This window comes from Fimbriimonadaceae bacterium (assembly GCA_023957775.1).
Taxonomy (GTDB): domain Bacteria; phylum Armatimonadota; class Fimbriimonadia; order Fimbriimonadales; family Fimbriimonadaceae; genus JAMLGR01.
Genome location: JAMLGR010000004.1, coordinates 1 through 57103, shown reverse-complemented (window position 1 = coordinate 57103; position 57103 = coordinate 1). Strand labels below are relative to the sequence as shown.

Sequence of the window (57103 nt, the reverse complement as noted above, 5' to 3'; positions counted from 1 at the left end):
CGTCGGGTTCCTCGTGGTGCGCGCCGACGAGCTGGAGTTCGTCGGGGAGACGCACCGGGTTCGAGTGCCGCGCGGTGCGGTCGTGCGCGTCCGCTTCCGCATGAACATCCACAGTTGGGTGGGACTCGGGCGTTGGGTGAGCATCGAGGGCACCCTCGAGGACACGCCGATCCGACTTCTTGTCGAACCGCGCGAAAGGCCCACATTGTTAGGTAACCGAATCTTTTCGACGGAGCTGTGCAGGCGACTCCGGGAGTGGCTTGAAAAAAAGGACCCCGGAGCGTAAGCGCCCCGGGGCCGACTTGGAGTTGCTGTCTTTTCGGTTGATGGTCGTGCTGCGTTACCGCAGCAGGGCGAGCACGGCCTGGGGCGCCGAGTTGGCTTGGGCGAGGACCGAGATACCGGCCTGCTGCAGAATCTGCAGCTTCGTGTACTGGGTCATTTCGGCCGCGATGTCCGCGTCGCGAATGATCGAGTCGGACGCTGCGAGGCTCTCCTTGGTGAGGCCCAGCGAGCGAATGTTCGTTTCAAGCGTGTTGCGCTGGAACGAACCGACCGCGCCACGAGAGACCGTGACGTCGTTGATCGCCTTGTCGATGACGGAGAGCGCATCGGTCGCGCCCTGAGCCGTAGTGAGGTCGAGGTTGCTCAGGTTCTTGCCCGAAACGGCGTTCTGGCCGAGTTCCGTGGCGGCGAAGTTCCCAAGCGACAAGTTGCTGGTCTGGCCCGCGTTCGCTCCGATCTGGAACTGGGCGGAACCGACGTTCAACTGACCGATCGCAGTTGCGGCGCTCGTGGCGTTGCCCGCGACGGTCAACGTGAGGCTGTTGCCGGTCGAGTCCCGAAGGTTCAGGCCCTTGCCCGCGTCGAACGTGACCGTGGCGAGACCGCCAGCGGTCGTGCCGTTCTGGTCGATGACCACGCTGGCCACCGCGTCCGTTCCCACCGAAGCGAGGGTTCCCGCTGCGGAGAGCAACACGGCGTTGGCGTCCGAAAGATCGACCCGCTTGTTCGAGCCGAAATCCTTGGCCTGCAGCCCAACACCGGCGCCTGCTGTCCAGGTGGCCGTCACACCCGTCGTGCTCGACGAGTTGTTGATGCGCGCCACGACGTCCGCAATGGTGTCGGTCGCCGAGGTCGTGAAGGTCTGGCCGTTGATCGTGAACGAGCCCGCGCCCACCGTGGTGGTCGCCGCGGCGAACGTTCGCGTACCGGTCACGATCGCCTGCGTCGCCGCAGTGGTGACCTGCATGGTCACGATCGAGTTGGTCGTAATCGCCGCGCTGTTGAAGCTTCCCGTGAAGCTCAGACCCGAGACGTTCGTGCCGCTCGTCACCGAGGCCACCACGCCCGCGCTGCCATCAAGCAGATGCTTGGTCCCAAACTGCGTCGACGTCGCAATGCGCGAAATCGACTCGACGATCGAGTTGAGCTGGCTCTGGTTCGCCTGAACCTGAGCGTCCGACAAGGTGCCGGTGTTGGCGGCGCCCACCGCCAGAGCGCGTGCATCCCGCAGAAGCCGGTTGACTTCGTCGAGGGCGCCCTCCGCCGTCTTGGCATAGTTGATCGCGTCCTGGCTGTTTCGGACCGCCTGATCGATACCCACGATCTGCGACCGGAAACTTTCAGAGGCGATGAGGCCTGCGGGATCGTCCGCGGCGGAGTTGATCCGCAAACCCGTTGAGAGCCGGTTGATCGACCGCTCCAGGTCCGCGGAGTTCACGCCAAGGTTCCTCAAGGCATTCATCGCGCTGACGTTCGTATTTACGCGAAATGACATTCCATCCTCCGTGACAGTGTCGTTGACGCCGTCTCCCACAATTCCGGGTTTGGCGAGAGTCCTCTTGACTCTGTCTAGGGTTCATCTTTGGGATGCCTCGAGGGGGTCTTCCCGCCAGGAATACCAGGGTTCCGCCAAACCCGGTAGGAGTGCGGGACAGCAAAAGTGCGGGGCCTAAAGCGTCACTCGCGGCGCTTCGCGGCGCGGGGCAAGAACCAGTTGGCGTTCGCCTCCGGATCGAGTTCGGCTTGGAACTCCTCGACCAGACGGCGCGCATCCCTTTCGAACTGGAAGCTGCCGTCGATCTCTCCCTGCCAGATCGTCTCCACGACCCACGACGGGACGGGCAGGAAGACGATGCGCTGCGGACTTTCGAGTCGGACGGAGAGCACGGTCGCGGAGGAGTCTGGATCCGGGTAGATGAACTCGATCACGATCGCATCGGGTTCGTACCGCGTCGCGCCCAACTGGGGAGCGGACTTCGTCCGTGCCTCCCGCAGGAGCTCGGGGTCGAACACGCCCTCGCCCGGATCTCGACCCGCCCTCAGATCCTCGAAGAGGGCCAGGCGCTTCTTGGACGCGAACTCGTTGAGCGTCATGGGTCCAGTCTATCCAGCGTCAGCCGTTGACCATGCGCTGGTCCCCCACGCGCGTCGTGAATCGAATGCGGTCGAGATACTCGAGCAGCGGAATCGCATACTTGCGCGTCGTGCCGACGGCGTCGCGAAACTGGGCCGCGGCGAACGGCTTGCCCTGGGCGACCTCGATCGTCCGCTGTTTGACTCCGGCGATTTGCGCTTGGGTGTAAAACAGCCCCTCGTCGACCCGCACGATCTCACCCGCCTCGACGCCCAGTCGGAGGATCTCGTCCACGGCCTGGGGAGGAACGGCGAGAGTGCGGGCCAGGTCGTTCGGGCCGGGAACGTTGATCGCCTCCGCCTCCAGCGCGCCCTTCACCCGGTCCAACAGCTGCCGCTGCCGTTCGGTCAGCTTGAGCTGGAACTCGGGGTGCCGCACCCCCGTGCCGCTCACGGCGATGCGCTCTTCGGCGGCCAGCGCCGCAAGGATGCGATCCAAGGGCTTGCCGGACCACCGCAGCCCCGACGCTTCGCTGATTCGTTCGCGCGGAAGATACGCCGTTCCGGGCTGCTTCTCGTGGGCATCGGCCAGCGCCGCCAAGAAGGTCGCCACGGCGGCTTCGAAGGCCTCCGTTCGGAACCACAAGCCGGCGAACCCGCGCACGCGCCGGTCCGCCGAAAGCGTCTCGAACGCCTTCCCCAGCGCCTGCGGCGTCTTCCCCAAGAGGCGGCACACCTCGTCCGTGCTCACCCCGGGCCGATCGCCCAACGCCTCCAGGATCGCGTCCTCGTTCGAGCCGGTGTCCGCGACGGGGGCAAACGCTTCGGATTTGCGTCGCTGTCGCGCGTGGGGCACGATCACCCGGCCGCCGCCCAGCAGTTCGGGCGGACTGTACCGTCGGATGATGACCGGCTGGCGATGGGCCACGGCGAGCGGCGACTCCAGGCGCAGTTGCACGATCTCGGGTTCGCCATCGTTGTGAAAAGCCTTGGCGATCACCTCTTCGGCCCCGGCCGAGACGCGCACCCGGGCTCCATGCTTGGGCCGTTGGAGCCAGCGGACGCGCGCGTCCATCAACGTCGTTTCGAACACGCCCCCGGGCTCGCCGACGACCATGCCTCGGTGAACGTCCTCCAGTTTCACGCCGCCCAGGTTCAACGCCGTCCGCCGACCGTGCTCCGCCTTCTGCAGGGATTCGTCGTGGCTGTGGATGGCGCGTACTCGAACCTCGAGCCCGCCGGGCTGGAGGACCGCGCGGTCGCCCGCCGCGACGGCTCCTTGCGCCAGCGTTCCGGTCACGACGCATCCGTGGCCTTTGACGCCGAACACCCGATCGATGGGCAGGTACCAGGGGCCGGGTTCGGGGGCCTCGTCTCCGGAAAGCCCTTCCGCCAGGGCCTGGCGCAGCGCGTCGATGCCCTGGCCCGTCACCGCGGACACCTCGAGAATCGGCACGGATTGGAACCGCGACGCGGCAACGAGCTCCTCGATCTCCTCGCGCGCGATCATCCTGGTCTCCTCGTCGGCGAGGTCGGATCGCGTCATCGCCACGATCAACCGCTCGACGGGGAGCAGCTCGAGAATCTGCAGGTGCTCCCGCGTCTGCGGCATGACCGACTCGTCGGACGCCACGCAAAGCAAGGCCACGTCGATCCCGAGCGCGCCCACCAACATGTTCGTCAGGAACCGCTCGTGCCCCGGAACGTCGACGATCGAGGCGCGCCCGATCCCGGGGAGATCGATGTAGGCGAAACCGATGTCGATCGTCATGCCCCGCTTCTTCTCCTCGGGCAGGCGGTCCGCGTCGATCCCGGTCAAGGCCCGGATGAGGGTGGTCTTTCCGTGGTCGACGTGTCCGGCGGTTCCGATGAGGCGGGCCATGGCTAGTTGGGACCGTGGAAGACCTTGAGCTGCATCTCGCCGTCCTGGCACACCCAAAGCGGAAACTCGCCCTCGGTCGTGGCGGCGCCCCAATCGCCGTCGTTGCGCAGGGCGAGCACGACGCAAGGCATCTTGCGCGCGGCCTCCTGCCGCCGCATCATCTGGGCGATCGTCTCCTCGCACGCCTCTTGGGCGGAAAGGCCACGCCGCATCGCCTCGCACGTGCGGAAGGAGGCGACGGCCTTCCAAAGCTCCTCGCCCAAGCCCGTCGCCCCGGCGGCCCCCACCTCGTCGTCCGCGTAGATGCCGGCGCCGACGATCGGGGAATCGCCCACTCGGCCCGGCAGTTTGAAGCCCATCCCGCTCGTGGACGAGGCGGCGACGAGATGCGAGGGAGATTCCAGCCCGAGCATCGTGATCGTGTCGCCGTTGTGCTCCCCCGTCGTGTGCAGGTACTTCGACTCCATCTTCTCGGGATTGCGGCGCCACTCTTCGTACCGCTCGATGCACTGCGCGGTCATCAGGTTCTGGGGTGCCATGCCCTTCGAGATCGCGAAGCGCCGGGCCTGGTCGCCGGCGAGCATGACGTGGGGCGTCTCCTCCAGGACCTTCCGGGCGACCGAGATCACGGGGACGATGCCTCGGACCGCGCAGACCGCCCCGGCCGACAGGTCGGCTCCGTCCATCATCGACGCGTCGAGCTCGAGCTCCCCGTCGCGGTTTGGAAGGCTTCCCAGGCCGATGGCGACGAGGGAGGGGTCCGCCTCCGCAACCGCAAGCCCGGTCTCCAGCGTCGTGCGCAGGTCGGCGCCCTTGGCGCGGGCGTTCCATGCGGCGTTGATCGCAACTTGCCCTGGCTCGCGCCAGGTAGCGAGAAGTGTTGTCATTGAACCGCTAGGCTACCCTCAGCCTACAGGCGCCGAAGGGCCTCGTCCGCCGTCGCCTCGCGCACCATCACCACGCGCGCGTTCCCATACCCTTCGAGCAGCAGCCTGGCGGCCAGCTCCTGGCCCTCGCCGACCTGCACCACCAGCCCCTGTTCGGTCGCACGGACCGTCGCCTCGAACGGCTCGACCAGGGCGCGCACTTCGGCGTCGTGCTGCGTCTCGATGACGATCTCGGTCGGCCCCGCAAGCCGAACCAGCGCCTCGAGGGTTCCGAAGAACCGGACCTGTTGCGCCCGGAGGACGACCACGCTCGAAAAGAGGTGGAGGCGATCGGCCCGGTGCGTCGCGACGAGAAGGGCGCCGCCCTGTTCCAGCCGGCGCCGGATCGCCTTCCAAACGCTTTCGAACGTCCACGGATCCAAGCGGTCCAACGCCCCGTCTACGACCAGGAGCGACGGAGGGGCCAGGAGGGCCGGCAGAAGCTCGGTGGCGGCGAGCTGTCCGGGCGAGAGTTCGGACAAGGCTTTGGATCGCGCGTCCCACAGACCGCAATCCGCCAGGGCCTCGGTCGCCCGTCCGGTGCCTTTGGGCCCGGCACACCGCTTGGCGAGGGCGAGCGGGGTCGTTCGCCTCGACGCTCCCTCGACCCCGGCCCACACGGACTGTTCGAGAAGTTCGACCTTGCCCACGGCAGGTCGTTCATCCCCGGCCAGAACGCGCAGGAGGCGGGACTTTCCGGATGCCGCAGGCCCAAGCACCGCGAGCGACTGCCCCGATCCGAGCCGCGTCGTCAGCGTCGGCCCTTCGGCGCGAAGGCCGATTCCCCGGACCGTCAGGACCGGTCGCACTCTTGAATCGGCAACAACAGCAGCTCCTTGGGGGCGTGGGTGAGCACCTCGACCCCGTTCTCCGTCACCACCACGTCGTCCTCGATCCGCACCCCTCCAAAGCCCTCGATGTAGACGCCCGGCTCCACGGTCCACACCTGGCCGACTTCGAGGATCGTCTCGGAGGTCGCGTTCATGCGTCCGGCGTCGTGCACCAGGCGCCCGAGGCCATGGCCGAGACCGTGGCCGAAGTAGCGCGCCAGGTCCTTCTCGTCGAGCACGCGACGAGCGAGGGCGTCGATGTCGCTGGCACGGGCGCCGGGACGCATGGCCTCGATGGCCGCGGTCTCGGCTTTCAGGACCTGGCTGTAAATCTCGCGATGGCGATCGGAGGCTTCCACGACGACCACGGTGCGCGTGATGTCGCTGCAGTACCCGTCCACCTTCGCACCGAAGTCCAACGTGACGAAGTCGCCCCGTTCGAGCACCTTCTCCCCCGGCTTGCCGTGCGGCCGCGCGCTCTTCGCTCCGCTCACGGCGATCACGGGAAACGCGACCTCCATCCCCTGGCGCCTGAAGAAGAACTCGATGTCGAGCGCGATGTCGTACTCCCGGACACCGGGCTGGATCATCCGCTTCACGTGCTCGAAACAGGCGTCGGCCGCGGCGCACGCCTGCCGGATCTTGTCGATCTCCGCGGGGGTCTTGACCATCCGCAGCGGTGCGACGAACTCCGGCGAGGGGACCAGTTCGACGGAGCCGAACTTGGCCTTCCACTTCGTCCACGTCTCCACCGTGACCGAGTCCGACTCGAAACCAAGGCTTTGGATGCCGAGGCGGGCTACCTGTTCGCCCAGGGCGGTGGCCCCGTCGGTAGGGCTCCCAAACGTGACGACGGGGAGGTCCGCCACCTCTTCCCGCGCCTGCAGGGTGTACCGGCTGTCGGTGACGAACACCCCGTCGTCCGGGGTAAGCAACACCCACCCGGCCGTGCCGGTGAAGCCGCTCGCCCACTGCACGCTCCCGATCTCGCTGAGCAGCATCGCCGAAAGCCCCTTGGCCCGCATCGCCGCGCGCACCCGCTCGAGGTTGCCCATCTACACCACCTCCCGTTCGAGGTTCGCGAGCGCTTGGAGCGCCAGCGAATAGCCGTAGCCGCCCAGTCCGACGATCTGGCCCACCGTGATCGGCGCGATCACCGAGTGGCGGCGGAACTCCTCCCGCGCGTGCACGTTGGACAGATGCACCTCGATCACCGGCAATCGGACGCTCGTCAGGGCGTCTCGCAAGGCGATCGAGTAGTGCGTCAGGCCCGCGGGGTTGATCACGATGCCGTGCGCCCACTTGCGGTGCTCTTGAATCGTGTCGATCAAGACCCCTTCGGAGTTGGACTGCAGGATGCGGACCTCGATGCCGAGCCTCACGGCCGTCGCATTGATCTCGGCGTCGATCTCTTCGAGGGGCTTCTTGCCGTACACGTCGGGCTCGCGAAATCCCGAGAGGTTGAGGCTGGGACCGTGCAGCACCAGCGCTTTGAGCTCTCTATCCGCCACGCTTCAACTCCTCGTAAGCCTCGGAGGGGATCGCGTCCTCGGGCAACAGGTGGGGAATGCCCTCCTTGACGGGAAAGGCGTGGCCCCGGCGCGTGCAAACAAGGTAGTCGCCCTCCTCTCGAAGGGGTGGCCGGTCGTCGCACACCGGACAGGCGAGCACGGACAAAAGCTGGGGATCGATCATAGCAACACCTCGCGATACACCTCGGCGGTCAAGCGGGCGGTTTCGTCCCATGAAAACGCCGCCGCGCGGGCCGGACCTCGTTGCCGCAACTCGGCCAGATTACTCGAATCGCCCAGCAGTTCCCTCAACGCGGCGCTCCACGATTCCGCGTCCCACTCCGGGACGAGTCGCGCGGCGTCGCCCGCCACTTCCGGGTGCGACCCCCCGACGCTGGCGACCACCGGGCACCCGCATCGGAACGCCTCGAGCAGCGTCAGGCCGAACCCCTCGTAGCGGCTCGGGGCGAGGAACACGTCCGCGCACGAGTAGAGCGCGGACAGTTGGCGCTCCTCCACGTACCCGAGGGGCACCGTGCGCGCTCCGAGCTCCCCTTCGCCCCAGCCCGCCTTTCCCGTCAGGGCCAGCCGGTGCGGGAACGCTTCGCCCAAACCCTCGACGGCGTCCACCGCCAGCTGCATGTTCTTTCGCGGCCATCGCGTGCCCACGGTCAGGCAGAACGGGCCCTCGAGTCCAAACGCCCGGGCAACCAGCGCCCGGGCGTCGCCGATCTCCATCCGTTCGATCGCCTCGCTTGCCGCCAGGGGCGTTGCGACCACCTTGGCTTCGGGCAGGCCCAGCAGACGAACGATGTCTCGGCGCGAGGTTTGCGAAACGGTGACGACTCTGGCCGCGCGGCGCGCGGAGGGGCCGACCAACTGCGTGAGGAGCAGCCGGTCCTTCGGCTGGAACCACTCCGGTCCGATGAGGAACGACACGTCGTGGATCGTGGTCACCGCATGCTTTCCGGCCAACGGCGAAAGGGTGTACTGCGTGTGCAGGACGTCCGCCCCGGCCCGGCGCGCCGCCATCGGAAACGAGACCAGGCTCCACCATCGCGACGACCGCCCAGGTACGACGACCCACTGGGAATGTGACGTTTCGGGAATCTCCGGAGGCTTTGCGACGTTGGAGAGTAACAGATAGCGAAATTCCGGCGCCCGCCGCAGCAGGGCGCGAACCAGGCCCGTCCAGTACGTGCTGTCCCCCGTGCTCGAACCCGACACAAGTCGGGCGTCGATCGCCACGAGGGGCAAAGGCGAGTCGGACGGCTTCATGGCTCGATTCCTGCTAACATGGGGAGCGTTGGGTCAACTCCTCCGAGTTTAGCGGAGGAAGGGAACGGTATGAGAAAGCGCAAGCCACCTTACATCCTGGTCTCGGTGCTCATCGTCCTCGGGGCGATGCTGTTCTTCGTGAACGGCGGCATGCGAAACTTCGCGTCCAACGACCAGCCCGTCGAACTCGCGCCGCCCACGTCGGGCGAGAGCCGCGAGACGGATTCCACGAAGACGCTCGCCGAGCGGACCAAGAACGCCGCGCGCGGGGCGCAGGACACGATGTCGAAAGAGGGGCCCGCGATGGTGAAGGGCGATGTGCCCACGATCCAGCTCCCGTCTTCCCAGATCCAGAAGCCGCAACCCAACGACTCGAACATCTCGAGCCAGTGGTACACGCCCGAAGCGAGAAAGCCCGGCAGCAAATAGTCGTCGATCGCTTATCGTCGATCGTTGGTCATGCCCATTTGCGGGACCATTCTTGGGCCCTCTTCCGTTTCGTAGCGGTGGAAGGCCACGCGGTAGACGGCGTCCACTTTCTGGTCGGCCAACACGTCCCGGCACGGACCGTTGAGCCCGATTCTCCCGCCCTCGAGCAAGAGGGCCCGATCGGCGACCGACGCGGCGAGGTTGAGGTCGTGGACCGCGGCAAGGATGCCGTACCCTTCGCCCGCCAGCCGCCTCAGGAGGCGCACGATCTCCACCTGGTGCCGCACGTCGAGGTGCGAGGTCGGTTCGTCGAGAAGCAGCACGGGCGCTTGTTGCGCCAGGGCGCGCGCCAGCAGCACGCGCTGGCGTTCGCCGCCGCTCAGCTCGGTCACCGGACGATCGGCTAGCTCCAGGCAGTCCGCCAACTCCATGGCCTGGCGCGCCGCGAGGCGGTCGTCGGCCGTCTCGAAGAGGCCTTCCGAGTAGGGGAGACGACCCATCAGCACGATCTCCTCGACCGTGAACGGAAAGGCGGCGAGCTCCTCCTGCGGCACGTAGGCGACGCGGCGCGCCAATTGGCGGAAGCTGAGCGAGCGAAGGGGATCGCCAAGCACGTGAACCTCGCCGTCCTGCGCGGGCAACGTCTTGGCCAGCGTCTTGAGGAGCGTAGACTTGCCGCTTCCGTTAGGCCCCAGCAGGGCCGTCACCGTGCCCTGTCGAACGTCGAACGTCACGTCCTCGAGCACGGTCCGCGCAGGATATCCGCAGCGGAGCTCCAGTGCCGCCAGGAGGACCTCAGGCGAGGGACTCATCGATCACCCCGTTGCTGAACGCCCGGTACATGGCGGCGTACGGTCCGTCGTGCGCGAGCAGTTCGCGATGCGTCCCGTGCTCGATCACCTCCCCGTGAAGAAGCATCACGATGCGGTCCGCCCGCGCCGCGCTCGTCAGGCGATGGGCGATAAAGAGCGTCGTGCGCTGCCGCATGACCTCGTCCAGCGCCTCCTGCACCGCGCGCTCGCTGTGCGCGTCGAGGTTGGACGTCGCTTCGTCGAGAAGCAACATGGTGGGTTTGCGGACGAGCGCGCGGGCGATCGCGATCCGCTGCATCTCGCCGCCGCTCGTGCGGATGCCCCGCTCTCCCAACTCGGTCTCGAACTGCTGGGGCATGCGGCGCACGAACGTTTCGGCGTGGGCGGCGCGCGCGGCCTCCACCACCTCTTCGTCGGTCGCGTCCGGCGCCCCCAGGCGAATGTTGTCCGCGATGGTGCCTGCGAACAGGAAGGTCTGCTGCGGAACGACACCGATCTGGGCGCGCAGCCAGCTCAGGCGAAGCTCGCGGAGGTCGACGCCGTCGAACAGGATGCACCCGTCCGTAGGGTCGTAAAAGCGAAGCAAGAGGTCGGCGATCGTGCTCTTGCCCGACCCGCTCGGCCCCACCAACGCAAGGCTCGTTCCCGGTTCGATCGAGAAGCTCACGTTCTTGAGCGCCTGGGTCCCGTCCGCGTAGGTGAAGGAAACGTTGCGGAACTCGATGTGGCCGGTCGCGATCGCCGGCGCCAGGGCGTTGGGATCTTCGAGGTGCTGCTCGGGAACGCCGAGCACTTCGCGTTCGATCCGGTCCGAAGCCGCTTGCACTTGGCCCGACGTCTGGTTGAGCGAGCCCAGGTTCTTCGTGCCCTGGTTGATCAGGTCCAGGAAGTAGAGAAACGACGCCAGATCGGAGACGACGAGAAAACCGCGCGCGACGAGCTGTCCGCACACGAAGACGACGATGGCCAGGGCGACGGCTCCCAGCAGCTCCACGGTCGGCTTGAGCGTGGCGATCCGGCGCACGGCGCGCAGTTGGCTCGCAAGGCTGCGCTGCACCAGTTCCGAGAACTTGGTTGCCACCCGTTCCTCGGCCGAAAAGCTCTTGACGATGCGCGTACCCTGGAGCGACTCCTGCATCATCGCGGTCAGCGAACTCAGGTCGTCCTGCACCTCACCCTGGGCGAGCTTCATCTTGCGCCCGTTGCGCTGGATGACCCACGCCATCGGGGGAATGACCACCATGGCCGCCAGGGCGAGCTGCCACTGCAGATAGAAGATCATCACGAACCCGGAGATGATCTTCACCGGCCCGTCGATCGCGTCCCGCACGACGCCCACCGCGCTTTGATACACCTGGACGTCGTTTGTGAGAACGCTCTGGATCGAACCCGCGCGCTTTTCGTTGAAGTAGCTGATCGGCAGCGCCTGCAGCTTGCGGAACAGCCGCTGGCGAAGTTCGGCCGTCAGCATGGCTGCGGCCTTGCTCAGGTAGTAAGTCTGCCCTCGGGTGAACCAGTACTTGACGCTGAAGATGGCGATGACGCCAAGGCTCAGCCAGTTCAGCATCGCCACATCGCGGTTCGCGACCGCATCGAGGATGAATTTGACGAACAGGCCGACGATCGCGAGCAGGCCCGAGGCAACCGCCGAACACGCCAGGCCGAGCAGGATGTTGCGTTTGTGCCGTTTCAGCTCGGCGAGCATCCGGGAATCGAAGCCGCGGATCCGCACGCCCTTAGAACTCCGCCTGGCCCGGGGCCCGGTGGTAGGGAATCACGTCCCGAATGTTCTTCATACCGGTCACATACATCAGGAAGCGCTCAAAGCCCAGCCCAAACCCCGCGTGCGGCGCCGTACCGAACCGGCGCAGATCCAGATACCACCAGTACGCCTCCTTCGGCAGCCCCATCTCCTCGATCCGCCTTTCAAGCACGTCGAGGCGCTCCTCGCGTTGGGAGCCCCCGATGATCTCGCCGATGCGCGGCGCGAGCACGTCCATCGCCCGCACGGTTTTCCCGTCGTCGTTCATGCGCATGTAGAACGCCTTGATCTCCTTCGGGTAATCGGTGAGGATGACCGGCTTGCCGACCTTCGTGTCGGTCAGCCAGCGCTCGTGCTCGCTCTGCAGGTCGCACCCCCAGTACACCGGAAACTCGAACGACTGGCCGCTCGCCTCGAGCAAAGCCACAGCCTCGGTGTAGGTCATCCTCTCAAACTCGCTCTCGACGACGTGCCCCAGGGTGGAAAGCAGTTCGGGTTCGATGCGCTTGTTGAAGAACTCGAGGTCCTCCGCGCAATGGTCGAGCAGGTGCCGGATCACCTCTTTGAGGAACTCCTCGGCCAGGGCCATGTTCCCCTCGAGCCCGCAGAACGCCATCTCCGGCTCGATCATCCAGAACTCGGCCAGGTGGCGGCTCGAGTGGCTGTTCTCGGCGCGGAACGTCGGACCGAACGTGTACACGTTGGTCATGCCGAGCGCCAACGTCTCCGCCTCGAGTTGGCCGCTGACGGTGAGGTACGCGGGACGGCCGAAAAAGTCGTCGGCTTGCTTGGGCTTGGCCAGGGCGTAACTGGCGTCGTCGCCGTGGCCGGGCTCCAAGGCCGTCGTGACGGCGAACATCGCGCCCGCGCCCTCGGCATCGCTCGCGGTGATCAGGGGCGTATGGATCGCGTGGAAACCGCGCTCGTGGAAGAAGCGGTGGATGGCGAACGACGCTTCGGCGCGCACCCGAAAGACCGCTCCAAACGTGTTTCCCCGAGTGCGTAGGTGCCCGATTTCACGCAGGAACTCGAAGGACGCGCCCTTCTTCTGGAGGGGGTACACGGCAGGGTCGGCGGGGCCGTACACCTCCAGCGTTTCCGCCTTCAATTCGACCGCCTGGCCCGCCGCGGGGGAGGCGACGATCGTTCCGTCGAACCGCACGCAGGCGCCTGTGGTGACGAGCTTCAGGGTCTCCTCGGGAATCGTCCCCTCGTCCACCACGATCTGAAGGTCGCGAAAGCACGACCCGTCGCTGAGCTGCACGAACGTGATGCCCTTGCTGTCCCGACGCGTCTTGACCCAGCCGTACGCGTGGGCGCTCGAACCGGGCTCGAGCGCAAACAGATCGCGCAGGTAGGAACGACGGTAGTCCATGGCGGGCGTGAGTTTACCGGGGGCAGGCGTTCCCGGGTTCAATAGCCGAAGATGCGCGACTACACGGCCAGCGTGGGCATGGAGGTCCATGCCGAGCTAGCGACCGAAAGCAAGATGTTCTGCCGCTGCCCGGTCGCATTCGGCGGAGCGCCGAACACGCGCACGTGCCCGGTCTGCCTGGGGTTGCCCGGGGCGCTTCCCGTCCCCAACCACCGAGCCGTGGAGATGGTCCTGCGCACGGCCCTTGCCCTCAACTGCACGATCGCGATGCGTTCAGTATTTCATCGGAAAAACTACTTCTATCCCGATCTTCCCAAGGGCTATCAGGTGAGCCAGTATGGGGAGACCAACCCTTTGGGCTACGCGGGCTTTCTCGAGATTCCGGCGGCCGATGGCGCCTCCAAGCGGATTCGCATCCGCCGCGTCCACCTCGAGGAGGACACGGGCAAGCTCGTCCACCTCGCCGAAGGGGGTTCGGGCGTCGATTTCAACCGCGCGGGCACGCCCCTGATGGAGATCGTCACCGAGTTCCCGCCCGACATCGGCACGCCGGAGGAGGCCAAGGAGTACCTCGCCCAGCTTCGTTCGATCCTGCTCTATCTCGGGGTTTGCGACGGCAAGATGGAGGAGGGCTCGCTCCGGTGCGAGCCGAACGTCTCGGTGCGCCTCGCCGGCAGCGCCGGGTACGGCACCAAGAGCGAGCTGAAGAACCTGAACAGCTTCCGCAGCGTGCAGCAGGGCGTGGAGTTCGAGACCCGCCGCCAGATCGCGCTCCTCGAGCGCGGCGAACCCGTTCTCCAGGAGACCCGGGGCTGGAACGAGCAGAAGGGCGAGAGCTTCCCGATGCGCGTCAAGGAGGAGGAGAACGACTACCGCTACTTCCCCGACCCCGACCTGGTCCCGATGGAGTTCGATCCGGTGCAGATCGAAGCGTTACGCGCGTCGCTTCCCGAGTTGCCTTTGGCGAAGGCTCGCCGCTACGAGCGTACGTTGGGGTTGGGCGCCGCGGACGCGGCCCGGCTCGTGGGCGATCGCGAGTGGGCGGAGTTCTTCGAGGAGGCCGTCGCCCTCGGCGGCGAGCCGAAGCCGGTCTGCAACTGGATGAACTCCGATTTTGCCAAACTGCTGAACGACGCGGGAGTCTCGGCCCGTCAATCGCGTGTATCTCCTTCACACTTGGTCGACCTGACCCACCTGATCGCATCGGGCGAGGTCAGCGGCAAAATGGGCAAGGAGTTGTTTGACGACAGCTTCGCGAGCGGCCGGATGCCGAGCGAGATCGCGGCCCAAAAGGGCACCTCGCAACTCTCCGACCGCTCGGCCCTTCTCCTCATCGTTCGCGAAGTTCTGGAGGAGAATTCGGAGATAGTAGCCAAGTATTTACACGGGCAATCCGGCGTGAAGGGTTTTCTCGTCGGGCAGGTCATGAAGCGGTCGCAAGGGCGGGCCAATCCGACGATCGTGCAGGAGTTGCTCGCTGGAGAACTAGACCGATGAAACCGCTCCGCCGCCTGACCATCCGCGCGCTCGTCGGGACGCTCGCCGCCTTGACCCTGATCCAGCCGGCGGGCGCCCAACTCGACCCGACCCGCATGCGCGTCATCGACGGCGCCATCCACGATCGCCTGAGCACCCAGGGCGACGTTTGGTTCGAGGCCGGGGACTACCTCAAGTCGATCCAGTCCCTGCGCGCGGCGCAAAGCCTCGATCCCGCCGACTACGAGATCGCGACCGATCTGGGTTGGATGCTCGAAAACGTCCTGGCTTGGGATGAGGCGCTGGCGACCTACGTGCGCTACCGGAAATCCAATCCGAACGACCCCGATGCGGCCTACCCCGAGGCGAACTTCTACTTCATGAAGAAGTCCTACCTCGAGATCCCCGCGCTGCTCGAGCCGATGCTCAAGATGGCTCGCCCCCCGCACGCGAACACGTTCCGCATCCTCGCGCACGCCTACGATCGCCTCGGCCTGTTCGCCGACTCCAAGCGCGTTTGGGACCAGTTGCTCGCCGTCGATCCCAACGACGAAGCGGCCAAGGTGAACCTCAAGAAGGTCGAAGCCAAACTCAAGGGCGGAACCTCGAAGTAACCTCGGACCGCCTTCGGACGTAAGGGAACATGGCGGCCAACGGATGGGCCGCAAGGAGAACGACAGCGATGGAACGCATCCTCCCCATCGATTTGGAGCGGCTGGAGATTCGCCGCGCCCTGCGCGGTTACGATCGCCCGACCGTGGACGAGTGGCTTCAAAAGGCCGCTTTGGAGATCGAAACCCTCATCAAGGAGATTCAGGCTTCGCGCGAGCTGTGCGAGCGGCAGCGCTCCGAGCTCGAAGTGCACCGCGCGCAAGAGGACACCCTCCGAGAAGCGCTTCTGCTCGCACAGAAGACGGCCGACGAAACCCGAGCCGCCGCGCACCGCGAGGCCGAGCAGATTCTCGACCGAGCGCGGTTGGACGCCGGCGAGGCGCATCGGGCGGCCATGGGCCGTTTGGAACGCGTGCGGGATGAAATCGCCCGGACCCGCTCCGAAGGGGCGCGCCTCGCCGGCGCCCTGAGAGCCCTCGCCGAGAGCACGGCGCGCTCGTTGGACGAGTCGTCTCCCCTGGCCGTCGTCGAAGGGCACGCCGTCCCGCAATGAACGCTCGTTGCTCGGTGCGCGTGCAGCCGCGCAGCACCCGCAACGCCATCGAGCGGCAGGAGGACGGTCGGCTCAAGGTGTGGGTGACCGCGCCGCCGGCGGACAACGAGGCCAACGAGGCCGTGTGCGCCCTGATCGCCAAAACCCTCAAGGTGGCCAAGCGCTCGGTCAAGATCGTGCGCGGCCACTCGAGCCGGAACAAGGAGATCGAAATCGAGGGAATCGACCAGGATGAGGCGAATCGGAGGATTGGATGAGCAATCGGACGCGCCCGATCCGTCGTGTAAAGTGGTGACGGCCCCTACGGTATGAACGACGAATCCGGCAAGACGCAGTCCCTCGCTTCGGATCCCAACCGCACGCAGTTGGGGGCGCCCCCGAGCGCCGACCCGAACCGAACCATGATGGGAACGGCCCCGACGCTCAACGCGACGCAGACGATCAAGCCCATCCAGTGCCCCGTCTGCAAGACGTTCAACCCGGCGGGCGTGATGTTCTGCGTCGAGTGCGGCTTGATCTTCGACAAGGCCCTCCCCGACGACGCGTTCGGCGCGCCGGCCGTCCAACTCCCCGTGCTGGTCGACAGCTCGGGACGCGAGCACCCCCTCCGACCGGGCACGAACGTGCTCGGCCGGGAAGGCGATGTGCTGGTCGCGGACGCGCGCGCCAGCCGCAGGCACGCCCAGGTGTCGTCCGAAGAGGGCGTGCTGACCATCGAGGATCTGGGCAGCACCAACGGCACCCTGGTCAACGGCGAGAAGCTCGAACCAGGGTCCAGCCGCAAACTGGAGAACGGGGACAAGCTGAGCCTGGGTGGGGTCGAGTTGGTGCTCTCCCAACCGGGACAGGCCACCGCGACCGCAGCGATCCCCTCGAACAAGACCGCCGCCATTCCGTCCGCCCCAACGGTGGCGACGTCCGTGGCGAAGCTGGTCGGCGACGGCGTCGAGTATCCGCTGCACGAGGGTGTGAACACGTTCGGCCGCAAGTCCGAGAACGACGTCGCCATCACCGATCCGTACGTGTCGGGCCGGCACGGCACGATCGAGATCGCCGAGGACGGCCTGTTCGTGACGGACACCGGAAGCACCAACGGAACGATGCTCAACGACGCGAAGCTCACGGCGAACATGCGCACGGCCATCACCGAGGACGACGTGATCCGATTGGGAAGCCTCGAGTTCAAAGTGCGGAGGCAACCATAGACGAGATCACCGCCGAGTACGAACAAGGCGAACTCGTCGCCACCGAGACGTTGCGGGTGATTCCCCGGGTGACCGTCGCCTGCAAGACCGATCTCGGGCGCGTGCGGGAGAACAACGAGGACAAGTTCGAGTATTTCCTGCCGGAGGACGAGGCGGCGCTGGCCACCCGCGGGCTCGTGTTCCTCGTGTGCGACGGCATGGGCGGCCATGCCGCGGGGCAGATCGCCAGCGAACTTGCCGCCAAGACCTTCATCGACGTGTATCTCCACCACCCCTCCTCCGACCCTTCGGTCGCGATGGCTGCCGGGGTGAACGCCGCCAACCGGTTTGTTGGGGATGTCGGGCGCACCGTGCCCTCCCGAAAGGGCATGGGCACCACGCTGAGCGGGCTGGTGCTCCTGCAAGACGCGGCCTACACCGTCCAGGTCGGCGACTCGCGCATCTACCGCGTGCGGGGCGGCGAGGGGGCGATGCTCACACACGACCACACGTGGGTGGACGAGGCGATCCGGACCGGCATGATCACCGAGGCCGAAGCCGAGACGCACCCCTACCGACACGTGCTCACGCGCGCGATCGGCACCGAAGGCGAGACGGTCCCCGACATCGAGCGCTGGGAGTTGCGGGAGGGCGACCGGTTCCTGCTCTGCTCGGACGGCCTGACCAACCACGTGAACGATGCGCAGATCGCCCAGACGCTCGCCGCCTATTCGCCGTCCGAGGCCGTCTGGCGCCTGGTCGCCGCCGCCCTCGCCGGCGGAGGAAGCGACAACTGCACGGCCCTGGCCGTGCGCGTGGACCATCTGGAAGCGCGCGAGTAGGGTGCCTCCCGATTCCCGATTCCCGATTCCCGTTTCCCGATTCCCGATTCCCGACTCCCGTTTCCCGATTCCCGATTCCCGTTTCCCGATTCCCGGCACGGGTAACCTAGGCGGAAGGCGCCGCAAGCTAGGTCGCGCTTCCGTACGCGCCATGCAAACCCGCTCCAAGCTCCCCGTCGTCGTGATCGTCGGCCGACCCAACGTCGGCAAAAGCACGCTGTTCAACCGGACGATCAAGAAGCGCGTCGCCGTCGTCGAGGACACACCCGGCATCACGCGCGACCGGCTGTACGCCGAGGCGATGTGGAACGGCAAGCACTTCACGCTCGTCGACACCGGAGGCATCGTCTTCCAGGACGAGGATCCCCTGATCGAGCAGATCAAGGTCCAGGTGGAGGTCGCGCTCGCCGAGGCCGACGTCGTGTTGTTCGTCGCCGACGCGACGACCGGGCCGGTCGCCGGCGATTACGAACTCGCCGACCGGCTGCGAGGGTTCCCAAAACCCGTCCTCCTCGTGATCAACAAGGCCGACCACCCCGGCCGCGACGATGCGGCGAACGAGTTCTACAGTCTCGGCCTCGCGGACGTCTGGCCCGTCTCGGGCCTGCACGGGCGCGGCGTCGCCGACGTCCTGGACGAGGTGGCGCGCCTCCTGCCGGACGTGGACCCCACCGAAGTCGCGGAGGAGATCGCCCTCGCGATCGTGGGCCGGCCCAACGTGGGCAAATCCTCGCTGCTGAACGCGTTCACGGGCGAACAGCGTGCGATCGTCTCCAACATTCCCGGCACGACCCGCGACGCCATCGACACCCAGATCGAGTACCGCGACGAGCGGTTTCGGCTCATCGACACCGCCGGCCTCCGGCGTCGCGGGAAGATCCAGGGCAGCGTCGAGTACTACATGGCGAACCGCGCCACGCGGGCGATCGAGCGGTCGGATTGCGCCCTGGTCGTCGTGGACGGCAGCGAAGGCCTGACCGACGGCGACAAGCGCGTGGCCAAGCTCGCGCACGATGGGGGCAAGGCGTGCATCTTCGTCATCAACAAGTGGGATGTGAAGGAGCCGCCGGACGGCCAACCCAAGAAGGCGTCCCTCCACAAAAAGGACTTCCTGCGCATCCTGCGAGACGAGGTGCCCGAGCTCTCCTACGCTCCCGCCTGCTTCACCAGCGCCAAAGAGGGCGCGGGCTTGGAGCCGGTGCTCGACACGGTGCTCAAGGCCATGGAGGGTTACAACCTCCGGATCTCCACCGGACAGCTCAACCGCATCATCCAGGACGCGGTGTTCGAGCGGCCGTACAGCAGCAAGGGGCGCCCGTTGAAGATCTACTACGCGACCCAGGTGAGCAGCCGCCCCCCCTCGTTCGCGATCTTCTGCAACAACCCCGACCTCATGCACTTCAGCTACCAGCGCTACCTGGAGAACAAGATCCGCAAGGCGTACCCGATGGAGGGGACGCCTATCCGCGTGAGCGTCCGCACCAGCCATAAGAAGTAGGTTTGGGGTTTGTGGTTTGTGGTTTGTGGTTTGCGGTGAGCGGTTTGCGGTGTGGGGTTTGGGGTTTGGGGTTTGTTGGGCTAGCGGAACAGGATGGCGGCTAGGAAGTAGTTTGCGACGTACACCATCACCATCGAGATCACGACGGTGTTGGTCGTCGAGTTCCCCACTCCCACGGCGCCGTTGCGCGTGCGCAGGCCCTGTTGGCACGCGACCAGGGCGATGATCAGCCCGAAAACCGGAGTCTTCACCATGCCACCCACGAAATCCCAGGGCTTCACGTACTGCTGCAACGATTGCAGGAACACCGGGCTCGGGACACCGGAGGCCATCGCCACAAGCCATCCGCCGGCCACGCCCGTGTAGATGCCCACCAGCGCGAGCACCGGCAACATCGCGATCGCGGCGACCATGCGCGGGATCACGAGGTAGTTCGTGGGGTGGACCGACAGCATCTTCAGCGCGTCGATCTGCTCCGTCACGGCCATCGTCCCGATCTGGGCGGCCATCGCGGATCCGCAGCGCGCCGCCACCATGATGCCGGCGAGCACCGGACCGATCTCCCGCGAAACGGCGAGCCCAACGGTGCCCCCGACGAACGATCCGCCCCCGTAGCGCAGCAGGAACTCGGTGGAGTAGAGCGCGAGCACCGCACCCGAGAAGAAGTTGGTCAGGGCCACGATCGGTACGGAGGCCGCCCCAATGAACGCCATCTGCTGGACGGTCTCCCGCAGCTCCCAGGGTCGCCGCGGCAAGCGGCGCGCCGCGTCGAGCAACAGCAGGACGATCTCCCCCACAAACGTGAAGAAGCTTTCGGCCAGCGGCCAAGGAGACCAGCCCCCACGTACGGTCTTGGCCATCGCGCCAACGATACCCTCTGTCCCTTGGAGACCGGCCCCACAAGGTATCGTTCAGCCCGATGCCAGCGACTGTCCGACCCAGAACCGAACGACCCGCAAAACCTCGGATTCCGTGGTTCCTCATCCTCGCGCTCGCAGGCTCGGCCTACGTGTTCTGGGTGCTGCCGACCCAACTGGAACACAGGCCCGTGCACGTGGATTTCGTCAAGGAGCCCGTCCAGCCATGAAGGTCGGACTCATCGGATTTGCCAGCTCGGGACGCAGCACGCTTTACCGCGCGGCGTCGCGCGGTTTGGCCAAGGGGGATGTCACCGCCATTCCCGTGCCCGATCCGCGTTTCGACGCGATTGTGGCCCAGGTTCGACCCAAGAAGATCACACCCGCCACGGTGATGCTCCACGACGATCTCGATGCGGCCCAAGGCGGGCCGAAGATGTTCTCCCAGCGGTTCCTCGACGCGGCGCGAAAGATGGACCTGCTGCTCCACGTCGTGCGCGCCTTCGAATCGCCGATGGCGCCCTTCCACGCGGAAGTGGACCCGTTGCGCGATCAAGACTCCATCGACGTCGAGCTCGTGCTCGCCGACCTGCAGATCGTCGAAAACCGACTCGAACGGCTTGAAAAGTCGCTCACCGCGCGGTCGCCCGGCCAACCCGACTACCTCGAAAAGACGATCTTCCAGAACTTGAAAACCCCGCTCGAGGAGGGCACTCCGATCCGTGCGTTGGATCTGGACGAAGACGCCCAGACGATCGTGCGCAACTACCAGTTCCTCAGCGCCAAGCCGATGGTTGTCGCCTTCAACGTGAACGAGGCCGAGGCCGGCAAGCCCTCCGAGAAGCTCGCGGCCCGTATCGAAGCCCTGGCGATGAAGGAAACCCCCGCCTTCACGGTGGCCGCACCGATCGAGGAGGAGATCGCCCAACTCGACCCGGCCGACCAGGCCGAGTTTCTCGCCTCGATGGGACTCGACCAACCCGCGGCCGACCGGGTGATCCAGTCCGTCTATCAGGCGCTCGGACTGCATACGTTCTTCACGGCGGGCGAAAACGAAACCCGCGCGTGGCCGCTGAAGGTCGGCGCGACCGCCCTCAAGGCCGCGGGCACGATCCACACGGACATCGCCAAGGGCTTCATCCGCGCGGAGATCGTGCACTGGGAGGACTACGTCGCCTGCGGCTCGCTCGACAAGGCTTACAGCGCCGGAAAGATGTCGCTCGAAGGGAAGGAGTACGTGATTCGGGACGGCGACCTCATCCATATCCGGAACAAGAGCTGAACCCCGGTGGGGAGTGCGAAGGGTGCCACACCCGCTCGACGGGCGTGCCGAGAGGAGTTCGGAAGCGCACACCTCCATCTCTGCGTAGGAACCAAACATGAGCATGCTCGCAGCCATAGCCCTTGCCGGCACCCTCGCGTCCCCCCAGGCGAAAGGCGTTCCCGAGCCTCACTCCATCGTCTACTCCGGCATCCCGGGCATGATCGGCGATGCCGAGGTGCGGATGGACTCGCACAGCGTCACGATGACGATCGGAAACGGGAGCGTCACGGTCGACACGCTGACCCTGCTGAAGAACACGCGCGCCGCCGATTCGGCGGTGAAGGTGAAGTTCCCGTGGACCAGCCGTTGCACCAACGACGATTTCCTTGTTCCGCCTTCGACCCTCGCGGCGACCTGGGACAAAACGGCCCTCAAATTGGAGCCGGACTGGCGCGACGTCGCGACCGCGAACCTCGGACCCCGGTTTCGCCAGAAGGTGTACCTCGCCGACGTGACGATCAAGGCGAATGCGACGCACGCGCTTCGCGTCCACTACACGATGCCTCTCGGACGGGGCGGCTTGGACAACCTGCTTCGCGTGGCCGCGTACGGGACGACCTACGCGGAGTACTGGCACGGGCCCATCGGCCGCTTCCAAATCTCTTTGAAATACTCCCCTCAGACCGTCTTCCAGGTCTACTCGGCCATGCCGAACTGGGGCTGGCAGATCGGTCCGAACGGCGCGTTCCTTCGTAAGGACGGCCTCGCCCAGGGGGGCGAGGTGCTCCTGTTCTCCTTCTATCCAGGCGGTTTCCAAGGCATCGGAGGGAAGGACGCCAAGGGTGGCGGGGGCGGTCTCGGGTAAAAGGGACGCACCACGAGGTGCACCTTGGCCGGATTTGAGATCGATCTCGACTTTCTAACGCGATTCCTGAAAGACCTCCTCAACACGCCCAGCCCCACCGGCTATACGGATTGGGCGGTCAGCGCGGTGGAGCAGGAGCTCGAAGGGCTGGGCATCGGCAGCCGCCGAACGCTCAAGGGCGCCTTGATCGCCGACGTGGAGGGGTTGCGAAAGGACCTGCCACGCGGACTCTCCGCCCACGTGGACACGCTCGGCGCCATGGTCGCCGAAATCAAGCCGAGCGGCCGGTTGCGGATGACCGCCCTCAACGGCGTCATGTGGCCCACCGTGGAGAGCGAAGGGGTGTGGGTGCACTCGTCCGGAGGACACCCGATTCGCGGCTCCATCGTGTTCCAGAACGGGGCGGCCCATGTGAACAAGGAGGCCGGCACCGCCGCCCGCAACGCCGACAACCTCGAGGTGCGGTTGGACGAGCGCACGAGCTCCGCGGAGGAGACGCGGTTGCTCGGGATCGAGGTCGGCGACTTCGTGGCGTTCGATCCCCGCGTCGAACACTCCGAATCGGGCTTCGTGCGGTCGCGGTTTCTCGACGACAAGGCGTGCGTCGCGTGCGCAGTGACGGCGCTCAAGGCGCTCAAGGACCATGCGGTCACTCCCGCCCAGCGCAGCACGATCCAGTTCAGCAATTTCGAAGAGGTGGGACACGGCGGCCTCGACGGGCTCCCGGCGGATCTCGCCGAGCTGGTCGTCGTCGACATGGCCGCTTTGGGCTCGGGGCTGCAGGGAGACGAGTTCCACTGCACGATCTGCGTCAAGGACTCCTCCGGCCCTTACAGCCGGCGCTTGACGCAGAAGCTCCGCAGCATCGCCGAGAACGTGGGGATCGACCTCAAGACCGACATCTACCCCTACTACGGGTCGGACGGATCCGTCTACTGGCGCGGCGGGGGCCAAGCCGAGGTCGCCCTCATCGGCCCGGGCGTCGACACCAGCCATGGCTACGAACGAACGCACGTGGACGCGCTCCACGACACGGCGCTGCTGATCGCCGAGTACCTCGTCGCAGACTAACCTGCAAGTGCGCGCCCACACGCGTCGCCCCAACCTTGGAGTGCGCCGCGCTTGCGCGTCGCCCTAACCTGGGAGTGCGCGCGCTTGCGCGTCGCCCCAACCTGGGAGTGCGCGCGCTTGCGCGTCGCCCTAATCCCGCCGGACTTGTCCGGCGGCCGGCCCGCGGCAAGCCGCTCGGATTCAGGGCGACGAGCAAGCTCGCGCACTCCCACACCCCGCTCGCGGCAAGCCGCTCGGATTCAGGGCGACGAGCAAGCTCGCGCACTCCCACACCCACCCGCTCGCGGCAAGCCGCTCGGATTCAGGGCGACGAGCAAGCTCGCGCACTCCCACACCTACCGGCTCGAGGCAAGCCGCTCGGGTTCAGGGCGACGAGCGAGCTCGCGCACTCCCACACCCACCGGCTCGCGGCAAGCCGCTCGGATTCAGGGCGACGAGCGAGCTCGCGCACCCCCACCACCGGCTCGCGGCAAGCCGCTCGATTCCAGGGCGACGAGCGAGCTCGCGCACTCCCACACCCACCGGCTCGCGGCAAGCCGCTCGGATTCAGGGCGACGAGCAAGCTCGCGCACTCCCACACCCACCGGCTCGCGGCAAGCCGCTCGGATTCAGGGCGACGAGCAAGCTCGCGCACTCCCACACCCACCCGCTCGCGGCAAGCCGACTCGGATTCAGGGCGACGAGCGAGCTCGCGCACTCCCATACCCACCCGCTCGCGGCAAGCCGACTCGGATTCAGGGCGACGAGCGAGCTCGCGCACTCCCACACGCTACTTCCCTTTCAAGGCTGCGATGGCGCCGGCTGCGGTGTTCCGCATCGCGACCAAGCCGTGGTGGGTGGCTGGCTCGATGATCGGGATCGCCGCGGGATCGCCGTAGGCCTGGAGCGCCCGGATCGCCGAGCTGCGCGCCCCGAACGAGGGCTCGCGGGCCACGTCCGCTAGGGCGTTGAACACCGCCCTTTGCCCCGCCGCATCCTTGAGTCCCCCAAGGTGGTTGATCGCCGTCACACGCAGGGTTTCGTTGATCGGGTGGACCACCCAGTCGAGCGCCACGGCGCGTGCGGCGTCGGGGTCCATCCGCACCAGCTCGCCCAGCGCGAACGTGCGGAACGTCTCTTGGAAGCCGACCGTCTGCAGCGCCTTCAAGACCAGCGCCTTGTCGTTGGTGAGGCGTACCAGCGACTCGAGGGCCGCGCGGCGCAGGAGATCGTTGGGATCGCTCTCCCAAGTCGTGCGCAACACGTCCTCCAACGCGGCGGAACGCGGCTGCCGGCCCATCGCCTGAAGGGCCGAGCGCCTCGCGAAAGGGTCCTCGCTGTTCGCGTACTTCAACAGCAGCTCCGTCGCATCGTTCCCCACCGCGTCGATCAACCGCGACCGCAGCGAAGGGATCGCCTCGCCATCCACCAGCCGCTTGGCCAGCGCCCCCCGCATCGCCTGCGGGAACGCGGCGATCAGGCGGGCGCGCTGTCCGGCATTCGGCGCATGCTCGTAAAGCGCGGCCCAATCGTCCACCGTGTAGCCCAGGTCGTACTCGATCGTCGCCATGAGCTGCACGTCGGGGTCGATCAGCATCGTCCGCACGCGAGCGGGAATCTCAAGCGTCGCCGATGCGACGCCGTCGAGCTCCACATTGCGACGCACCCAGGTGTTTCCGTCCAGCGCCCATAGGGGCACCTTCACGTGGAACCCGGGCGTCTCCTGACGCACCGTCACCTTGTCACCGACGCGGGAAAGCATCAGTTTCGGGGCTCCCGGCGTGTAGAACCACTGCTTGCGGAATCCGTCCAGGTCCTTCCTCGTGCGATCCGACATCGCCCGGAAGAAATCCTCCGTCGTCACCGCTTGGTAGCGGTACTTCTCCAGGTACGACCGCACGCCGTCCCAAAAGACGGGCTCGGTCAGCTCGTGCATCAGCATGAACATGCGGGCGGCGCCGCCGCCGTAGGCAAACCCGTCGAACAGCTCGATCGGCGCGTCGTACTCGGTCTTGATCATCGAACGCGACATGTCTTGCGAAGCGCCCAGCGCACCGGCCAACGTGTCGGAGCGCTGGATGTCGTAGGCGTCTTGACCGTCACGATCGCGTGTGTAGAACGCCGGCAGAAAGGAAGCGAACCCTTCGTTCACCCAGATGTGGGGCCACGATTTGCAGGTCACCGTGTCGCCGAACCACTGGTGCGCCAATTCGTGGGCCACGAGCCCGGTGGAGTCTGCCAGAGGGTGGACGCTGGCGGGATGGAGCGTCCCGATCGTCTGCGTCGTGGCGGTGATGTTCTCCATCCCGCCGAACATGTAGTCGGCGACCACGGTCTGGGCGTACTTCGGATAAGGGTAGGGAAAGCCCGTGATCTGGCTGTACAAGCGCACGTTGTCGGCCGTTCCCTCGAAGGCCTGCCCGCCCTGGTCCTCCAGTCCACGAGGCACGAAGTACTGGATCGGCTTCCCGTTCCACATCTCCTTGCCCTCGACGAAGTCTCCGACCGTGAAGCAGATGAGGTAGGTGGAGTGCGGTTGCAGCATCCGCCAGTGGAACGTCTTCGTGTTTCCCCGCTCCTGAACGTCCAGAAGCGCTCCGTTGCTGACCGCATATCGGTTGGCGGGCACTTCGATGAACGCTTCGGTGGTCGCCTTGTCGTACGGGTGGTCGACCGTGGGCAGCCAGTGGCGCGTGTCCTCGGGCTCCCCTTGCGTGTAGATCATGCCGGTCTTGGAGGGGTAGGCGCGCGCATCGGGAACGAAGTACACGCCGCCTTCGGGGTTGCCCGAATACACCAGGTGCACCGCCAATCGCTTCCCGCTCTGCAGCGCGGGAGGCACGGTGAGGACGAGCTCCTCGTCCTCCTGCCTCCAAGCCACCTTTTGGCCGTCGATCTCCGCCGCGGCGATCTTCAGGCCCACGGAATCGAGTCGAATCTCAGCCAACCCTTTCGGGGGTTGGATCAAATTGACCACGTCGCCGCGGATGCCCGCAGTGGGCTCGTCGAACGCAATCTTCCACTTCACGTCGAGCAAGTCGAAGTTGTGGTCGTGGGGCTTGGCCGAAGCGGACGTGGAGAGAAGGGCAAGGGCGGCGAAAATCAGGGTGCGATCCATCGATTCCCTAGCCTAACACAAGAAACCCAAGCCTGCGCCCCTATCGATCGTCGTCGTCTTGGATGCTTCCTTCGAACAGCTTCCGAAGCCGCTCCCTTTCCGCCCGCTCCTTTTCGCGGCGTTTGACGTCGTCGAAGTAGCTTTCATCCTGCTTGGGCGCGTTGCGAATGCGCTGGGCAGGGCCCGTCCGCGACCCCTGGAACGAGATCCCGGGGAGCCTTCCCAGCACATAGAAGTGGGCGAGTACGAGCGGAATGGCGGCGAACAGTCCCGCGGCGGGCGCATGCGTATCCGAACCCACCCCGAAGACGACGATGCCGTAGGTGAGCCAGGCCAGCCACTTGCCGGTGATCGGCAGGACGAACATCAGTTGGATCATCGCCGACGGATTGGTGACTCCCCAGGCGACGGTCACCGCCCCCAGAGGGATGAGCGTCCCGGCCAGCACGACCATCTGAAGGCTCATGATGGCCGCGGCCAAACTCACCGCCAGCGCCCCCACGACCGTGGCCCCGAACCAGATCAGGAGGTAGCGGGTGGCGCCGAGTCGCCGCTCGAGATCGCCTCCGATACCCCAGAGCCACAGGCACAGAATCACGAACAGGAGGAACCCCTGGCCCGCGCCCGTGCTGTAGAACGGGTAGGTGAACAGCGTCCAAGGCCTGCCCATGCCCTCGGCCGTGGTGTAGGCCAACCACTGCATCCCGCCCCCGAGCCACGCGGCCAAAAAGGAGGCGACGAGCACTGCGAGCAACGCCACCGTCACCGGTGCCCCGTGCCGACTCATGCGATGTTGCAGATCTCGAAGTGCCATGGTGATTGTTCCGGGCGTCCAAAGGACCCACTCCATTCAACCCGTTTCTGTGATTCTACGTATCCCTGACGAGTCGACGCTGATGGAAGGACGAACAACCCACCGATGAACACTGGCCGCTACTTCGTGATCGGGATGGACGGAACGCGCTACGGGCCGGCGGATGTCCATGTGCTGAACCTGTGGGCCGCCGAAGGCAGGGTGACTCCCTCCACCCTGCTCGAGCTGGAAGGAGACGGGCGCCAAGTGCCCGCGGCCCAGGTGCCGGGCCTCAACTCGTTGCGCGCGATCCCGCGGAACGAGGACCCTTACGCCCACCCCTCTTACAGCTCGACGCAGACGCCCACAAGCGGCGCCCAGGAGACACAAATCGCCTGGGTGCTGGGCGCGCTGAGCCTCGCCGCCGGGATCGGCATCCTCTGCACCCCGATCGGCGGGATCGGCGGCATCATCGCCGGGATCTTCGGCATCAACTTCGCCGCAAAGGGAGAACGGGCCGGCCATCTGCAAGCGAAGAACGCAAGGATCTTGAACATCGTGGGCCTCGTGCTGTCCGGCCTTCACTTGTTGTCCTACCCCTTTTCGCTGATCTTCCGGTAGCTTTGGGAGCTCGTCGCCTTGCCTCCGCCGGGCTCGCCCTGCGCCTCGCCGCTCGGGCTCAGGGCGGCGCGCAAGCGCGCGCACTCCCACACTCCTAGCGGCCGAGGACGTAGGTGCCGGCGACCCAGATCGAACCGGAACCGCCCCTCCGGGTGGCTGAATCGACCAGAGCGGGGACCGTTATTCGAATGGGGAGGTGCACGACGCCATCGTTCGCGCCGCCCCAACGGCCCGCCTTGTCGCCCTTGAGCGAGACCGTCAACCGCTTCCAACCCTGCCAATCGATCGCGCCGAGGTCCGGCTGAAACGTCTGGCCGGTCGCATCTTCGAAGCGCATGCGGAGGAAGTCGCCCGAACGGTCCCCGTAAACCCAAAGCGCCATCGCTTCGGGCTCGCCCGCCAGCGGCTCGGGTTTCGACGCGACCAGCGCCGCGTACTTCCACCCCGGGTCGAACCGGTAGTCGAGCCGTACCGCGGGACCGCTCGGGCCGCCCCCGGGGGGCGCGGCGCGCACCAACTTCACCGTGGAATCCACCTTGGGATCCCCTTCCGCCACCAGCACGAGCCCCGATGCCGGCCCCAGAGGCACGGGCTGGGCGCGCAAGGGCTCCTGCCGGGCAACGATGCGCCCCCCGGGGTCCCGTACGGACACCGAGAGGGGCGAGCGCGTCTCCCACGGGTACCACTCGAAGACGGCCGAGCCGCCTTCGGGACCGACCCGCACCTCCTTCGTCCGTAGCGCCTGGCCGATGCGAAGCTCGACCGTGAGCGTCTCCTGCGTCGGACCGCCGAGCGCGTTCAGCCTCACCTCAAGCTCGTCCGGCCCCGCGCCTGGAAAGACGTGGAGTTCGACGGGGTGCGCGTGAACCCAATACCCCTCGTAGACGGGAATCCGACCCTGGGCGGACACGCGGTCCAGCCTCACGCGAACCGCCTCCGCTCCCCGGTCGACGACCGTCGCGGCGATCGGTTCCCTCAATCCGGGAGTCAGGACGGCATCCGGGCGTGCCGGCCACTGGCCGTCGCTCCCCTGGACTCGGAGCTCGAGGACCTGCCCCGGGCGGAGAGCCGCACGCGAAGGGGTCAGCATGCGCCGCACCTCGGCGTCGTCGGCCACGCGCACCTCCGGGCCGGGCACCGGGATCTCGAGCGCCTCCCGTTCGGCAGGGGTCGGGTCGCGAATCTCGGGGGCGCCGTTTGCCACCTCCACCAGCGCGGGCTTTGCGCCAGCGAAAAGGGTCCGTCCGCCCGGCAGCCGGCGGTCGAACTTGAGGCCGTCCAGGCGCCTGGCCGCGGCTTGGATCGCCTCGTACGCGGGCTTCTCGCGGAGGTCGGTGGCGACGGTGCCGAAATGGTGCTCGATCTCGAGCGGGTCCGAGCCGTCGTCCTTCCAGTCGTACCAGATCGACATCGCCACACCCGAGGCGAGGTTCGCCACGTACTGGCGCACCGCGTAGTCGGCTTGGGTCTGCGCGTTCTGCCCGGGGTAACGCTCCGAGTAGCCCCACTCGCCGCTCAGGAGGGGCACGTCGCGCGCCGTATGCCTCCCCATCACCGAGCGCAGGCGCCGCCAGTCCGCGCCCGCGGTCTCGGGTGCCGATTGCCGGTAGGGGTGGACGGTCACCGCGTCCCAAAGGTCCAGCAAACCCCCCTCGAAGCACGTTTCGAGGAACGGCCAGTCGAAACCGGAGACCGCAGGCCCCACGAACCACTCGTCGGGCGCGCCCCGGCGCAGCGCCGTCCCGACGACGCGGGCAAGCGCCACGTACTCGGCCGCATCGGCATGGGGCGACCAGAACTTGGAGAGGTTGGGCTCGTTCCAAAGCTCCCACACCACCCCCCGCCCTTGGAAGTGGCGCACAGCGGCGAGCGCGAAGCGGGCGAACGCCCCGCGGGTTTCCGGGCTCCGTGGCGCCCCGGAACCGTACAATTCGTTTCCGTAGCAGAGGATGAACACGGGCCGGACGCCGACTCGCTGCAGATGGCCCATCAGGCGGTCGTACTCCTTGAAGTCGTACACCCCCCGCTTCCGCTCCACCGCGTGCCACAGGAGGTCCATCCGCACCCACTTGAAACCGGCGGCGCGCAGCTTCTCCATCTCGCCGGGCTTGGGGTCGGTGAAGTGGATGTTCACACCCCATCCGCTCGGGACGGTGAGATCGGGCAGCGGAAACCGCTCCCGATAGGTCGGGCCGGCGAGGGTCAGGGCGACGAGGATGGGAGCGAGGAACATCTAGCTGTTGGACGGCCAAGCGGCAAAACCCGCATCAATCGGTCGGGACCTCCAGCCGCCCGACCAGCCACCGCGCCAGATCGTCGAGGCTTTCGGCGGACACCGCGTGTCCCATCGCGTACTCGCGGTACTCGTGGTCCACCCCCCATCGCGTGAGCAGGGCGTCGAGCTCGCGTCCGTTCTCGACGGGCACCAGCGGGTCGTATGTGCCGTGCTGGATCAGAAACCGCACGGCGTCCAACCCCTGGGGTGGGTCCGCGGGAAGCAGCGAGTCGAGCGCCTTGCCGCTCATCAAGGCCACCGAACCTGCAAGCTCGGGCTGCCGGGCCACCGCGGCAAAGGCCATCATCGCCCCTTGGCTGAACCCGACGATCGCCATCGGACCCGCTACCTCGCGGCGCAACTCCGAGAGGAACTCCACGAGATCGTCGAGGCTGCTCGCAGCCTGATCGAGGTCGTAGGAGCGTATCTCGGTGTCGAACTCGATGCCGAACCACGCGTACCCGCCCATCGGCGTGGGGTGGGGGGCGCGAACGCTGAGAATGCGCAGCGAGGGATCGAGCGCGGGCGAGAGCCCCATCAGGTCCTTCTCGTCCGCCCCGTAGCCGTGAAGCAGCACCAGAAGTCCCGCCTCGCGCACTTCGGCCGCGGGCTCGCGCACCAGCACATGGAATTCCATGCCCCAGTTTGGCGCGTGGACACTCTGGAGGTTGGCGCCCTCGGAGGGAATCGAACCCCCGACGCCCTCCTTAGGACGGAGGCGCTCTATCCACTGAGCTACGAGGGCGCGCAGCGGCCCTTGGAGGGTACCCCTCCAGCATGGGCCAGGTGAAGGCCGCGACGCCATCGCCACTGGAGACCAATCGCCGTTAGATCCGTCAAACCGGCCCGCCGCGCGTAAGGGTACGTTCAACCCATGATGCTTGCGACGACGATTGCCCTCCTTGCCTTCGCGCAGAACCCGATGGCCACCTGGCCGAACTCGAAGGCGTTCCCCAACACCCCCGGCGAGAAGCACCTGCGCAACGTGCGGCAGCTCACCTTCGGCGGCGACAACGCCGAGGCGTACTGGAGCGTGGACGGCACCAAGATCGTCTTCCAATCCCGCCAGCCGAACTACCCCGACGAGCAGATCTACGTGATGAACGCCGACGGCAGCGGCAAGCGGCTCGTCAGCACGGGCAAGGGGCGGTGCACGTGCAGCTACTTCACCCCGGACGGCAAGTTCATCTACTTCAGCAGCACGTTCGAGAAGAATCCGGGCGCCCAGCCTTCGCTGGACATGAGTCTCGGCTACGTCTGGATGGTGAACCCCCAGTTCAGCCTCTACCGGGTGAACGTGGACGGCACGGGCCTCACCAAGATCATGGATAAGAACGAGTATCTGGCCGAGACCACGATCGCGCCAAACGGCAAGTACATGACCTTCACCGGCGCCTGGGAAGGCGACCTGGAGATCTACCGCGCCAACCTCGACGGCACCAGGGTGCGGCGCCTCACCCATCACGAGGGCTACGACGGCGGGCCGTTTGTAAGTTGGGACAGCAAGTGGATCACGTACCGCCGAGACCGCATCGACACCCCGGCCGAGGCCAAGGACTTCCATGACCTGCTCGACAAGCACCTCGTGCGGCCCAGCAAGCTCGAGATCATGCTGATGGACAGCGAAGGCCGCAACCAGCGCCAGATCACCGATCTGGACTGCGCGTCGTTCGCCCCCTTCCTCACTCCGGACAGCAAGCGCATCATCTTCTCCTCCAACTTCGGCGACCCGAAGGGGCGCGAATTCGAGCTGTGGATGATCGGCGTGGACGGCCATGGCCTGGAGCGCATCACGCGCAGCCCCGAATTCGACGGCTTTCCCATGTTCAGCCGCGACGGCAAGAAGCTCGTGTTCGCCAGCAACCGCGGCGGCTCGAACCACGAAACCGACATCTTCGTGGCCGACTGGGTGGAGTAGGCCCTCCACACCCCCATGAAAAAAATGGCCCCGCGGTGACGCGGGGCCGAGTGTTGGACCAGTGTTTCCCGAGTTCGTGACTGCGGGGGTTGGTTTGGAAAGCGTCTAGCCGCCCATCTTCTGGCGGCGAAGGAACGTCGGAATGTCCAGATCGATCTCGTCGAGCTGGATCGGCTCCACCTTGGGGGCGGCCTGCGAAGGCGCCCGTTCGGCCGGCGTGGACGGCTGCTGGAAGAACACCTCGGCGTCCATGGCAGGCTGCGACTCCAGCGCGGGGTCCATCCCTGCGGCGAGCAACGTGATCTGCACTTCGCCGTCGTGCCCGTCCCGCATCACGTGTCCCATGATGATGTCTGCATCCTCGGAGTCGGCGAACTGGAGGATGTACTCCATCGCGTCGTGCGCCTCGCCAATGCTGAAGTCGCCTCCGGCCGTGATGTTGATCAGCAGCCGCGTCGCGCCGTGGATGTTCGTCTCAAGCAGCGGCGACGTGGCGGCGGCCTGCGCGGCGAGCCGAGCGCGCTGCTCGCCCACACCCTTGCCGAGCCCCATGAGGGCGACCCCGGCGTTCGACATGACGGTCTTCACGTCGGCGAAGTCCACGTTGATCAGGCCCGGCAGCAAGATGATGTCGCTGATGCCCTGCACGCCCTGGCGCAACACATCGTCGGCCTCGGCAAACGCTTGCTGCATCGTCGCGCGCTTCTCCACGACGCTGAGGAGCCGGTCGTTGGGAACGGTGATCAACGTGTCCACGTGCTCTTTCAGCCGGTCGGCGCCTTCCTGGGCCAAGCGTCGCCGCTTCGGCCCTTCGAACAGGAAGGGCTTGGTGACCACGCCGACCGTCAGAATCCCCTTGCGGCGCGCCATCTCGGCCACCACGGGTGCGGCGCCCGTGCCCGTGCCGCCGCCCATGCCCGCCGTGAGGAAGACCATGTCCGCACCTTCCAGTTCGGCTTCGATCTCCTTCTCGCTCTCGTGCGCCGCCTTTTCCCCGACGCTCGGATCGCCGCCCGCGCCCAGACCGCGCGTGAGGCTCTCGCCCAGCTGGAGCTTGCGGGGTGCGTAGGAGAGGTTGAGCGCCTGTGCATCCGTGTTCATCGCCACGAACTGCACGCCCATGACACCCTCTTGGATCATGCGGTTGACGGCGTTGCTGCCTGCGCCGCCTATTCCCAGCACCTTGATCGTCGCCTGGTTCTCAAACAGGTTCTCGGGTCGCATCGTTGAGTACTCCATAGGGATAACCTCCGGTTCGCACCGGGTCTACAGGGAGTGACGACGCAGCACGACGGAAAGACGCACCCGAAGGAGAAACGACGAACGACAAACGATCAACGACGAACGTTCGCTAAAAGGAGGGCTGCTCGAAGGGACCTTCCGGCGCGTCCAGCACGGCCTGGACGACCGCTTGGCTGAAGGAGCGCGGGCCGTAGCGCGTGTTGAGGTAGTCGATCCCTTCGGTCTCGCCGCCGATGGACGTGCGCATGGAGGGCGAACCCACCTCTTCGAGCTCACAGTTCATCGTCCAACGGTCTCCGTTGGCTTCGATCACGTCCACGACGGCGTGGATGTTGGATCCGTATACCTGTCGCCGAACCAACTCGGCGCGCAAATCGAAATTCGCCATGGCCCACCTCATGATAGGACACCTTTTCCGTAATTCATGCAGGAAAACGACAAGATTGGGCCGTATTGGGACGATGCATGGCAGGCTACTCCGGCACGCCCCTTCCCAAGAAGCTGGGGATCAAAGCGGGTTCTCGTGTGGCCCTGCACAACCCTCCCCCCACCTTCCCCGCCGATCTGACGCCTTTGCCGGATGGTGTGGATCTCGCCGAAACGCTGACCGAGGGCGCCGAGAAGTTCGATATCCTCCTCCTCTTCGTGCCTTCGCTCACGGCTCTTGAAGGCGTGCTCGACCTTGCCGTCGCGGCGTTGGCGACCACAGGCGGGCTCTGGATCGCGTGGCCGAAGAAGGCCTCCGGCATCCCCACCGACCTCTCGGACGGCCTGGTGCGCGAGGTCGGACTCGCCACCGGACTTGTGGACAACAAGGTTTGCGCCATCGATGCCACGTGGAGCGCCTTGCGGTTCGTGGTTCGGCTCAAGAACCGCTGAGCGGTTTGCATCGCACGTCACAACTTCCTAGAATGTCCTCGGAGAACCCACCATGATGCTTGCTTTCGTTTGCGCCCTTTCCTTGGCCCCGTCCGGCCCCAAGGACCTCGGTCCCGACACCGTCGCGTTGCCCAGCCGCGATTTGGGAACGTTCACGGAGAAGGTGCCCGACCCCTCGGGAAACGGCGAATTGGAGACCCGCGTACGCTATCGGCTCGAAGGAACCATCCATCTGTCCGACCCGAACGACGGTGTCCTCATCGGCACCCGGTCGGTCCTGGCACGCGCGGAAAGCCCCGTATCGGTCATCGTCGCGGACCAACTCGAAGCCGGCGCAGGCGCGGGGCGGACATTCGAGGAGATCGCCCGGCTCACCCCGGGGTTGCCGGAGCCGGCGCGAACGGCGGCGATGCGCGGGGACATGCTCGGCGATCAGATGCGAGGCGTCGGCAGCCTGCTGGAAGGTCCCCACCCGGTCACCCTTGGTGCGGGCGCCCAACCGGGTGGATGGACTCGTTTCGAATACGGATCCAAGAGGCTGACGGTCACCGGCCAGTACCAGATCAACCGCGAGTACACGGTGGGCAACTCTGGACCCGTGGTCGACTCGATTCGCGGCAATCCCCTCACACTCGGCTACGTCAATCGGTTCGATCCCAACCCCGTCAGCCAGAAGTTCTACTCGGACCCGGTTCCCGGCACGATCCCGGACATCGAGACGATCGAGGTTTTGAAGGATGTGGGCGTGGGGGCCCTCTACGGCTCGGACCATAGGCTTCTTGGCTTGAGCTATCTTCCCACCCGCAAATTCACGTACCCGATCGATCTCAACGTGGGCGGACCCAAATACGGCCAAGACGCCCTCGGCGCGCTCCTCAACACCGTTAAGCCCGCTCCGCTGACCGCAGAGCTGCTCGGCTCGGTGAACTTGTCCTCCTACCAAACGTTGTTGGACGCGACGTCGGTCGGCGGCACCGACATGAACTCCCTTCAGTGGAAGATCGAACCGATGCAGTTCCCGAACTGCATTGGTGAAGCCACGGGCTCCTTCCCGGGCGGGACGCTCTGGATTCCCGACAAGCCCGGCTACCAGACGATGACCAACTGGGCGCCCGTGCAGATGCGGATGACGTTCAGCCCGTTCGCCTCGATCGACCCCAGCTACGTTCTGGAAGGCCAGTTCCGAACGCACTGCATGAACATGGAACAGAAGGAGCCGGCGGCGGGCGTGCGCTACCGGCCCTACCGAAACAACGACCCCGTGCTCGCGGGGCTCATGGATCTCACCGCAGGCTCCCGCATCCGTGGTCCCTGGGATCAGGCTCGGTTGTGGATTTACACGAACAAAGCGGGCCTCGACGAAATCAACAAGCGCCTTTTCCCAGAAATCAGCGCGGCGCAGTATCTCACCGGCCTCCAGCAGATCGCGGACCTGGGTGGCCTCGAGGCCAAGGACTACGCCAGCAAGGAGCTTTTCGCCCCCAAGCTGCTCGCGGGCGCGGGGATGGCGGATTCCACTCTGGGCTGGGGATTCAGCGTCCTCGAGCGCAATCAGGGCAAGGAGTTGGCCAGTTGGCTCGGCTCGATGCCGGAGGAGTTGTCGAAGCTGCTTTCCGGAGACTCCGACGACAAGGCGCACGTCGCGAAGGTGCTCGGACAAGCGCTGAACGCCTCGTCGTCGGACGTGCGCACGGCGGCGCTCAAGGGCCTGCTCAAGAAGCCGCAAGGCTACGAGACGCTGAAGGGCCAGCTCGGCTCGATGCTCCCCAGCCTCTACTCCCCGAATGCGGGTGAGGTGGAAGCCGCGCTCGACGCCCTCCCTCTCTACAGCGAAGCGACTCCCCGAGAGGCGCTCGAGTTCCTCGTCTCCAACGGGGCAAACGGGAAGATCAAGTCGAAGGCAGCCGCGTTGCTGGGTCGCGGCGGTGTTCGGTAGTCGCTTGTCGGTGGTCGTTTGTCGGGGTTCGGGGATCCGCCGGGAGACCTTCCGGGCGGCAATGGGGTCCCTCGGACCTAGTCGTCCACGCGGGAAAAGTAGATGACCGTGACCTTGTGCTCCGGCGTGATGAAGTCGCCGTAGATGCGCTCCAGCATCGCGATCACATCTTCCTGCGTCCGGAATTCGGGGTTTTCGCGTTCGATGTCGCGCGGCGAGAGGTCGGAGATGGTCTTCGTCTCAACCCGGTCGATGATCGCGGTGTACAGCTTTTGGCGCCGGGCGAACCGCGGTCCCACCGTGACCCACACAAGCATGCCATCCTTGTACTTGTCCGCTTTGTCGCCAAGGCGAATCGTCGCCGTCTTGCGGTTGTTGCGCAAAACGTCGCCGTAAAGGTCGGAATAGAAGTTCAGTGCGAACATCGAACGTCCCATTCTAGCAAAAGTAGTCGAACCCTGCACCCTCCCATGGCCTGGTTGATCGCAATCCTCGCACTTTATGTCGCCGTGCTCGCCGGCGTCGCCTGGTTCAGCGCCAGGCCCTTCCGCACGCCGATCTTCCTTTCACCCGGAGCCATGGGAGTCGCGCAGGAGGAGATTTCGCTCAAGACTCGCGACGGCGTGACCCTGCGCGGCTGGTGGGTGGACGTCCCCAACGCCCCGGTGGTGGCGGTGATCGCACACGGGTACATGATGAACCGCAGCGAACTCGTTCCCCAGGCCGTTTGGCTGGCCCAACGCGGAATCGCCTGCCTCTTGTTGGATTTGCGCGCCCACGGGCGCAGCGGCGGAAAAATGTGTGGCTTCGGGTACCTGGAACGCGCCGACGTGCGGGCGGGCATCGACGCGGCCCGCGGGCGATGCCCTGGAGCCAAGGTGATCCTCCTTGGCAGCAGCATGGGGTCCGCGGCATCGACGTTCGCCGCCGCGGAGGCCCCCGAGCTGGTGGACGGATTGGTGCTCGACAGCGCTTACTCGACGCTCCTGTCGGGGATGTTCGGCTGGTGGCGGTTCCTCGGCGGGCCGGTCCTCGCCGTCGTGCTGGCCCCGACCGTCCTCCTGGCCCTGCCGATGCTGCGCGTCCGTCCCCGCAAGGTGGACGTCGCGTCGGCGCTCGCAACCCTGAAACAACCCGTTTTGCTGCTTCACGGGGACGCGGACGACCTGGCTCTGCCCTCCGAAGCGCGCCGAAACGAGGCTGCCGCCCACCAAAGCGAGCTGGTGTGGCTGGGCGGCTGCGGCCACTCCGAGGGCCGTTGGATCCACCCCGACACCTATTTCGAGGCCCTCGATCGGTTCCTCGCGAGAGTTCGACAAGCTCCGGCCGGGGCCATCAAACCACAAGCCACAAACCAGTAAACTCCCCCTATGCCCGAACTGCTCAGCACGTTCGTTCCCGGCCTGGGCGAACCCCGACGGGGGAAAGTCCGCGAGGTGTACGATCTCGGCGATTCCCTTCTGATCGTCGCCACCGACCGCATCTCGGCGTTCGACGTCGTGATGGCCAACGGGATTCCCGACAAGGGCCGCATCCTCAACCAGATGAGCGCCTTCTGGTTCGATCGTTTGGGCGACGTATGTCCACATCATGTGCTGAGCACCGACGACGGGGTCATTGCCCGCCGAATCGGCTACGACGATCCGGAGCTTCACGGACGCACCACCCTTGCCAAGAAGGCGCGCCCCCTGACCATCGAGTGCGTCGCACGCGGGTACCTTGCCGGCTCGCTGTTCAAGGAGTACCGCGCCCACGGCGGACGCATCCACGGCCTGGACCTGCCTCCGGGCGTCCTCGAGAGCGGCGCGCTTCCCGAGCCCATCTTCACCCCGGCCACCAAGGCCCAAGAAGGGCACGACGAGAACATCTCCTTCGACGAGGCCGTGGACCGGGTGGGACGAGAAACCGCGGAGACGGTTCGGGATTGGACGCTCGAGCTGTTTCGCCGGGCGAGCGCGCACGCGGCCAACCAGGGCCTGATCCTCGCCGACACGAAGTTCGAGTTCGGAGAGACCGACGACGGCCTCCTTTGGATCGACGAAGCCCTGACGCCGGATAGTTCCAGATTTTGGGACGTTTCCCTGTACAAACCGGGCGGACCACAGCCGAGCTACGACAAGCAGTTCGTCCGCGATTACCTCGAGACCCTCACGTGGGACAAACGCCCGCCAGGCCCCACGCTGCCCCCGGAAATCGTCGAGAAGACGCGCGACAAGTACCGCGAGGCGTACGAGCGCATCACGGGCCAACCCTTCGAAGTCCCCGCCCCATCCCGAGGCTAACAGGTGCGACCCAACACGTGCCACGCCCGTTCATCGGGCGTGTCCCCCGCCCCTCTACTTGCCCTTCAACGCGTCCAGCTCGCGGTTCATCTCCGCGACCAACACCTGTTGGCTCTGGCAGAACTGCTCTAGCTTGCCCGCAATGGCCTTGTCCGTCACGCCGAGGATGCGCAAGGCGAGGAGGCCCGCGTTGCGCCCGTTTCCAATCCCCACGGTCGCGACGGGCACGCCGGCGGGCATCTGCACGATCGAGTAGAGCGAGTCCTGCCCCGAAAGGGCGCGCGTCGGGACCGGCACCCCGATCACCGGGAGCGTGGTCAGCGAGGCGACCATGCCGGGCAAGTGGGCCGCGCCGCCTGCACCCGCGACGATCACCTGGAGCCCCCGACCTCGGGCCGCGCTCGCATACTCGACCATCTTCATCGGTGTGCGGTGGGCGCTGACCACCTGCATCTCGTACTCGACTCCGAACTCCGCGAGGACCTCGCTCGCGGGCCGCATCGTGTCCAAGTCGCTCTTGCTGCCCATGATGATGCCGACCAACGGTTTGGACATGGGTGCAGAATACCGTTGGCGGCTGTGCCACCATAGGACGTAGCCTCCATGTTCCTGCTCTACAACTTCCTGCTCACGGTTCTCTCCCCCCTTTGGGTGCCGTGGATGCTGGTGCGAAGCGCACGCCGTGCGGAGAAGCCAAACTGGGCCGAAAGGCAGGGCGACCTGCCCCTCAAGCCGGACAAAGGGGCCAAGAGGATCTGGATCCACGCCGTTTCCGTCGGCGAAGTCGTTGCGTGCCTCCCGATCTTGCGCGAGGTCCGGCGCCTCCTTCCCTCGCACGAAATCGTCTTGAGCGTCACCACGAGCAGCGGGCACCAGACCGCTCGCGAGCAGGCCAAGGAGTGGGTCGACCACCTCGTCTACTTCCCCATCGACGTTCCCCGCTTTCAACTCGCCGCCATGTCGCGCGTCCGGCCGCAGGTCGTCGCCATCATGGAAACCGAACTGTGGATGAACTTCCTCTGGGCCGCCAAGGAGTTCGACGCCGCGACGATCCTCATGAACGGGCGCATCAGCGACCGGAGCTACCCGCGCTCCAAGCGGTTCCGTTGGTTCTACGCGAGCCTGTTGAAGTACGTGGACCAGTGCCTGATGCAAACCGAGCAGGACGTGGAGCGGATTCTCTCGCTGGGAGCCCGAACCGCCCACCGGCTGGGCAATGCCAAGTTCGACCAGGCCCTCGACGCGCTCGATGTGGACCGGGAGGCCTGGCGGCGGGAGTTGGATCTTCCCGAGGATCGGCCGGTGGTCGTGATCGGCTCGACGCGGGGCGAAGAGGAGGAGGCCTTCGTGCTGGAGGCGATCCAGAAACTGGGCGAATCCCGCGTCGCGGTCGTGCACGCGCCGCGGCATCTCGAGCGCGTCCCCGAACTCGCCGAAGCCGTGCGCGCGCGCTTCGGCAAGGTCGCGTTGCGTTCGAAGGGAGAGGGCGGCTGCTACGTGGTGCTGGACACGTACGGCGAGTTGGCGAAGGTGTACGCCGTGGCGGACATCGTGGTGATCGGCGGGGGATTCGCCAACCACGGGGGGCAGAACCTGCTCCAGCCGCTCGCCCTGGGCAAGCCGGTCCTGCACGGCCCCCACATGCAGAACTTCGCCGAGGTGGCCGCGGCGGCAAAGGCAGCAGGCGCGACACGCGTCTGCGAAACGCCCGGCGAACTTGCGAACGCGATCCGAGAGCTGATCGAAGCCCCCGCCTGCCGCCGGAAGATCGGCCAAGCCGCCGCGAACTTCATCGCCGAGAATGCGGGCGCGAGCCTTCGCTACGCGGAGGCGATCGCCGCGGCCGCAACCGAACGATAGCCGAAGCTACATGCTCATCTTGACGAGCAGGTCGTAGGCGAGGGGATCGAGCAATACCTGGCCGACATAGAATCGCACCTTCGCCGTCTCGGTCAGCTCTTCCGGCTTCACCGAAGGATCGAACAGCTTGAGGTCCAGCGAGTTCGCGGCGGCTTTGAGCTGGCCGGCGTTCAGGGTTTTGTTGAGGACGTCCAGGACGGTGGTCACGTTCTCGGAGGCGGCAGCCTGCCGCTTGAGCGAAAACGCCATCAGGAGCCGGTTCATCTCCACCAAGAGCGCTTGTCCGGGAAGCTGCCCCTTGTCGGTGGCGTTCTTGATGGCGGTGTCGAGGCGTTCCTCGAATTTGCGCATCGTCTCGAACTCCTCGTTCTGCAGATCGCGCACGTTGGCACGGGCCTTCTCGATCGGTGGGAGGATCTGCTTGAGCTGTTCCTTGGTCATCACCAGCGGGAGGATCTGGTTCGCCAGCTCCATCTGGCGCATCTTCTTGAGAATCTCATCGCTCCGCTTGGCCCGCTCTTCTTGACTGACCGGTTGAGCCGCCACCGACGCCGCGGCGACAAGCGCCATCACCAACATCAACACTCTAACCATCGCGTTTCCTCGCATCTTCCAACTCCTGACGCTTGATGGACGCCGAACGCGCCTCCTCCGTTACGGACTCCTGGGCCAACACCACGACCGTTGCGCCGGCCACGGTCTGCAGGTGGACAAACACCAGGCCCAACACCGTCACGGCGGCCCAGGCCCACGGAGTCATTCCAGCTTTGCCGAATCCGCCCGCCGAGTCGATCCACAGCATCCCCGACAAGAGCATAGCGGCCCCGCCGAACAACATGCCGGCCGCCTTGAGGGCCCGGACGGTCCGCGTCCCTTGGCTGACCCGCTCCCGAATCGTGGTGGATCGGCGCCACAGCAACATCCCATAGGCGACCCACAGCACGAACGCCGCGCCCGCCTGTATCCCGATCACGGCTCATCGTACCCGTGCCCCCGTCGCCGGTAAGCTCCCGCCGTGATCCTCGTCTTTGGCACGATCTGTCTCGATCGCGTCCGGCTCGTCCCGCGATTGCCGGAGGTGGGAGGTTACGTGGAAATCGAGACCCAGCAGACGATGCTTGGAGGCGAGGCGGCGAACACCGCCGTGCACCTGCGAACCTGGGGGCGCGACGTTCGGCTCTACGGCAATCCGCTCGGCGAAGGCCCCTTCGCCGAACACCTGGCCCGACTCTTGGCGCAGCAGGGCTTCGACGCCGATCACCTCCGGCCCGGCGGCGGGGCCACCCCCGAGACCGACGTCTACGTCACGCCCGACGGCGAGCGCACGATGTTTGGCCTCGGCTTCTCGACGATGCAGGCCTCGGTCGATCCCGCCCATCTCCCGTTCGAGAGGGGGGCTTGGTTCTCGGCGGACCCGAACATCGATCTCCCAGCCCGCGCGGCCGCGCGCGAAGCGGCCAAAGCGGGCATGCGCCTTTACCTCATGGACTTCAACCACCCCGACGATCCCCTTCCCGAGGGCTCTTGGTGGCAAAGCAGCACCGATTGGGTGGGCCGCCGCTCGGACGACGACGCCAACGCACGGTGGCTGGAAGGCTGGATCGCCCGGCACCACTGCTTCGGGGTCCTGACCGATGGTCCCCGCAAGCTTTGGTGCGGCGGTCCCGGCCATCCGGTTCGGTCCTATCCCACCTTCACCGCGCGCACCGTGGTCGACTCCACGGGTGCAGGCGACGCGTTCCGCGCCGGGATGCTGAACGGCCTGGAGCAGGGTTGGGACGTGCCCGACTGCCTCCGCTTCGCGTCCGCCGCGGGATCGCTCGCCTGCCGTTCGCTGGGCGCCACGTCGGACATTCCGTCGGAAGCCGAAGTCCACGCGCTGGTGGCATCGATGCCCGATGTGGCTGCGGCGTTCGAGGGGTGGTAAGCAGAGCTGCACGCAATGAACGCAAAGACCGCAAGGGGTATCCCCCACAAACCGCAAACCACAAACCGCAAACCGCAAACCACAAACCGCAAACCGCAAACCGCCAACCACAAACCGCAAACCGCAAACCGCAAACCAGGTACCACTTCCCGATGCACGAACCCACCCTCGAACGCATCCGCGTGCGCTACGCGGAGACCGACCAAATGGGACACGCCTACTACGCGAACTACTTCGCCTGGTTCGAGCAGGCGCGCGGTGCGTGGTGCCGCGACCGGGGATTCACCTACAAGAGCCTTGAGGAGCGCGGATTGAAGCTGCCGGTCGTCGAGGCGCATGCCAGGTACCGGGGCGAGGTGCGCTACGACGATACGATCACCATCGAGGTCCGCCTCACCGAAATCAAGCGGGCGGCCTTGCGGTTCGATTACGTGGTCCGCAACGAGGCGGACGGCCAGGTCACGACCGAGGGACACACGTGGCACGTACTCATGGGCGAAGCGCGAAAGGCCATGTCCATTCCCGACGACGTTCGGTCCATGCTCCTTCGGAACCCAAACGATTTCGATCGACTTTGAGACCTTGCCGAAACGAACCGGGGCCGAACCCCCTGGCGTAGAATGGCAAGTACGCCCATGCCCTGCGCGACACAAAGCCTTGAACAGGCGCTGGAAGAACTGCAGAAGGTCGCGCCGGACGCGCCCTTCCTCGCCTTGGGACAAACCGTCCTTTGGGACGAGCCGATGAAAGGAGGCATTGCCCTCGCCTCGGCTCGCTTGGGCTACAAGCGCAAACTGGTCGCGGGCGTCCACGACACCGATTACTTCGCCAAGATTCCGAGCGGCGAGCGAAAGCCCGGGCGCTTTGCCACGCTGCCCCACAACGACACCACGACCAAGGAGCTGTGGAGCGCCGCCGCGGAGTTCTCCGCGCTGTTCGGGTCCGAAACGGTGGTCACCCGCGAGGCGCTGATCGCCGCGGGCCTCAAGCTGGGCAAAGTGTTGCGCGAGCGTCCGCACCTGCTCGACGAGGCGACCGAGGCCTGGGGTTGGCGCGGCGTCGTCTCTCTGGACGAACACCCGCCGATCACCGCCGAAGTGCCCCTGCGGGGTTTGCTCCCCGAACTCGAAGCGGCGTTCGCCTGGGCTCTCGACCGATCGGTGGCGTGCCTCTCCGGCGATAGCCGGGCCGACGGGCTTCGGATCGCGAACGATCTGCGCGACCGCTTCTGTGCCGCCGCGGAAGGGCCCGATTCCAGCCTCGCGGGCTTCTACCGCCGGCTCTTGCCAGAGCTGTACGCCGTCTGCGCGGGCCAGGAGATCCCGCTGGAAGTGACGGCCACCACCGAGCTGCTCCGCTTCAACACCGACACGTGCCGCCTTCCCAGGTTCGATCTGCTTCGCCGATTCATCGAACCGGACTCGCGCGCCACCGCCTGCCAAGCCTACAACGAGGCGATCGCGAGCAGCGAGATGTACGACCTTTCGCGCTTCGGCACCGGCGCGATTCCCTTCGACCTCGTGATTCCCGGCCTCGGACGCGGGACGTTGCGCATCGCTCCCCGGGCCATCGTCGTGATGACGCGCGAGCCGCAGTTCATCACGCTTTCGAGCCCCGTCGAAACGGTTGACCACCTCGCCGAGGCGGTCGAGCGCAAGTTCGGGAAGCACTGCACGCTGGTCGGAAAGGCCGTGACGTTGATCGGAATGCTGGCCAGCGAGTTCACGTTCGTGTTCCACGAGGGCGCCAGCAGCTATGTCTCGCACAGCCGCGAACTGCACCAGAAGCTCGCGGCCGCCGATCTGGGCATCGACGTCCACCCGATTCTGCGCGTCCGATACCGGGCATGGGACAACCTTCGCACGTGCTGCACGTGGCTCAAACTGCCCGAGCCTCTGCAGGGTCCCTTTGGTGCGGAAGAGGTTTGCGCCCCCACCTTTGCGACGCGTTGGCGGGAAGTTGCGCAAGAGCAAGAGTCCGTGCTCCACAGACTCGGCGAGCTGAGCCGCCCGATCGACCTCATCCGCCATCTCGACCACACGGTGGGGGGGTTCTGGAACCAGCTCGCCGCGGAGTACGAGCAGCTCCACACCCTGCTCGAGGGTTTGAAATCCGAGATCGAATCACTGCGCCAGGAGCGATTCGAGCTGGTTCGAACCCTACGGGAGCTGAAGGGGAAACGCGTTGCCGCGGAGCGGGCGAAGGGTGCGCACTGGCGCCAGCGCGTCTTCGAAAAGAGCCCCACCGAGGAGGACCTGCAAGAGCGGGAGCGGCTCGGAGCGGAGGTGGAGCACTTGATCCACACAATCGCCGCCACCGAGAACGCCATCCACCGCCTCCGGCGCCAGCAAGCCGACGTCGTGTCCCGCCCCGACGTCCTGGCAGCGCACGCGCGCCGGCGCGAGATCGAGGCCGAGGCCGAGCTCAAGCGCGTCCACCTCATCCGCCAGGCCGTCATCGCGTCGCGGGGTCTGCACAAGGCGGGCCTCCGCCCCAGCGCGTGGTGGTTCCCCTTGCTGTGCCCCGACGGGCTTTGGTTCCGCGCGACCGTCGACGACGCGGAGTGCTATCTGGAGCCTCTCGTTTGAGCGAGATTCCGTTCTGGAAGGTCGAATCGGTCGGCAACGATTTCGTGCTGGTGGATTTGGCCGCACTGGACGCGCTTGGGATTGGGGAGGATCGCCTGCCTGCGATCACCCGCGCCGTTTCTCCCCGCCGCTTCGGCATCGGCAGCGACGGGCTGTTGGCGCTGGACACGCGCCCTCGACCGCTGAGGATGCGCATGTTCAATCCGGATGGCAGCGAAGATTTCTGCGGCAACGGGCTGCGCTGCGCGGCGCGGTTTGCCACCACCCGCGCGGGGGTGGAGCCGTCGTTCTCGATCCACCATCTCGGACGCGAGGTTCCGGTGCAAGTCTCTCCCGACGGGATGATCCAAACGGGCATCGGGACAGCCTCGTTCGACCCCGCTCTCGTTCCGCTGATCGGGGGCGAGCTGTTCGAGGGTCCACTCGAATCCGCGGGCGAGACCTTGATCGTGAGCGCTCTCAGCACCGGCAGCACCCATACCATCCTCTTTGTCGACTCCCTGCCCGACGACGAGACGTTCGAGCGCCTCGGGCCAGCCATCGAGAACCACCCTCGGTTTCCCGAGCGCACCAGCGCGATCTGGGCGGTGCCGGACGGCCGCGACACCCTGCGCATCCGCATCTGGGAACGCGGAGCGGGCGAGACTCAGGGCTGCGGCACCGGCAGCAGCGCGGCCGCTGCGGCGTGGCTGCGCCGCGAAGGACGCGGGGGGACGGTCACGGTGCACAACCCCGGCGGCACCTTGCGTGTGGCCATGGACGCGTGGGACGCGCCGATCCGGGTAGAGGGCCGGGCGCGGGTGTTGTTCGAGGGGACGTTTGTCGTTGATCGTTGACCGTTTGTCGTGGTTTGTGGTTTGTGGTTTCGTTCAGCCGCGCGGGAGCCGCAACTTTTCGATGATCCATCGCGGTGCGAAGACAAAGGCGGACCCGACCGCTACCCTGAGCACGGGTTCGATCGCACCCAAGTACGTTGGGTTCGTCGGAAGCGAGAAGGCCCCCCGTTCATCAGGCTGAACGAACGCTTTGACGACCAACCATTCGACAAGACCCATCCCGCCGATTGCGAGTTGGAGCGCCCCGAGAGCGGTGAGGGCCAGAACGAGGAGCAACTCGGGCCCCACACCGGAGACGATTGGAAGGTCAAGCTCTCGAGGAACGACCAGTTCTGCGATTCGATCGGCCTTGATCAAGAAGGCGACTCCCAACATGATAACCGTCCCCGCCAACGCAAGGAAGATGAGAGAGGACCCCATCTCGAAGGAGTTGGATTCCATCCCCTGCCGAGTCAGTCGCCAAGCGTACAGGACCTGCTGGATTATTGCGCCGAGGTAGGCAACCTGGTAGATCAGGAAGAACACCGCCATCAACTTGAACCCCAGGGATGCGAGGTCGCGATTGGTCATGGTCCCTGTGTTCTACCCACGACAAACGACAATCGATCATCGACAAACGAGAAAACGCCGCCCCGGACATGGCCGGGGCGGCGTTTCTACTCGCGATCCTAGCGTCGGGGGCGGAAGCGGGCGTTGACGTTCTCGTCGTCGCCGCTCCGGTTCTTCTTGGGGAACTCGTCGGGGACGGAAGGCGCTTCGACGGCCGCCTCGCGCGGCGCCTCGCGGCGCGGTTCGTCCCGAGGAGCCTCGTCGCGCGGGCCGTCGTCCCGGCGCGGGCCGCGGTCGCGGTCCCGATCCCCTCGGTAGCCGCCGCGGTCGCCGCCGCGTCCGCCGCGGTCCCGATCCCGACCCCCGCGATCGCCGCCACGGCCACGGTCGCGGTCCCCACCGCGTCCGCCGCGTCCACCGCCGCCGCCGCCCGATCCGGGAGGAGGAGGCGTGGCGTTCTCGTTGTCCGCGAGCGACGGAAGGTCCTGGGGCAGGCCGAGCGCCGTGAGGTTCACGCGACCCATGTGGTCGATCTCGTGGACCTTGACGTTCAGCACGTCGCCCACGCTCACCACATCGTCCGGCCGGCGGATGTTGTTCGGCGAGAGGTGCTCGATGGGCACCATGCCCTCGCGGCCTCCCACGTACTCCACCATGGCGCCGCGACCCATCAGTCGGGTCACCGGACCTCGGAACTCGGTGCCGATCGCCACCTCTTCGGTGAGCGCCTTGATCATCGCGATGGCGTCCTGCACCATCTGCGTGCCATTGCCACCCACGAGCACGCGGCCATCCTGCTGGATGTCCACGGACGCGCCGGTGGTTCCGGTGATCTTCTTGATCGTCGCACCTCCCGGCCCGATGACCGCGCCGATCTTCTCGGGGTTGATGTTGATCGTCGTGACCTGGGGCGCGGACGCCGCGACACTCTCACGCGGCGCGGCGATCTCGGCTTCGATGACGTCGAGGATCTGGAAGCGCGCGGTCTTCGCCTGCTTCAGCGCGTCGGCCAGGACCTTGTCGGGAATGCCGTCCAGCTTCGTGTCGAGCTGGAGCGCCGTGATCCCGTCGCGCGTGCCGGCGACCTTGAAGTCCATGTCGCCGCAGAAGTCCTCCATGCCCTGGATGTCGGTAAGCACCTTGAAGGTTTTGCCGTCCGACATGAGGCCCATCGCGATGCCCGCGACCGGCGCCTTGATCTGGATGCCCGCATCGAGCAGCGCGAGCGTGCTGCCGCACACCGACGCCATCGACGTAGAGCCGTTCGACTCCAGGCACTCGCTGATCAGAAGCAGCGTGTAGGGGAACTCGGGGTCGTCGAGCGGGATCATCGGGCGCAACGCGCGCTCGGCGAGCGCGCCGTGGCCCACTTCGCGGCGGCCGGGGCCGCGCATCATCCGCACTTCGCCGACCGAGTAGGGCGGGAAGTTGTAGAAGTGCATGTAGCGCCGCGGCTCCTCGTCCTCGAGGCCGTCGATCGTCTGCGCCTCGTTCGGAAGACCGAGCGTCGCGACGGTCATGACCTGGGTCTGGCCTCGCGTGAACAAGCCGGAGCCGTGCACTCGGGGCAGAAGACCCGCGCACGCCTCGAGCGGGCGGATTTCGTCGAGCTTCCGTCCGTCGGGCCGCTGGTCCTTCTCGAGGATCAGCTTGCGGACGAGGCCCTTGACGACCTTGTCCACCGCTTCGGGGAGCTGCGCCACTAGCTCGGGCTGGTCCTCCATCTTCGCGGCGTACTGCTTCACGAGATCGCGCTGCATGTCGCTAAGGGCGGACTCGCGCGTGGCCTTGTCCTTCTGGATCAGGGCCTTCTCGATCTCCTTGCCGGACTCCTTCTCGATCTTCTTGACGAGCGCCTCGTCGAGCTTGGCGATCGCCACCTCGCGCTTGGGCTTGCCGGCCTTCTTGGCGAACGCTTCGAACTCCTTGACGATGACCTTGATCGCGTCATGGGCGAACTTCAAGGCCTTGGCCATATCCTCTTCGGTGACCTCTTTCGCTCCGGCTTCCACCATCGCGATCGCGTCCTTGTGGCCCGCGACCACGAGGTCGAGGTCCGACTCGTTGATCTCGGGGATCGACGGGAAGAGAACGAACTTGCCCTCGAGGCGGCCCACCCGGACGCCGGCGATGATTCGATCGGCGGGCACGTCGGAAACGGCCAGCGCCGCGCCAGCCGCGCAGATCGCCAGCACGTCGGGCGGCGACTCCTGCTCGACCGCGAACGGCATGCAGATGACCTGGATGTCGTTGCGCAGCCCCTTGGGGAACTGAGGGCGGATCGGGCGGTCGATCAGGCGGCTGGTGAGCACGGCCTTCTCGGAAGGACGGCCGCCGCGCTTGATGAATCCGCCGGGGATCTTCCCAACGGCGTACTTGCGCTCCTCGTAGTCGCACACGAGGGGAAGGAAATCGATGCCCTCTCGGGCCTTTTCGGACATGGTGGCCGTGCCGAGGACGATCGTTTCGCCCATGCCGAGGAGCACGGCGCCGCCAGCCTGCTTGGCTACGCGGCCGGTCTCGAGGAAGAGGGTCTTGCCCCCCACCTCGAAGCTGTGGTTGTGAATCATGGAAACCTCCGGTTACCGGGGCTTCACTTCTCGGATACCAAGGCGCTGAATGAGTTCGCGGTATCGGACGACGTCCTTGGCGCGAAGATATCCTTCCAGCCGGCGACGCTTGCCGACGAGAATCTGGAGACCTCGACGTGAGTGGAAGTCCTTCTTGTTCCTGCGGAGATGGTCGGTGATCTGTGCGATGCGCGATTGCATCACAGCAATCTGCACTTCGGCAGATCCGGTGTCCCCTTCCTTGGTCGCGTATTCGGCGATTACGGATTGTTTGAGCGTCTTGTCCAGCGGCATAGCTTTCGAGTCGTGTTGCCTCTTCAGATTGAGGCCGGTGCTGTCGGCCGCTCTACGCAACCTCCCGTAGGAGTCTCCGTACAACGGCTAACGACACCCGTGAAGGCCTCGATTGGGAAGTGTACCTGGCTTGGGCGCCGAAAGCAAGAGCCCGATCAGCCAAGCGCCCGAATCCGCTCCACCGTCCGCTCCACGGTGTCCTCCGTGGTGTCGATGACTTCCCATCCCCCGGCGTCCATTTCGGCGAAGGCGCGGTGGATGTTCGGGATATGGGGATCAAGCACCGCGGTGTCGAAGTCCTTTACCACGCGGGCGAGATTGCGTCCTCGCGTAGCCTCGAGGCTCGGAAGGAGCATGACGCGCCGCAACGGCTCGCCGAACTCGGTCCGAGCGAGCCACGCCTCGAGGCGCGGGGGCATCGTGCAGTGGTCCAGCACGACGGCGAACCCGGCTCGCCGGTACCGCCGCGCGATCTCCGCCGCGGCATCCTCGGCCAACTCGTACTGGCGCGTGGTCTCGTCGCTCCACCCCAACGGGTGGGCCATCCCCCCCGCCACCCACTCCCGCAAGTCGTCGATCGGGATGTGCATCCCAAAGGGAAAGGTCCCCGCCAACGCCCGCGAGACCGTGCTCTTTCCGGCGCCGGGAGGACCCGTGATCAACCAAAGGCCGCTAATCCGCCACCCCCACTCCCGCGTGGGCGAACACCCCATTCGGATCGTGAGCCCGTTTGACCGCGCACAGGCGGTCGTAGTCGGGAGCGTCGAACACCTCTCGAATGTGCGCGGCGGACACCTCGCCCTCGCCCAGGAAGTTGAGCGGTCCGCGCGACAGGATCCAAGGCTGGAGGGCCGCCAAACCGGACTCGGCGTGCTCGGCCATCAGACGCGGGTGCTCCGGCGCCATCGGCACCCCGAGATAGTAGACGAGGTATCGGGCGTCGCGCCGGCCGCCCAGAGGGCTCGCCTCGCGCTCCACACGAGCCATCGCGCCCCCGATGTGGCGCAACTGGATCATCAGGTTGGGGGACTTCGAAGGTTCGCCGACGGCGGCCAGAAACGCTGCCAGGGCCTCGCGGTCGAGCTCCTTCAACATCGCGCCGCGGCCCCCGGCGGGAAGCGGATCGACCGGATCGTTGTAGATCGAACCGAACTCGAGCGAAGGCATCCAGCGGAAACTGTCGAACTCCGCTCCCTCCATCTCCCGCATCGGCTTGAGAAGCGCTTCGCCCTGTGCGGCGTCCGAAGCGGCGCAGGCCTGCAGCATCAGCATCGAGCGCCCATGCAGGAACTCCGGCACGAACGGAACGGGAGGGAACGTGATCATCGTGACCGCGGACGAGACCGTCTCCGGGAGGTCGCGCGTCCAATCCAGCCAAGCGCCGTACACCTGCTCGGCTCGAGACGCATCGAACATCACGTTGCCGCCGAACGCGAACGCGTGAGGCACCAGCCCCATCGTGATCTGCGTCACGACGCCGTAGGCGCCGCCACCGCCGAGCATCGCCCAAAACAGGTCGGAGTTCTCCTCCCGGTTCGCCGTCGCCAAACGGCCGTCGGGAAGCACCACGCGCATCGAACGCACGTGATCGGCGGTGAGCCCGTACGTACGGACCATAAGCCCGAACCCGCCGCCCAAGGTGTAGCCGACCACCCCGACCCCCGGCGAGGACCCGTTGAGCGGGGCAAGACCGTGCGGATGCGCCGCCTCGATCACCTTGCCCCACTGGACTCCCCCGCCGATCGTCGCCGTGGAAGCCGCAGGATCGATCGTCACCGAGTCGAGCTGGGAGACGTCGAGCAGGAGCCCGCCATGCGCCCGGCGGGGCTGTCCGTGCCCGGTGGCCTTGACGGTCACCTTGAGCCCCTCCCGATGGGCGTAAGCGACCGCCGCCTGCACGTCGCTCTCGTCCCGTGCGACCGCGATCAGGTCGGGCGTGTGGACGATCGCGACATTCCATCCGGTGCGCAGCGCGTCGTAGCGGTCGCTGGCCGGCGTGTGGATCTCGCCAGAAAAGCCGTCGAGTTTAGGAAGGGATTCGTTGGTGTTCATGGTTGCATTCCCCTTGTGATGGGTCTTGTGAAATTATGAAGGCCGGCCACCGCTGGACCTAGGACTCGGCGATGCCGGGAGGGTCTTGCGATCCGCCCGCGATTGGGACACACTGCGGATGTGGCGACACGCATCCTGATCCGTCCCCAACACTCCGAAGAGGCGCCGCGACTCAACGAAACGATCGGGCAGGCGGCCTGGCTGTCGGCGTTCCGCCACCTGCTGCCGGTCGAAGCGATGGAGTCGCACTTCGCGGGACACCTCGACGTCACATGCGACTACTGGACGCAGCGCGGCGAACGGCTCGACCGCTTCGTCGCGGAGTTGGACGGCGAAGCGGTCGGCTTCATCGGCCTCGGTACCTACGCGGGCGGCGAAGGCGAGGTGCGCTCGCTCTACGTCTCCCCATCGAGGCAAGGGCAGGGAGTCGGCCAGGCGTTGTGGGAACACGCGATCGCAATCTTCCGCAAGCGAGGCATCTCTGCCGTCAACGTCTGGACGCTTGCGGGCGCGAACTCGTGCCGCTTCTACGAGGCCATGGGGTGCGAGCCGATCGGCACGGGAACCCTGTTTCTGGGACCCCACTCGGCAACGTGCGTGCACTACCGCCTCGAACTCCCCTCGACGGAAGCGGCACAATAGCCCGATGGACGCGCCCGAGGGATTGACCGCCGGCACCCTCGTGGTGGACCGCACCTCCGACCGCGACATCGGGATGCGCGACCTGTATGTGCGCGTCGACGAGCTGGAGGAGATCACGCTGCTGTACGGAGAAGGCGTCCAAGTCCGCCTGCTTCCCGGTTCGCATCAGATCAAGGTCACGAACCGGCTGTACACGCGGCGCGCCGAATTCGAGCTGCTGGAGGGCGAACATGTTCGGTTCGAAGTGGCCAACGTTCCCGGCAGCATCCTCTTCGCACCGCTCCTGATCATGGGAGGAACGGGTGTGTACAAAGTCGCGATCCAACGCACCGATCCCCAGCGCCGGTGAAATTGGTGTCACGCCTGCTGGACAGGCGTGCTGAAGAGACTGGTTGCAGGGCTCCTGGTGTTCATCGGGTGCCACGCCTGCTGGACAGGCGTGCTGAAGAGACTGGTTGCAGGGCTCCTGGTGCTCATCGGGTGCCACGCCTGCTGGACAGGCGTGCTGAGCCGAAAACGTAGGTCTCACGCCCGCCAAGCGGGCGTGGCACCCGACGAGCACCCGACGAGCACCCTTCCGCGGTGCTCCGGGTCCACCCCTTTTGAACCCGGGGTCTCGCTGCGCTCGACCCCGGGCAACCGTCTTCAGCACCCCCCTAGGGGGGCTTAGCGGCCGATCGGGACCGTTGCTTGGGCCTGGTTGTTGCGCGCGTTCCGATCTCCGACGTACTGCGACGTGGCGCTGAAGATCAGCGAACTGCACGCCGGCACCACGATCGTGAACCGCTGCACGCTCGACTTTCCGGCGGGCACGTCGAACGGAGCCGGGACCGGCAACCTCAAGGCGGTTCCAGTGTTCGTCCGCACGGCGAGCGCCAGACGGACCCCCTTGGCGTCGGCTTCGCTCGAGTTGGTCACCGTCACGGTGAAGTTGATGCGATCGCCGACCTTGGGGCTCCGGGCGAGAACCGAGAGTTGGACCCCCAAGTCCACGCTGGGGGGGAGCTGGATGGGGAGCCTCCCAGGTGCAAACGCGATCGACTGGGACGCTCCATTGTTCCTTGCGTTCGCATCCCCGCCCACCGCGGCGGAGACGGACACCTTCACCCTGGACACGCCGGGCGCAAGGACGCGGAACGTCCAGTTGTAGGTCTGGCCGGCGCCGATGTCCACCGTGGCCGGCGGGGGCCCCGCGATGGGTTTGCCGTCGGCCTCGTTCACCAGCAGCGCCGTGAGCCGCGCTCCCTTGGCGGCCCCGCGGCCGAGGTTCTGCACGCGCACCGTCACTGTCACGGGATCGCCGACCTTCGGGCTGCCTGGACTGAAGGAGATCGCAGGAGCCAGATCGGGCGGCAAAAGCACCGGCGTGCGAATGCCGATGCGTCCCCCGGCGACGTCCAACACCTGCGTCGAGAAGGTGCGGGTCAACCCCACCGCGGCCACGGCCCGAAGCGTGTGGCGCCCGGACGCAGCGGTCCACTGCGGGAACCCTTCCACCTTTGCGGTACCACCGCCTGGAATGGACCGGATGGTCTGTTCGCCGATCTTGGCCGCATCCACGAAGAACTCGACTTTGACGCCGGCGACCGCTTCGCGGCCGGTGTTCCGCACCGACACGGCGAACCGCACCTTGTCCCCGCTCTTGGGGGCCGTGGGATTGGCGACGATCTCGGCAAGACTCAACGCAGGGCGCGGAAGCGTCGTCCGTGTGGGAAGGGTGCGGACCGGGACCGTCAGGGGCGGGCGCGTGATGCGCAAGGTGCCGACCATGACCGCCTTCGTTGCCTCCTGCTTTTGCGAACCCAACGTCGCCACCACACGGATCGAGTGGCTGCCCGCCTTGGCTTCCCACGTGTCGAACCCTCGCGCGACACCGGAGGCTCCCGGCGCGAGACTCAACGTCTTCGTGCCCAAACTCGTCTGGTCGGCGAACGCCTCGACCTGGATTCCCTGAGCCGGGGCGCCGCCCACGTTGCGCACGTTGACGCTGATGTCCGCCTCGGCGCCGGGCGCCAGGACCGGTGGGGCGAAGTGGATGTCCAGGGGCGTGACGGCGATGCGCGCGGGAACGGCCGCCCGCATGCCGGTGCTGGGAGGCACGATCCGAACAGGGGTTCGGATCAGCGACGGGCGCGCCAGCGCCTCGCGAACCTCGAACGGCCGCGCAGCCTCGACGCGCGTCCCGCCCGCCGTAACCACGACGCGGGCGACGTGCCGACCGGCGACGGCGGCCCACGATTTGAACCCGCCTGCGCTTGCGGGGCGACCCGCCAGGACGTCGACCGTCACCTTCCCGAGCGACGCGTTGTCGAGGAACGCCTCGACGGTCGCGTCGCGGGCCGGCGCGGTTCCCAAGTTCTGAACGTTGACCGACACCTGCATCGGCGTCCCCCCGGCCACGGGGAACGGCGTGAGCCGGATGTCGTCGGGCCCCACCTGGAGCTTCAGTCCTGTAGGGAGCGCTACACGCACGCTTGGCCGGCCGATCGAAGCGCCGATGGCTGGAGCCAGTGGCGCGACCATTCGCGTCGAAGGGGGGCCGGCCGAGCGTTGCCCCGGCCTCACGAACGACTCGATCTTCTCCTCTTCCTCCACGAGGACCGGTCCGGAGATCGTGGCGCGGAGCACCTTGCGCGTGGTGCCCAGGCACTGCATGCGCAGTTCGACCGTGTACGTGCCCTTACTGGGCGGGGTCCACTCGGAGAACAGGATGGTGCGCCGCTGGCCGGGAAGCAACGTGCCGATCTGCTTCGCCGCAACCTGTTTGCCGTTGACGTAGCACGCGGCGCTGAGGCTCTCGATCGGCTTGAAGAACTTGTTCGTCACCGGAACGTTGAGCGGCAGCGCCTTCTTCGCGAGGAACCGCAAGCGCCCCGCCGAGCGGGTCGGGTTCTGCTCGCCGGGCGAGAGTTCCAGGGGCGGATCCTTCAGGACGCCCAAAATCACGCCCGATCCGATCTGGATCGTCCCGATCTCGGGGAATCCGGGCGAGACCTGCTTCTTGAGGGCCTGCAGCAAACCGGGGTTGATCGCGCCCGCCTGGATGCCCTCCAAGGCCCAACCGCCGCCTTGGCCGCCTCCGCCGCCTTGGCCCCCGCCACCGCCGCCTTGGTTGGGCGCCGCGGCGACCGGGATCGTGGGCATCGCCTGTTCGTTGTCGGCGGGGTTGAGTTCGTTGTCGCAGTACAGGAGGATCTTCGCTCCCGTCACGTTGCCCTCTTCGTAGGGATCCCATTCGATCGTTGCGTAACCGACGCCACCCGGCGTGACCGTCGTCGGAGTGGATTGACCCAGCCCGTAACCCTGCGAATCCACGAGGTAGGCCGTGGCGTTGTAGGCGTCGGTCGAACCCGCGTTGAACATCGATACGCTGATCGACGACGTCGCACCGACCGCTGCTCCCACGGGCGGATTGACGGTGCCCTCGATCTTCAGATCGGCACCTCCGTAGCCCGTTCCGCCGCCACCGCCGGTTCCGCCGCCGCCACCGGTCGTTCCGCCCGTGTCGTAGCCGTAGCCGGACGTATCGGTATAGCCGCCGTAGCCGCCGTAGCCCCCGTAGCCCGCGTCGCCCGTGCCAGAAATCCCTTGGGCCACGCCGAGGATCTTATCCTTCACCTTCTGCACGTAGGCGCCGACGATGTCGTTCAGGGCCTGCTGCAGCGTGTTCTTGAGGTCGTTGACGATCGAGTTGCCGGTGCTGCCGAGTCCCCCGCCTCCTCCGGCATCGCCTCCCTGGGCCTGGCCGTAGTACTGGTCCATCTGCGCCTGGGCAAGTTGGTCCGCCGTCTCGGTCGCACCCGTCGTCACCGCCGCTTCGGCGATGGCCGTCTGCGCCTCGGTCAGGGCTTCGAACGCCTGCTTGGGTTCGAGCTGGCCCCCGTCGGGAGCGACCCCCACGAGTCCGTACCCGCCCTCAACCTTCTTCTCCCACCACTGCAGCTCGGGCGAGCCTTTGGAGGGATCCGTCCACATCTGGGCGACCTCTCCCGCCTTGGAGGCCCAATCCCATCCCGCCATATCGGTGAGCGTCGTCTCTGAGGGAGGGGCCAGATTCGAAGATCCCGTGTCGAGGGCCGTGTTCCACAGCACCCCGATGAACGGGCAATCGACGCCTTCGCCCGCGCGGTAGTCGGCTAGGTTGCCGAGGGCGAGCGCGTAATACCGCGCCTGGTCTCCTTCCGGCACGAACGCGGACGAGTAGCCCGTAGCGAGCACGAGCATCTTGCCCTGAAGATCCGCGCTCATCGCGCGCACAAAGTCCGGGAGTCGTTCGACGGCCTCGGGCGTCACCGAACCTGGGAACCACTCGACCGAGACGAGCCCGACCTCCGGCACGCCGGCGTAGGAACCCGTGTACTCCACCAGGCGCGCATAGGCCTGCTGGTAGGCGTCGTCGGTCAGTTGCGCGCCCACGATCGCTCCCACCTTCACGAGTTCGGCGTCGAACGACGCGGGGACGATCATCGGCGTGGGTGCGACCTGCATACCTTCAAAAGCCGCGCTTTCCGCCGCTCGTATGGACGCCGCGGCGGTCTTGATTTCGCCGATGGAGACTTCGTCCGCGACGCCATGCATCGCCGGATGGTTCAACGGCTTTTCAAGCTGGAACGCCAGAATCTGGGCGTAGGCGTCGAGCTGGGATTCGTCGGCTCCCTTGAAGCGGGCGGCCACCGCGCCGACGAACTTCGACGACTGGGCGGCGAAGTCGATGAGGAGCGGCTCGCCCTCGTTCGAGCCGATCAGCACCGGGACGAGGCGCACCCCTGTCTGCTTGGCCCAGAGGCAAAGGTTGGCCAGCCGCGCGCTCTCCGTCCCGTCGGGGTCGCGCACATCGAGTTCGAACCGCAAGGTATTGAAGCCGCACGAGTGAAGGTAGGTGTCCCACAGACTCTGCAACCCGTCGCCGACGCCGAAATTGGGCAGCGTGCTCGGGAACGCCGAGCCGTCGACTTGGCTGGTGTCGATGTCCACCGCGACTCCGAATACGGGCAAGAGCCCCGTTTGGGCGACCGCCGAGGCGGGTGCAGCCAACCCCTGGCTCGGGTCCTGGGAAGCCTCGCGGGCAGCCAGCCAACCGGCTCCGGCGACGCTCGCCACGAGTGCGAGCACGATTCCTTTCACCACGGGACGCTTCATCGTAAGGACACCTCCACACCAGGTCCAACGCACCTGCAAGTCTTACTAGGATTCTACAAGGAAAGAGGCGCTGGGCCAAAGGCGGGGGTGGGTTTCACGCAGAGGCGCAGAGGCGCGGGGGGTGTTTCACGCAAGGAACGCAAAGGGCGCAAGGGGGGAGTTTCACGCAAGGAACGCAAAGGGCGCAAGGGGGGGCTCACGCAGAGGCGCGGGGGGGG

Annotated in this window: 55 protein-coding genes and 1 tRNA gene (1 of these 56 cut by a window edge); 26 read left to right on the top strand and 30 right to left on the bottom strand. The window is 66.3% G+C overall.

Features of this window, described 5'->3' with window-relative positions; translation table 11 throughout:
* Positions 1 to 286 carry the final stretch of a hypothetical protein gene (locus tag M9921_04560; protein MCO5296108.1) on the top strand. It extends 320 nt beyond the left edge of the window, so only the last 286 of its 606 coding nucleotides appear in the window; the start codon falls outside the window, past its left edge; it ends in the stop codon at positions 284 to 286.
* 54 nt (positions 287 to 340) lie between these two features.
* On the opposite strand, the gene M9921_04555 is transcribed toward M9921_04560, so the two are convergent.
* From M9921_04555 to M9921_04515, 9 genes are all read right to left on the bottom strand, one after another.
* Positions 341 to 1723: a hypothetical protein gene (locus M9921_04555; protein ID MCO5296107.1), complete on the bottom strand. Its 1383-nt coding sequence runs from the start codon at positions 1721 to 1723 to the stop codon at positions 341 to 343.
* Between the two features lie 239 nt (positions 1724 to 1962).
* The gene (locus M9921_04550; protein MCO5296106.1) at positions 1963 to 2379 is read right to left on the bottom strand and encodes a hypothetical protein; all 417 of its coding nucleotides are present in this window, start codon (positions 2377 to 2379) and stop codon (positions 1963 to 1965) included.
* Between the two features lie 19 nt (positions 2380 to 2398).
* Positions 2399 to 4240: a selenocysteine-specific translation elongation factor gene (gene selB, locus M9921_04545; GenBank protein ID MCO5296105.1), complete on the bottom strand. Its 1842-nt coding sequence runs from the start codon at positions 4238 to 4240 to the stop codon at positions 2399 to 2401.
* A 2-nt stretch (positions 4241 to 4242) separates the two neighbouring features.
* Entirely contained in the window at positions 4243 to 5127 is an 885-nt protein-coding gene (locus M9921_04540; protein ID MCO5296104.1) for a N(4)-(beta-N-acetylglucosaminyl)-L-asparaginase, read from the bottom strand.
* A gap of 23 nt (positions 5128 to 5150) precedes the next feature.
* Positions 5151 to 5975, bottom strand: coding sequence for an ATP-binding cassette domain-containing protein (locus M9921_04535; protein MCO5296103.1), 825 nt, complete (start codon positions 5973 to 5975; stop codon positions 5151 to 5153).
* On the bottom strand, positions 5960 to 7051 hold the full coding sequence (locus M9921_04530; protein ID MCO5296102.1) for a Xaa-Pro peptidase family protein: 1092 nt from the start codon (positions 7049 to 7051) through the stop codon (positions 5960 to 5962). The genes M9921_04535 and M9921_04530 overlap by 16 nt, the downstream gene beginning before the upstream one ends.
* A complete protein-coding gene (aroQ, locus tag M9921_04525; protein ID MCO5296101.1) occupies positions 7052 to 7507 on the bottom strand; it encodes a type II 3-dehydroquinate dehydratase in 456 nt (151 codons plus the stop codon).
* Complete coding sequence (locus M9921_04520) at positions 7497 to 7691, bottom strand: hypothetical protein (protein MCO5296100.1); 195 nt, start codon at positions 7689 to 7691, stop codon at positions 7497 to 7499. The genes aroQ and M9921_04520 overlap by 11 nt, the downstream gene beginning before the upstream one ends.
* Positions 7688 to 8785 carry a glycosyltransferase family 4 protein gene (locus tag M9921_04515; protein ID MCO5296099.1) on the bottom strand — a complete coding sequence of 366 codons (1098 nt, stop codon included), beginning with the start codon at positions 8783 to 8785 and terminating at the stop codon, positions 7688 to 7690. Before M9921_04515 ends, M9921_04520 begins: the two co-directional genes overlap by 4 nt.
* Positions 8786 to 8854: 69 nt before the next feature.
* Here M9921_04515 and M9921_04510 point away from each other — a divergent pair, with 69 nt between their 5' ends.
* Positions 8855 to 9214, top strand: a complete 360-nt coding sequence (locus M9921_04510; GenBank protein MCO5296098.1) for a hypothetical protein — start codon at positions 8855 to 8857, stop codon at positions 9212 to 9214.
* Positions 9215 to 9225: 11 nt separating this feature from the next.
* On the opposite strand, the gene M9921_04505 is transcribed toward M9921_04510, so the two are convergent.
* From M9921_04505 to asnS, 3 genes are read right to left on the bottom strand one after another with little or no spacing between them, the layout of a single operon-like run.
* A complete protein-coding gene (locus tag M9921_04505; protein MCO5296097.1) occupies positions 9226 to 10026 on the bottom strand; it encodes an ABC transporter ATP-binding protein in 801 nt (266 codons plus the stop codon).
* Positions 10010 to 11758, bottom strand: coding sequence for an ABC transporter ATP-binding protein/permease (locus M9921_04500; GenBank protein MCO5296096.1), 1749 nt, complete (start codon positions 11756 to 11758; stop codon positions 10010 to 10012). The genes M9921_04505 and M9921_04500 overlap by 17 nt, the downstream gene beginning before the upstream one ends.
* 4 nt (positions 11759 to 11762) lie before the next feature.
* Positions 11763 to 13163, bottom strand: a complete 1401-nt coding sequence (gene asnS / locus M9921_04495) for an asparagine--tRNA ligase (protein MCO5296095.1) — start codon at positions 13161 to 13163, stop codon at positions 11763 to 11765.
* A gap of 51 nt (positions 13164 to 13214) precedes the next feature.
* Here asnS and gatB point away from each other — a divergent pair, with 51 nt between their 5' ends.
* The 7 genes from gatB to der all read left to right on the top strand — a co-directional run bounded on the left by gatB (position 13215) and on the right by der (position 19328).
* A complete protein-coding gene (gene gatB, locus M9921_04490; GenBank protein ID MCO5296094.1) occupies positions 13215 to 14660 on the top strand; it encodes an Asp-tRNA(Asn)/Glu-tRNA(Gln) amidotransferase subunit GatB in 1446 nt (481 codons plus the stop codon).
* Positions 14657 to 15253, top strand: a complete 597-nt coding sequence (locus M9921_04485; protein MCO5296093.1) for a tetratricopeptide repeat protein — start codon at positions 14657 to 14659, stop codon at positions 15251 to 15253. The genes gatB and M9921_04485 overlap by 4 nt, the downstream gene beginning before the upstream one ends.
* 68 nt (positions 15254 to 15321) lie before the next feature.
* Entirely contained in the window at positions 15322 to 15804 is a 483-nt protein-coding gene (locus tag M9921_04480) for a DivIVA domain-containing protein (protein ID MCO5296092.1), read from the top strand.
* Complete coding sequence (locus M9921_04475; GenBank protein MCO5296091.1) at positions 15801 to 16061, top strand: DUF167 domain-containing protein; 261 nt, start codon at positions 15801 to 15803, stop codon at positions 16059 to 16061. The genes M9921_04480 and M9921_04475 overlap by 4 nt, the downstream gene beginning before the upstream one ends.
* A 51-nt stretch (positions 16062 to 16112) precedes the next feature.
* Entirely contained in the window at positions 16113 to 17009 is an 897-nt protein-coding gene (locus tag M9921_04470) for an FHA domain-containing protein (protein ID MCO5296090.1), read from the top strand.
* Positions 17010 to 17065: 56 nt separating this feature from the next.
* Entirely contained in the window at positions 17066 to 17830 is a 765-nt protein-coding gene (locus M9921_04465; GenBank protein MCO5296089.1) for a protein phosphatase 2C domain-containing protein, read from the top strand.
* A 151-nt stretch (positions 17831 to 17981) separates the two neighbouring features.
* Entirely contained in the window at positions 17982 to 19328 is a 1347-nt protein-coding gene (der, locus tag M9921_04460; GenBank protein MCO5296088.1) for a ribosome biogenesis GTPase Der, read from the top strand.
* An 80-nt stretch (positions 19329 to 19408) separates the two neighbouring features.
* On the opposite strand, the gene M9921_04455 is transcribed toward der, so the two are convergent.
* Positions 19409 to 20188 carry an ABC transporter permease gene (locus tag M9921_04455; GenBank protein ID MCO5296087.1) on the bottom strand — a complete coding sequence of 260 codons (780 nt, stop codon included), beginning with the start codon at positions 20186 to 20188 and terminating at the stop codon, positions 19409 to 19411.
* A gap of 59 nt (positions 20189 to 20247) precedes the next feature.
* On the opposite strand from M9921_04455, the gene M9921_04450 reads away from it, so the two are divergent.
* The 4 genes from M9921_04450 (at position 20248) to M9921_04435 (ending at position 23385) form a co-directional block, all read left to right on the top strand.
* Positions 20248 to 20415, top strand: a complete 168-nt coding sequence (locus M9921_04450) for a hypothetical protein (protein ID MCO5296086.1) — start codon at positions 20248 to 20250, stop codon at positions 20413 to 20415.
* A complete protein-coding gene (locus tag M9921_04445; protein ID MCO5296085.1) occupies positions 20412 to 21467 on the top strand; it encodes a YchF family ATPase in 1056 nt (351 codons plus the stop codon). Before M9921_04450 ends, M9921_04445 begins: the two co-directional genes overlap by 4 nt.
* 97 nt (positions 21468 to 21564) lie before the next feature.
* Positions 21565 to 22314, top strand: coding sequence for a hypothetical protein (locus M9921_04440; GenBank protein ID MCO5296084.1), 750 nt, complete (start codon positions 21565 to 21567; stop codon positions 22312 to 22314).
* Between the two features lie 24 nt (positions 22315 to 22338).
* Positions 22339 to 23385, top strand: a complete 1047-nt coding sequence (locus M9921_04435) for a M42 family metallopeptidase (protein ID MCO5296083.1) — start codon at positions 22339 to 22341, stop codon at positions 23383 to 23385.
* 769 nt (positions 23386 to 24154) lie between these two features.
* On the opposite strand, the gene M9921_04430 is transcribed toward M9921_04435, so the two are convergent.
* Positions 24155 to 26482 (bottom strand): hypothetical protein, encoded by a 2328-nt coding sequence (locus M9921_04430; GenBank protein ID MCO5296082.1) that lies wholly within the window; start codon positions 26480 to 26482, stop codon positions 24155 to 24157.
* Positions 26483 to 26522: 40 nt separating this feature from the next.
* Positions 26523 to 27269 (bottom strand): rhomboid family intramembrane serine protease, encoded by a 747-nt coding sequence (locus tag M9921_04425; protein MCO5296081.1) that lies wholly within the window; start codon positions 27267 to 27269, stop codon positions 26523 to 26525.
* Positions 27270 to 27401: 132 nt separating this feature from the next.
* Between M9921_04425 and M9921_04420 the strand changes: the two genes are divergently transcribed.
* Entirely contained in the window at positions 27402 to 27896 is a 495-nt protein-coding gene (locus M9921_04420) for a DUF4339 domain-containing protein (protein MCO5296080.1), read from the top strand.
* A gap of 94 nt (positions 27897 to 27990) precedes the next feature.
* Here the strand turns inward: M9921_04420 and M9921_04415 are convergent, their stop codons facing one another.
* From M9921_04415 to M9921_04405, 3 genes are all read right to left on the bottom strand, one after another.
* Positions 27991 to 30129 carry a hypothetical protein gene (locus tag M9921_04415; protein MCO5296079.1) on the bottom strand — a complete coding sequence of 713 codons (2139 nt, stop codon included), beginning with the start codon at positions 30127 to 30129 and terminating at the stop codon, positions 27991 to 27993.
* 34 nt (positions 30130 to 30163) lie between these two features.
* Entirely contained in the window at positions 30164 to 30808 is a 645-nt protein-coding gene (locus M9921_04410) for an alpha/beta fold hydrolase (GenBank protein MCO5296078.1), read from the bottom strand.
* Positions 30809 to 30840: 32 nt separating this feature from the next.
* Positions 30841 to 30916: transfer RNA gene (locus M9921_04405), tRNA-Arg, on the bottom strand.
* A gap of 129 nt (positions 30917 to 31045) precedes the next feature.
* On the opposite strand from M9921_04405, the gene M9921_04400 reads away from it, so the two are divergent.
* Positions 31046 to 32089: a hypothetical protein gene (locus tag M9921_04400; GenBank protein MCO5296077.1), complete on the top strand. Its 1044-nt coding sequence runs from the start codon at positions 31046 to 31048 to the stop codon at positions 32087 to 32089.
* A 105-nt stretch (positions 32090 to 32194) separates the two neighbouring features.
* Here M9921_04400 and ftsZ read toward each other — a convergent pair whose 3' ends face one another.
* Positions 32195 to 33313, bottom strand: coding sequence for a cell division protein FtsZ (gene ftsZ, locus M9921_04395; GenBank protein ID MCO5296076.1), 1119 nt, complete (start codon positions 33311 to 33313; stop codon positions 32195 to 32197).
* Positions 33314 to 33440: 127 nt separating this feature from the next.
* Positions 33441 to 33719, bottom strand: coding sequence for a hypothetical protein (locus M9921_04390; GenBank protein ID MCO5296075.1), 279 nt, complete (start codon positions 33717 to 33719; stop codon positions 33441 to 33443).
* Between the two features lie 77 nt (positions 33720 to 33796).
* Here M9921_04390 and M9921_04385 point away from each other — a divergent pair, with 77 nt between their 5' ends.
* A complete protein-coding gene (locus tag M9921_04385; GenBank protein ID MCO5296074.1) occupies positions 33797 to 34210 on the top strand; it encodes a hypothetical protein in 414 nt (137 codons plus the stop codon).
* A gap of 52 nt (positions 34211 to 34262) precedes the next feature.
* Entirely contained in the window at positions 34263 to 36146 is a 1884-nt protein-coding gene (locus tag M9921_04380; protein ID MCO5296073.1) for a hypothetical protein, read from the top strand.
* A 77-nt stretch (positions 36147 to 36223) separates the two neighbouring features.
* Here the strand turns inward: M9921_04380 and M9921_04375 are convergent, their stop codons facing one another.
* A complete protein-coding gene (locus tag M9921_04375; GenBank protein MCO5296072.1) occupies positions 36224 to 36571 on the bottom strand; it encodes a hypothetical protein in 348 nt (115 codons plus the stop codon).
* A 45-nt stretch (positions 36572 to 36616) separates the two neighbouring features.
* On the opposite strand from M9921_04375, the gene M9921_04370 reads away from it, so the two are divergent.
* Both M9921_04370 and M9921_04365 read left to right on the top strand, forming a co-directional pair.
* Positions 36617 to 37507, top strand: coding sequence for a lysophospholipase (locus M9921_04370; protein ID MCO5296071.1), 891 nt, complete (start codon positions 36617 to 36619; stop codon positions 37505 to 37507).
* Positions 37508 to 37516: 9 nt separating this feature from the next.
* Entirely contained in the window at positions 37517 to 38428 is a 912-nt protein-coding gene (locus M9921_04365) for a phosphoribosylaminoimidazolesuccinocarboxamide synthase (protein ID MCO5296070.1), read from the top strand.
* Between the two features lie 54 nt (positions 38429 to 38482).
* Here M9921_04365 and purE read toward each other — a convergent pair whose 3' ends face one another.
* A complete protein-coding gene (purE, locus tag M9921_04360) occupies positions 38483 to 38983 on the bottom strand; it encodes a 5-(carboxyamino)imidazole ribonucleotide mutase (GenBank protein MCO5296069.1) in 501 nt (166 codons plus the stop codon).
* A gap of 48 nt (positions 38984 to 39031) precedes the next feature.
* Here purE and M9921_04355 point away from each other — a divergent pair, with 48 nt between their 5' ends.
* Positions 39032 to 40288: a hypothetical protein gene (locus M9921_04355; GenBank protein MCO5296068.1), complete on the top strand. Its 1257-nt coding sequence runs from the start codon at positions 39032 to 39034 to the stop codon at positions 40286 to 40288.
* A gap of 6 nt (positions 40289 to 40294) precedes the next feature.
* Here the strand turns inward: M9921_04355 and M9921_04350 are convergent, their stop codons facing one another.
* Entirely contained in the window at positions 40295 to 40882 is a 588-nt protein-coding gene (locus tag M9921_04350) for a hypothetical protein (protein ID MCO5296067.1), read from the bottom strand.
* On the bottom strand, positions 40875 to 41261 hold the full coding sequence (locus M9921_04345) for a hypothetical protein (protein MCO5296066.1): 387 nt from the start codon (positions 41259 to 41261) through the stop codon (positions 40875 to 40877). Before M9921_04345 ends, M9921_04350 begins: the two co-directional genes overlap by 8 nt.
* 42 nt (positions 41262 to 41303) lie before the next feature.
* Between M9921_04345 and M9921_04340 the strand changes: the two genes are divergently transcribed.
* From M9921_04340 to dapF, 4 genes are all read left to right on the top strand, one after another.
* Complete coding sequence (locus tag M9921_04340) at positions 41304 to 42215, top strand: carbohydrate kinase family protein (protein ID MCO5296065.1); 912 nt, start codon at positions 41304 to 41306, stop codon at positions 42213 to 42215.
* A 152-nt stretch (positions 42216 to 42367) separates the two neighbouring features.
* The gene (locus tag M9921_04335; GenBank protein MCO5296064.1) at positions 42368 to 42793 is read left to right on the top strand and encodes an acyl-CoA thioesterase; all 426 of its coding nucleotides are present in this window, start codon (positions 42368 to 42370) and stop codon (positions 42791 to 42793) included.
* Between the two features lie 57 nt (positions 42794 to 42850).
* Positions 42851 to 44803, top strand: a complete 1953-nt coding sequence (locus M9921_04330) for a hypothetical protein (protein ID MCO5296063.1) — start codon at positions 42851 to 42853, stop codon at positions 44801 to 44803.
* Positions 44800 to 45639, top strand: coding sequence for a diaminopimelate epimerase (gene dapF / locus M9921_04325; GenBank protein ID MCO5296062.1), 840 nt, complete (start codon positions 44800 to 44802; stop codon positions 45637 to 45639). Before M9921_04330 ends, dapF begins: the two co-directional genes overlap by 4 nt.
* A gap of 33 nt (positions 45640 to 45672) precedes the next feature.
* On the opposite strand, the gene M9921_04320 is transcribed toward dapF, so the two are convergent.
* The 5 genes from M9921_04320 to M9921_04300 all read right to left on the bottom strand — a co-directional run bounded on the left by M9921_04320 (position 45673) and on the right by M9921_04300 (position 51104).
* A complete protein-coding gene (locus M9921_04320; GenBank protein ID MCO5296061.1) occupies positions 45673 to 46209 on the bottom strand; it encodes a hypothetical protein in 537 nt (178 codons plus the stop codon).
* A gap of 98 nt (positions 46210 to 46307) precedes the next feature.
* The gene (locus M9921_04315) at positions 46308 to 48758 is read right to left on the bottom strand and encodes a polyribonucleotide nucleotidyltransferase (protein ID MCO5296060.1); all 2451 of its coding nucleotides are present in this window, start codon (positions 48756 to 48758) and stop codon (positions 46308 to 46310) included.
* Between the two features lie 12 nt (positions 48759 to 48770).
* Complete coding sequence (gene rpsO, locus M9921_04310) at positions 48771 to 49052, bottom strand: 30S ribosomal protein S15 (protein ID MCO5296059.1); 282 nt, start codon at positions 49050 to 49052, stop codon at positions 48771 to 48773.
* 155 nt (positions 49053 to 49207) lie between these two features.
* Positions 49208 to 49714: an ATP-binding protein gene (locus M9921_04305; GenBank protein ID MCO5296058.1), complete on the bottom strand. Its 507-nt coding sequence runs from the start codon at positions 49712 to 49714 to the stop codon at positions 49208 to 49210.
* A 10-nt stretch (positions 49715 to 49724) separates the two neighbouring features.
* A complete protein-coding gene (locus M9921_04300) occupies positions 49725 to 51104 on the bottom strand; it encodes an FAD-binding oxidoreductase (GenBank protein ID MCO5296057.1) in 1380 nt (459 codons plus the stop codon).
* A gap of 120 nt (positions 51105 to 51224) precedes the next feature.
* Here M9921_04300 and M9921_04295 point away from each other — a divergent pair, with 120 nt between their 5' ends.
* Both M9921_04295 and M9921_04290 read left to right on the top strand, forming a co-directional pair.
* Positions 51225 to 51746: a GNAT family N-acetyltransferase gene (locus M9921_04295; protein MCO5296056.1), complete on the top strand. Its 522-nt coding sequence runs from the start codon at positions 51225 to 51227 to the stop codon at positions 51744 to 51746.
* Between the two features lie 4 nt (positions 51747 to 51750).
* The gene (locus tag M9921_04290) at positions 51751 to 52095 is read left to right on the top strand and encodes a hypothetical protein (protein MCO5296055.1); all 345 of its coding nucleotides are present in this window, start codon (positions 51751 to 51753) and stop codon (positions 52093 to 52095) included.
* A 317-nt stretch (positions 52096 to 52412) separates the two neighbouring features.
* On the opposite strand, the gene M9921_04285 is transcribed toward M9921_04290, so the two are convergent.
* Entirely contained in the window at positions 52413 to 56885 is a 4473-nt protein-coding gene (locus tag M9921_04285; protein ID MCO5296054.1) for a hypothetical protein, read from the bottom strand.
* Between the last annotated feature and the right edge of the window lie 218 nt (positions 56886 to 57103).

Coding starts and splice junctions, on each gene's coding strand:
- M9921_04550 (MCO5296106.1), bottom strand. CDS start 2,379: ATGACGCTCAACGAGTTCGCGTCCAAGAAGCGCCTGGCCCTCTTCGAG.
- selB (MCO5296105.1), bottom strand. CDS start 4,240: ATGGCCCGCCTCATCGGAACCGCCGGACACGTCGACCACGGAAAGACC.
- M9921_04540 (MCO5296104.1), bottom strand. CDS start 5,127: ATGACAACACTTCTCGCTACCTGGCGCGAGCCAGGGCAAGTTGCGATC.
- M9921_04530 (MCO5296102.1), bottom strand. CDS start 7,051: ATGGGCAACCTCGAGCGGGTGCGCGCGGCGATGCGGGCCAAGGGGCTT.
- M9921_04520 (MCO5296100.1), bottom strand. CDS start 7,691: ATGATCGATCCCCAGCTTTTGTCCGTGCTCGCCTGTCCGGTGTGCGAC.
- M9921_04515 (MCO5296099.1), bottom strand. CDS start 8,785: ATGAAGCCGTCCGACTCGCCTTTGCCCCTCGTGGCGATCGACGCCCGA.
- M9921_04510 (MCO5296098.1), top strand. CDS start 8,855: ATGAGAAAGCGCAAGCCACCTTACATCCTGGTCTCGGTGCTCATCGTC.
- M9921_04505 (MCO5296097.1), bottom strand. CDS start 10,026: ATGAGTCCCTCGCCTGAGGTCCTCCTGGCGGCACTGGAGCTCCGCTGC.
- asnS (MCO5296095.1), bottom strand. CDS start 13,163: ATGGACTACCGTCGTTCCTACCTGCGCGATCTGTTTGCGCTCGAGCCC.
- gatB (MCO5296094.1), top strand. CDS start 13,215: ATGCGCGACTACACGGCCAGCGTGGGCATGGAGGTCCATGCCGAGCTA.
- M9921_04485 (MCO5296093.1), top strand. CDS start 14,657: ATGAAACCGCTCCGCCGCCTGACCATCCGCGCGCTCGTCGGGACGCTC.
- M9921_04480 (MCO5296092.1), top strand. CDS start 15,322: ATGGAACGCATCCTCCCCATCGATTTGGAGCGGCTGGAGATTCGCCGC.
- M9921_04475 (MCO5296091.1), top strand. CDS start 15,801: ATGAACGCTCGTTGCTCGGTGCGCGTGCAGCCGCGCAGCACCCGCAAC.
- M9921_04470 (MCO5296090.1), top strand. CDS start 16,113: ATGAACGACGAATCCGGCAAGACGCAGTCCCTCGCTTCGGATCCCAAC.
- der (MCO5296088.1), top strand. CDS start 17,982: ATGCAAACCCGCTCCAAGCTCCCCGTCGTCGTGATCGTCGGCCGACCC.
- M9921_04455 (MCO5296087.1), bottom strand. CDS start 20,188: ATGGCCAAGACCGTACGTGGGGGCTGGTCTCCTTGGCCGCTGGCCGAA.
- M9921_04450 (MCO5296086.1), top strand. CDS start 20,248: ATGCCAGCGACTGTCCGACCCAGAACCGAACGACCCGCAAAACCTCGG.
- M9921_04445 (MCO5296085.1), top strand. CDS start 20,412: ATGAAGGTCGGACTCATCGGATTTGCCAGCTCGGGACGCAGCACGCTT.
- M9921_04440 (MCO5296084.1), top strand. CDS start 21,565: ATGAGCATGCTCGCAGCCATAGCCCTTGCCGGCACCCTCGCGTCCCCC.
- M9921_04430 (MCO5296082.1), bottom strand. CDS start 26,482: ATGGATCGCACCCTGATTTTCGCCGCCCTTGCCCTTCTCTCCACGTCC.
- M9921_04425 (MCO5296081.1), bottom strand. CDS start 27,269: ATGAGTCGGCACGGGGCACCGGTGACGGTGGCGTTGCTCGCAGTGCTC.
- M9921_04420 (MCO5296080.1), top strand. CDS start 27,402: ATGAACACTGGCCGCTACTTCGTGATCGGGATGGACGGAACGCGCTAC.
- M9921_04415 (MCO5296079.1), bottom strand. CDS start 30,129: ATGTTCCTCGCTCCCATCCTCGTCGCCCTGACCCTCGCCGGCCCGACC.
- M9921_04410 (MCO5296078.1), bottom strand. CDS start 30,808: ATGGAATTCCATGTGCTGGTGCGCGAGCCCGCGGCCGAAGTGCGCGAG.
- M9921_04400 (MCO5296077.1), top strand. CDS start 31,046: ATGATGCTTGCGACGACGATTGCCCTCCTTGCCTTCGCGCAGAACCCG.
- ftsZ (MCO5296076.1), bottom strand. CDS start 33,313: ATGCGACCCGAGAACCTGTTTGAGAACCAGGCGACGATCAAGGTGCTG.
- M9921_04390 (MCO5296075.1), bottom strand. CDS start 33,719: ATGGCGAATTTCGATTTGCGCGCCGAGTTGGTTCGGCGACAGGTATAC.
- M9921_04385 (MCO5296074.1), top strand. CDS start 33,797: ATGGCAGGCTACTCCGGCACGCCCCTTCCCAAGAAGCTGGGGATCAAA.
- M9921_04380 (MCO5296073.1), top strand. CDS start 34,263: ATGATGCTTGCTTTCGTTTGCGCCCTTTCCTTGGCCCCGTCCGGCCCC.
- M9921_04375 (MCO5296072.1), bottom strand. CDS start 36,571: ATGTTCGCACTGAACTTCTATTCCGACCTTTACGGCGACGTTTTGCGC.
- M9921_04370 (MCO5296071.1), top strand. CDS start 36,617: ATGGCCTGGTTGATCGCAATCCTCGCACTTTATGTCGCCGTGCTCGCC.
- M9921_04365 (MCO5296070.1), top strand. CDS start 37,517: ATGCCCGAACTGCTCAGCACGTTCGTTCCCGGCCTGGGCGAACCCCGA.
- purE (MCO5296069.1), bottom strand. CDS start 38,983: ATGTCCAAACCGTTGGTCGGCATCATCATGGGCAGCAAGAGCGACTTG.
- M9921_04355 (MCO5296068.1), top strand. CDS start 39,032: ATGTTCCTGCTCTACAACTTCCTGCTCACGGTTCTCTCCCCCCTTTGG.
- M9921_04350 (MCO5296067.1), bottom strand. CDS start 40,882: ATGGTTAGAGTGTTGATGTTGGTGATGGCGCTTGTCGCCGCGGCGTCG.
- M9921_04335 (MCO5296064.1), top strand. CDS start 42,368: ATGCACGAACCCACCCTCGAACGCATCCGCGTGCGCTACGCGGAGACC.
- M9921_04330 (MCO5296063.1), top strand. CDS start 42,851: ATGCCCTGCGCGACACAAAGCCTTGAACAGGCGCTGGAAGAACTGCAG.
- M9921_04320 (MCO5296061.1), bottom strand. CDS start 46,209: ATGACCAATCGCGACCTCGCATCCCTGGGGTTCAAGTTGATGGCGGTG.
- M9921_04315 (MCO5296060.1), bottom strand. CDS start 48,758: ATGATTCACAACCACAGCTTCGAGGTGGGGGGCAAGACCCTCTTCCTC.
- rpsO (MCO5296059.1), bottom strand. CDS start 49,052: ATGCCGCTGGACAAGACGCTCAAACAATCCGTAATCGCCGAATACGCG.
- M9921_04300 (MCO5296057.1), bottom strand. CDS start 51,104: ATGAACACCAACGAATCCCTTCCTAAACTCGACGGCTTTTCTGGCGAG.
- M9921_04290 (MCO5296055.1), top strand. CDS start 51,751: ATGGACGCGCCCGAGGGATTGACCGCCGGCACCCTCGTGGTGGACCGC.
- M9921_04285 (MCO5296054.1), bottom strand. CDS start 56,885: ATGAAGCGTCCCGTGGTGAAAGGAATCGTGCTCGCACTCGTGGCGAGC.